Origin of the sequence: Frigoribacterium sp. CFBP 8759 (assembly GCF_014841655.1) — a bacterium.
In the GTDB taxonomy this organism is placed as follows: domain Bacteria; phylum Actinomycetota; class Actinomycetes; order Actinomycetales; family Microbacteriaceae; genus Frigoribacterium.
The window spans coordinates 625,230-680,034 of the sequence record NZ_JACYUH010000001.1 but is presented as its reverse complement, the minus strand read 5'-3'; the positions used below and the strand labels follow the sequence as shown (position 1 = coordinate 680,034).

Genomic DNA, 54,805 nt, shown 5'->3' with positions numbered 1-54,805 from the left:
CGAAGAGGCCGAGGCTGATCCAGAAGAACCAGTGCAGCGGGTCGAAGACCACGGGGTCGGTGCCGTAGGCGAACGACAGCAGCACGAGCGGCAGGGCCAGCGCCGCGGCGCCGAGGCAGGCGGCCCACAACCGGAGCCGCCCGCGGAGGGCCCCGGCCCAGTACGCCCCGACGATCAGGCCGAGGGTCTGCAGGGCACCCGCGAACCCCCAGAGCAGACGTCCGAACGACTGGTCGGCCACGAGCGGGCCGACCACCTGGACCCCGCCCGCGAAGGCGAACTGGAACGTGAACGCGAGCGCCGCGGTCGAGACGAGCCAGCGCGTGCGCCAGACGAAGCCGAGTCCGCTGCCGAGTTCCTCGAGCACCGACGTCCCGCCGGAGGCGCGGGCACCGTCCCGGGGCAACCCCACGAAGACGGCCGCCGCGACCACGAAGACGACCGCGCCGACGGCCAGGGCGACGCCCGACCCGGCGGTCGCCACCACGGCCCCGCCCACCGCCGTGCCGATCACCAACCCGACGTTCATGCCGACGCGGCTGAGCACCGTCGCGTCCCGGAGCCGGTCGTCGGGGACGGTCTCGCGCAGCAGCGCGCTCGTGGCAGGGCCGAAGAAGGCGGCTGCGGCGCCGTTCACCGCGCCGACCGCCGCGAGGGTGGGCAACGTCTCGGTCTGGGTCAGCATCAGGGCGGCCGCGACGACGAGCGACGCCGCCGACAGCCACGACGAGGCGATCGCGACGGTGCGTTTCGAGAAGCGGTCCGCGAGGGCACCGCCGACCAGGACCAGGGCGATGTTGGGCACCGACCGGGCGACGACCACGAGCCCGAGGTCGACGGCGTCGGCCCCCAGGTCGATCGCCGCGAAGACGATGGCCAGGGGCGCGAAGCCGCTGCCCACCCACGAGAACAGGCGCCCGACCCAGAGGGCCCGGAAGGCAGGCGTTCTCAGCAGCGACCACGGCACCGCTGAACTCTATGCCGACGCACCGTGTGCGGACGCCGCGTCCCGCGGCGTCGTCATCCGCGCGGGGACGACCTAGGCTGACCCCGATGGACGCCCCCGAGCCCGACACGACCCGCGCCGACGTCACCGACGTCCCGCCGGTCGCTGCGGTGCGCGAACCCGGTCGCTACCGCAAGGGCATCGCCAAGCGCGAGGCGATCCTCGACGCGGCCCTGCCGGTCTTCGGCAAGGTCGGGTTCCACGGTGCCACCCTGCGCGAGATCGCGCGGCGGTGCGGCGTCTCGCACCAGTCGCTCATGCACTATTTCCCGACCAAGGACGAACTGCTGATGGCCGTGCTCCGGCGGCGCGACGAACGACTGCGACGCCACTTCGACGACGACGGTGGCATGCGCGTCGACGAGCTCGTCGCGCTCGCCGAGTACAACGTCGACGTGCCGGTCGTCATCTCGCTGTTCATCACGGCGTCCGCCGAGGCCACCTCGCCCGATCACCCGGCGCACCGCTACTACGCCGACTACTACGAGCGCATCGTCTCGTCGACGTCGGCCTACCTCGGGCTCGCCCAGGCCCGCGGCTGGTTGCGCGACGGCTACACCGCCGAGTCGGCGGCTCGCGTCGTGCTCGCGGTGCAGGACGGTCTGCAGTTGCAGTGGTTGTACGAGCGCGACGCCGTGGACGTCCCGGCCCTCATGCGCCTCGTGATCGGGAGCGTCCTCACGGTGCCGACGAGCGAACTCGACGCCGCCGTGCGCGAGGCGGCCGGGCACGCGGGCTGACCCGCGCCTCCTCGGCGGACGGGCGACGGCCCGCGGCCGACGGCGGGCGTCCGCTACTTCGCGCTGATGCGCTGGAACTTGCGGATGCACAGCGGCACGAAGACCACCAGCATCACGGTGATGCCGAGCAGGACGGTCGCGTAGGGGTGCTGCATCGTCCAGATGTCGGGCACCGGGGTGGCGCCGAGGTTGCCGAACGAGGTGCGGGCGGCCTGCACGAGCGACGACACCGGGTTCCACTCGGCGAAGACCCTCAGCACGGTCGGCAGGGTGTCGCTCGGCACGAACGCGTTCGAGACGAAGGTCAACGGGAACAGGATCATGAACGACGCGTTGTTGATGGTCTCGGGCGTCTTGACGCTCATGCCCAGCAGGGCCATCACCCAGCTGAACGAGTAGCTGAACAGCAGCAGCAGGGCGACCCCGCCGACGAACGAGGCAGGTGAGGCGTTGACCCTCCAGCCGACGGCGAGACCGGTGAGCATCATGATGACCATCGAGATCGTGTTGAGCGCCAGGTCGCTGTTCGTGCGACCGATCAGCACGGCCGACGGGCTCATCGGCAGGGTGCGGAACCGGTCGATGATGCCCTCCTTCAGGTCCTGGGCCATGGCGGCACCGGAGAAGGTCGAGCCGAAGACCACGGTCTGCGCGAAGATGCCCGCCATGAGGAACTGCGTGTAGTCGGTGCCCTGGACCGCGATGGCACCGCCGTAGACCTGGCTGAAGAGCAGGACGAACATGATCGGCTGCAGCACGGCGAAGATCAGCATGTCGGGCGAGCGCTTCACCTTGATCAGGTTGCGCTTGGTGACCGTCCAGCCGTCCGAGGCCCAGGTGCCGAGGCCCGTGTCGGTCGACGGGACGAGCGTCTGCGCCAGGGCGGAGGTGGTTCCGGTGGTGGTCATGCCCGTGCCTCTCTCTTCTTCGCACCGCGCCGGCCGCGACCTCGACCGCCGGCCGGGTCGTCGTCGGGGGAGTCGTGGTCGACGCCCGCCTCGTCGTCGGCCGCGCGGTGGCCGGTGAGCTGGAGGAACACGTCGTCGAGGGTGGGGCGTCGCATGCCGGCGTCGTGCAGCTCGATGCCGGCCGCCCCGAGGTCGGCGAGCGTCCGCTGCAGGGCGGTCGGACCGTCGGTGACCGCGACCTCGAGCTGGCGGCCGTCGGCCCCGACGGTCGGCTCGGAGTCGCCGTGCCGCCGGAGCACCTCGACCGCCTGGTCGGCCCGCGCCTCGTCGACGAGGGCGACGACGAGGCGGTGGCCGCCGACCTGGGCCTTGAGCTGGTCGGCCGTGCCCTCGGCGATGACGGCGCCACCGTCGATGACCGAGATGTCGTCGGCCAGGCGATCGGCCTCCTCGAGGTACTGCGTGGTCAGCAGCACCGTCGTGCCACCGTCGACCAGCCCGGTGATGATGTCCCACAGGGCGAGTCGGCTGCGGGGATCGAGCCCCGTCGTCGGCTCGTCGAGGAAGAGCACGCGCGGGTTGGTCACGAGCGCCCCGGCGAGGTCGATCCGTCGGCGCATGCCGCCCGAGAAGCCCTTGACCGGCCGGTCGCCCGCAGCGGCGAGGTCGAAGACCTCGATCAGCTCGCGGGCGCGGTCCCGACTCACGCGGCTGCCCAGGTGGTACAGCCTCCCGATCATGTCGAGGTTCTCGAATCCGGTGAGGTTCTCGTCGACCGCGGCGTACTGCCCCGAGACGCCGATCGAGCGGCGCACGGCCTGGGCGTCGGCGACGACGTCGAGCCCGGCGATCGTGGCCGTGCCGGCGTCCGGACGTTCGAGGGTGGTGAGCATCTTGACGCCCGTGGTCTTGCCCGCGCCGTTCGGCCCGAGCAGCGCCTTGACGGTGCCCTCGGGCACGATCAGGTCGAGGCCGGTCAGTGCGTGGACCGGGCCGGACTTCGACCGGTAGGTCTTCGTGAGGCCGCGGGCCTCGATCATCGCCATGGGTGCTCCCGGTGCAGGGGGCCCGTCCATCCGCAGACGGGTCCGTCTTGGCGGCCGCTGTGCACCGCCTGAACGCGCCCAAGGTAGCGCTGTCCGGCCCTCGCCGCCAGTGCCCATCGACCCCTCGTGGAGAAGGAGGCGCGGCGCACGTTACGGTCTCGTGTCAAACCTTGCCAGGTGGCAAGTTCCGCCCTACATTCATCCCATGACCACCATCGACGAGACGGCGGGGCCGTCCACCGCTGAACAGCTCCTGCCCGTCGGCATCGGCGACGACGCCGTCGCCCTCGCCCGCCGCTGGGCGCACGAGGCGTCCGGCGCCCCGAGCACCGGTTCGGCCCACCTGCTCGCCCAGGTCCTCAAGGACGAGTCGGGCCTCGCGTTCACGATCGGTTTCGTCGACCGGGTCGTCCGGCCGGAGGACCTCGGCGTCGCGGCCCGCAACCTGTCGACCCTGGCGAAGCAGGCACCGGCCTTCCTGCCGTGGCACATGCGTTCCGCCGTGCGTCTCGGCGGCGTCATGGCACCCGTGCTCCCCGGCGTGGTCGTGCCGATCGCCCGTCGCGTCCTGCGCGGCATGGTCGGTCACCTCATCGCCGACGCCCGCCCCGCCAAGCTCGGTGCGGCCATCGCGAACATCAAGAGGGACAGGACGCGGCTCAACCTCAACCTGCTCGGCGAGGCCGTCCTCGGTGACGCCGAGGCCGAGCACCGCCTCGCCGGTACCCGGGCGCTCCTCGCCCGCGACGACGTCGACTACGTGTCGATCAAGGTCTCGTCCATCGTCAGCCAGCTCTCGATGTGGGCCTTCGACGAGACCGTCGAGCGCGTCGTCGAGAAGCTCACCCCGTTGTACGAACTCGCCGCCCGGTCGCCGAAGCCGAAGTTCATCAACCTCGACATGGAGGAGTACCGCGACCTCGACCTGACGATCGCGGTCTTCACGCGCCTCCTCGACCAGCCGCAGCTGAAGGGCCTCGAGGCCGGCATCGTCCTGCAGACCTACCTGCCCGACGCCCTCGGCGCCCTGCAGCACCTCACCACCTGGGCGACCGAGCGGGTCGACGCCGGCGGGGCCGCGATCAAGGTGCGCATCGTCAAGGGCGCGAACCTCGCGATGGAGACCGTGGACGCCACGGTGCACGAATGGCCGCTCGCCACCTACGGCACCAAGCAGGACAGCGACACCAACTACAAGCGCGTCCTCACCTGGGCCTTCACCCCCGGACGCACCCGTGCCGTCCGCGTCGGCGTCGCCGGCCACAACCTCTTCGACATCGCCTTCGCCCACCTGCTCGCCGAGGCCCGTGGCGTGAGCGACCGGGTCGAGTTCGAGATGCTGCTGGGCATGGCCGAGGGGCAGGCCGAGCTGGTCAAGGCCGACGTCGGCGGGCTGTTGCTCTACACGCCCGTCGTGCACCCCCGCGAGTTCGACGTCGCCATCAGCTACCTGATCCGCCGCCTCGAGGAGAACGCGTCGAGCGAGAACTTCATGTCCGCCGTGTTCGAACTCGCCTCGAACGAGGCCATGTTCGAGCGCGAGAAGGGCCGGTTCCTCGCCTCGCTCGCCGAGGTCGACGGAGACACCCCGGCACCGCACCGCGTGCAGAGCCGCCTCGACGCGGCCCAGGCGTTGCAGCCCCGCGCGGCCGGCAGCGGCTTCGACAACGAGCCCGACACCGACCCCGCCCTGGCCGACAACCGCGCCTGGGGTCGTGAGATCGCCGCCCGCTCGGCCGACTCGCGCCTCGGCGTCGAGCTCATCGAGTCCGCCCGGGTGACCGACGAGGCCACGCTCGACGCGATCGTCGCCGAGGCCGTCGCCGCCTCCGCCGCCTGGTCTGCCCGCGGAGGCGCGGGTCGTGCCTCGATCCTGCGCGAGGCCGCGGCCACGCTGTCGGCCCGCCGCGCCGACCTGATGGAGGTCGCCGCGAGCGAGACCGGCAAGACGGTCGCCGAGGGCGACGTCGAGGTCAGCGAGGCCATCGACTTCGCCAACTGGTACGCCCACCTCGCCGAAGAACTCGACCGGGTCGACGGTGCGACGTTCGTCCCCGAGCGACTCACCCTCGTCACGCCGCCCTGGAACTTCCCCCTGGCGATCCCGGCCGGCTCGACCCTCGCCGCGCTCGCCGCGGGCAGCAGCGTCGTCGTCAAGCCGGCGGGCCAGGCCAAGCGCAGCGGGGCCGTCATGGTCCAGGCGCTCTGGGACGCCGGCGTGCCCCGCGAGGTGCTGAAGCTGGTCGACGTCGACGAGGGCGACCTCGGTCGTCACCTGGTGTCGCACCCGTCGGTCGACCGCGTGATCCTCACCGGCGCCTTCGAGACGGCCGCGCTGTTCACCAGCTGGCGCAACGACCTACCCCTGCTCGCCGAGACGAGCGGCAAGAACGCCATCATCGTCACCCCCAGTGCCGACCTCGACCTGGCCGCGTCCGACGTCATCAAGTCGGCCTTCGGCCACGCGGGTCAGAAGTGCTCGGCGGCGAGCCTGGTGATCCTGGTCGGCTCGGTCGCCACCTCCGAGCGCTTCCGCCGTCAGCTCGTCGACGCGGCGTCGACCATGCGCGTCGGACTGCCCTCCGACCCCACCACGCAGATGGGCCCGATCGTCGAGCCGGCCCACGGCAAGCTCGAACGTGCGCTCACCACGCTCGGCGCGGGCGAGACCTGGCTCGTCGAGCCGAAGCGACTCGACGACACCGGGCGCCTCTGGTCGCCCGGCGTGCGCGCCGGCGTCGCCGCGGGCAGCGAGTTCCACCTCACCGAGTACTTCGGCCCGGTGCTCGGCGTCATGACCGCGAAGACGCTCGACGAGGCGATCGAGCTGCAGAACGCGACCGACTACGGCCTGACCGCGGGTCTGCACACCCTCGACCCCGCCGAGCTGTCGACCTGGCTCGACCGCGTCGAGGCGGGCAACCTCTACGTCAACCGCGGCATCACCGGGGCGATCGTGCGTCGCCAGCCGTTCGGCGGCTGGAAGAAGTCGTCGGTCGGTGCCGGCGCCAAGGCGGGCGGGCCGAACTACCTCGTGCACCTGGGGTCCTGGCAGCCGACGACGCTGACCGAACCGCAGGAGGCGCGCCCGGGTCGCGAGGCCCTGGCCGCCCTCGAGGCCGCGTCGCCGCTGCTCGGGGCGTCGGGTGCATCGGCCTCCGACGACCTGCGGGCCGCCGCCGCCAGCGACGAGCACTTCTGGGCCGCCGAGTTCGGCGTCGCCCGCGACGTGAGCGACCTCGGCCTCGAGCGCGACCTGCTGCGCTACCGTCCCCTGCCCGTCACGATCCGCGCCGCCGACGGCGCGGCCCCGGCCGACGTGGTCCGCGTGCTGCTCGCCGGACGGCGCTCGGGCGCGCCGCTCACGGTGTCGTCGTCGGTCGAGCTGCCCGGTGCCCTCGTCCGGGCGCTCGGCCTCGCGGCCTCCGACGTTCTGCACGAGGACGACGCCACGTGGCACGACCGGGTGCGTGCGGGTCGCCTGTCGACCGAGCGCGTGCGGTTGGTGACCGGTGCCGGTGACGCGACCCGCGCCTCCTCGGCCCTGGCGGACGCCCTGGGCGGCGACCCGGCGGTGGCCGTGTTCGCGGCCCCGGTCACGCCGACCGGCCGCCTCGAACTGCTGCCGTTCCTGCGCGAGCAGGCCGTCGCCATCACGGCCCACCGCTTCGGCAACCCCGACGACTGGAGCGCCTCGGTCATCTGACCCCGCCGGCGCATGCAGACGCCCGAACCCGCCGGACCCTTGGGGAGTCGGCGGGTTCGTGTCATCCACGGCGGTCCGGCGATGGCCCGCCGGGAGCGACGGGAACCGCCGGCCCGAGGCCCTAGCCGGGGACGACCTCGACCTTGGTCCAGCCGGGCTCGCGGCGGTCGAACGCCTCGTAGGCCTCGATGGCCGAGCCGATGCCCTCGTGCTCGGTGATGAACGCCGTGGGGTCGAACTGGCCGGACGCGACCAGGTCGATCAGCGGCGGGGTCACCGAGTGGTGGTCGCAGTTGCCCATGCGGATGGTGAGGTTCTTCAGCATCGCCTCACCGAAGGGGAACGACGTCACGGTCGGCGAGTAGACGCCGATGACTCCGATGCGGCCGTACTTCGCCACGACCTCGACGGCCCAGCGCAGGGCCTGGGTCGGCGCGTTGCCGGGCACCCACTGGTCGCCCTGCGGGTTCGCGTCGGGGGCGACCTGCTCGACCTCGGCGGCGAACTCGGCGGCCGTGTCGGGGTCGGGGGCGGCGGGACCGTGGCTCGCGTGCTGGGCGTCCACGCCGACCGCGTCGATGACGGCGTCCACACCGGCGCCACCGGTGAGGCGCTTGATGGTCTCGACCGGGTCCTCCTCGTCGAAGTTCACGATCTCGGCGTTCTGGGCGAGCGCCTGCGCCAGGCGGGTCTCCTCGCGGTCGACCACGATCACGCGGCTCGCGCCCTGCTTGAAGGCCGAGGCGATCGCGAACTGGCCCACCACTCCGGCACCGAAGACGGCGACCACGTCGCCGCGGGTGACCCCGGCGAGTTCGGCGCCGAACCAGCCGGTGGGGAAGATGTCGCTCAACAGGATGGCCTGCTCGTCGCTGACCGTGTCGGGGAGGCGGTGCATGGTGTTCTGCGCGAACGGGACGCGCACCTGCTCGGCCTGCAGGCCGTTCACCGGGCCGGTCGAGGCCGGGCCGCCGAAGAAGCAGGTGCCGGCGTCGGGGCCGTTGGGGTTCGCCACGTCGCATTGAGCGGTCTGGCCCTGGCGGCAGTAGCGGCAGGTGCCACACGACACCGTCGAGTTGATCACGACCCGGTCGCCGGCACTGAAGCCGCGCACGTCGTCGCCGACCGCGGTGACGACGCCCACCGCCTCGTGGCCGAGGATCGTGCCCTCGGCCATGGGCGCCATCGTGCCGCGCACGAAGTGCAGGTCGGTGCCGCAGATCGCACTCCGGGTGATGCGGACGACTGCATCGGTCGGGTCGACGATCGTGGGGTCGGCGACCTCGTCGAGTCGGATGTCGCCGATGCCGTGCCAGACGACTGCCTTCATGGGATGGTCCTTCCGTTGAGCCCTGGGCACCGGAGCTGCCCGGTACCCGTGCGACGGTAGGCGGCACGGCGTCCGAGCGACGTGTGCCCTCACACAGAGAACGGGGGACGCCGCCTCGCCCTGGTTCCCGCCGACCCGAGTGTGGCCGGGCGGCGGGCCTCAGACGGCGGGCTGCCCGGCGGCGTACCAGGCGGCGAGACGACTCAGGCCCTCGTCGACGCTCACGACCGGTGTCCACCGCAGGTCGCGCTGGGTGCGTCGCTGGTCGAACCAGTGCGCCGTGGACAGCTGCTCGGCGAGGAACCTCGTCATGGGTGGTTCGTCGGTGCCCGGCCGCACGGCCCAGACGCGCTCGACCAACGACCCCGCGGCGCGGGCGATCCCGGCCGGCACCCGCAGGCGAGGCGCGGGCACCCCGGCGGCCGCGCAGATCCCGGCCATCAGGTCGGCGACGGTGCGGGGCTCGCCGTTGCTGATCACGTACGACTCGCCGCTGACCTCGTCGACGCGTGCGAGCGCGGCGGCGATGCCGGACGCCGCGTTGTCCACGTAGGTGGAGTCGATCAGGGCGGCGCCGTGGTCGAGCAGCGGCAGGCGGCCGGAGCGCGCACGGTCGACGATCCGCTCGACGAGCTGCGTGTCGCCCGGTCCCCAGACGAGGTGGGGGCGGACGGCCACCACGCGCAGGTCGGCGTCGGCGGCCCCGAGGGCGACCCGCTCGGCCGCGGCCTTGGTGCGGGCGTAGTCGCCTCGAGCGTGTCCGGGCGAGGCGGGCAGGGCGTCGTCGCCGACGATGGACGACCCGGCGTGCGCCACGGACGGCGACGAGACGAAGACCAGCCGGGGCACCGAGGAGGCGCGCATCGCCTCGACCAGGGAGCGCGTGCCCCCGACGTTGACGGCCTCGAACTCGGCCGGTTCACCGGTGAGCGACACCTTGGCGGCGAGGTGGACGACGGCGTCCTGGTCGCGGACGGCGGCGGCCACGGCCCGGGGGTTCGTCATCGATCCGAGCACGTCGCGGGCGCCGGGCACGCCGGAGGGTCGCCGTTGGAAGGTCGTGACCTCGTGTCCGGCGTCGGTGACGGCGCGCGCGACGGCACCGCCGAGCAGGCCGCTCGCGCCGGTGACCAGCACCCTCACGGGCGACGCATCCGGCCGCCGGACAGCACGGACGTCGCCCACGCGGCCAGGCCCGTGCGGTCGATCTTGCTGTTGTGCCGCACGTCGGTCGGCAGCTGCGGCACGACGAGCACCGCGGCCACCGGTCGACCCGACGCCGACCGGACGGCCGAGCGGACCGAGGCCGCCAGGGCCGCGGACGCCAGCCCCGGGCGACGAGCCGGGGGGACGGTCTCGGCCACGACGACGACCTGCTGGGTGCCGGCCGGACCGACGCCGACGACGGCGGCGCGCGCGATGGCGGCCCGCGCCTCCACGGCCTGTTCGGACGCGACCGGCGTCAGCACGCCCGTCGACGTCGTCATCACGTGGGGCAGGCGGCCCTCGACCCAGAGTCGGCCCTGGGCGTCGAGGTGCCCGACGTCGCCGGTGCGGTGCCAGCGGGTCTCGGCGGTCGAGCCCAGGCGGCTGAGGCGGTGCGTCAGCCAGAGGCGGTCGTAGTGGTCCTCGACGTGGGGCGCCGAGACGATGATCTCGCCCGTGACGCCGGGGGCGTCGGTGAACGCCGAGGAGGCGCGACCCCCGTCGTCGAGCGGAGCGATCCGCACCGTCGTGGTCGCGCCGGGCAGCCCGACGCAGACCCCGCCGGCGTCGGGCGCACCCGCGGCGACGGCTGCCTCGCGGTCGGCGGCCGCGGAGCGCACGCCCTCGAGCGTGACGTCGGTCATCAGCAGGCCCTCGGTCATGCCGTAGGGCGTGTGGGGCGTCGCGTTCGGCATGAGGTCGCCGGCCGCCGCCAGCAGCGCCTCGGAGACGGGCGCACCCGCCGACAGGAAGGTCTCGACGCCGGCCAGCGCGCGGTGGTCCGCGTCGTCGAGGTCGTCCGACGTCGCGACGACGTTGGCGAGCGCGGCGGGGGAGAGGAACACCACGGTGGCGTCCACCGCCGCCGTGGCGGCCGCGACGGCCCGGGCGGTGAGGGTGCGCGGCTTCGTGACGTCCATGTCGGGGGTGACGCTCGTCGCCCCGAGCGCGGGGCCCAGCAGGGCGAACGGGGCGAAGCCGGCCACCAGGCCCGTGCCCGGACCGACGTCGTACTGCTCGGCCAGGGCGTCGCGCAGGGCCGTCAGCTGGCCGTGCCGGTAGACGACGCCCTTCGCGGGGCCGGTCGAGCCCGAGGTGAACAGGATGGCGGCCTCGGCGTCGGATGTGGGGGCGTCGGGCAGCTCGGCGAGGGCACCGTGGGCACGACGGCCGAGGGCGGCGATCTCGGGCAGCGACGCCTCGACGCCGAGTGCCCGGGCGGCGACCGGCGACAACGTCGTCGTGGAGATCTTGCGGCCCGGCCAACCGAGGGCGGTGGCCGCCGTGAGTCCCGGGAGCTGGCCGATCACGTGGTCGGGCCACGCGCCGCGGACGGCGCGGGTCAGGCCGCGCACGCCGAGACCGGCGTCGGCCACGACCACGACGGCACCGAGGCGGACGCAGGCGTAGAGCACCGCGGTCAGGTCGGCACCGGGCTGGACGAGCAGCGAGACGCGGTCGCCCGGGCGCACGCCGTGCTTCCGCAGGCCGAGCGCGATCTCGTGGACGCGACGGGCGAGCAGGCTCCAGCTGATCGAACGCGGGCCGTCGGCACCCGCGGGTGCCATCTCGACGAGCGCGGTGGCCGGGCTGTCGGCCAGGGAGTCCAGGTACGACCAGAGCGGGCGGTCCTGCGGGGAGGCGACCCGCGCCTCCTCGGTTCCGACCGGGGTGGCGACTCGGGCCTCGGTGGCGGCCCGGGCCGGGGCGTCGACGGCGGCCGTCCCGCCGGGCAGCCGGTCGCCCAGCCAGGTGAGCACGGCTCCGGCGTAGTCGACGTCCTCGGCGACGAGGTGGCCCGCACCCTCGAAACGGTGCACGTCGGCGTGCGGCAGGCGGTCGACCAGGTCGTCGAGGTACCGGTCCGAGAAGATCGGATCGCGCGGGCCCCAGAGCATCAGGGCCGGCACGGTGAGGCCGCGCAGGCCCTCGGCGATGCGGTCGAGCTCGGGGCTGCTGACGTGCCCGTCGTCGACCGGGATGTCGGCCACGAAGCCACCGATGCCGCCGCGGCGGTCGGCCTGGCGGTACGGGGCACGGAAGCCGGCCTTCACCTCGGGCGAGAGCGGCGGGTGGGCGAGGCCGAGGGTCACGTCGAGGAACCCGGTGGTGCCGACGGTCGCCCGGCCCAGCACGCCGCGGGCGAGGGTCAGGCGCAGGGGAGCGGGGATCTTCTCGCCCTCGGGCTGGTGGATCGCGGTGTTGAGCAGCATGAGCCCGGCCAGCCGGTCGGGGTGGTCGACCGCCCAGCCCATCGAGACGACGCCGCCCCAGTCGTGGCCGAGGGTGACGACGGGCCCGGTGACCTCGAGGGCGTCGGTGAGGTCGCCCAGGTCGGCGACGCGGCGGGCCAGCGTCTGCGGCGAGCCCGTGCGCTCGGAGAAGCCCATGTCGAGCTGGTCGACCGCGACGACGCGCCACGCGGGCCCCCCGGCGACGGCCGTCTCGACCGTGCGGGCGACGAGGCGGCGCCAGAGGTACGACCAGGTCGGGTTGCCGTGCACGCAGAGGATGGTGCCGACCGGTTCGGCGCCGACCTCGGCCAGCGCCTCGGCGTTGTCGAGGACGTGCCAGGTGCGGGAGGCGCGGTGTGCGCCGAGCCCGTACGGCACGTCGACGAGACGCGACCACGACGGGTCGAGCCCGTCGAGACCCGCGGGGGGACGTGACGCCGGCGCCGTGGCGGAGGCGGACCGCGGGAGCCGACTCACCAGGCGAGCTCCATCATCGCGGTGTTGATGCCCGAGCCGACGCCCATCAACAGGACGCGGTCGCCCTTGCTGAGGGTCTTGCTCTCCTCGACCAGCGTGATCGGGATCGACGCCGGGCCCACGTTGCCGAGGGTCGGGTAGGTGAGCGGGACGAGCTTCTTGTCGATGCCGGCGGCCTTGACGAAGGCACCCGTGTGCACGTCGCTGACCTGATGCATGATGTAGCGGTCCATGCGCTGCCAGTTCCAGTCGCGCTTGGCCTCTTTCCAGGCCGAGACGACGAGTTCCATGCCGCGCTTGAGCAGGGCCTTGGCGTCGGTGAACATGCCGTCGACGCTGCCGACGCAGAGGTCGTAGTTCTCGGTGGCGGCGCGGGTGACGCCGCCGACGATGCGGTGGCCCTCGGGGTGGAGGTCGGCGCGGCCGATGACGGCGGCGGCGGCCCCGGAGCCCAGGGTGAGGCTGGCGAACTCGCTCATGAAGTCGTCGCGGCCGTAGCCCTTGGTGAGGAGGCGGTCGATCGTGTTGACCTGGACGTCGTCGGCGTCCTCGCCGTCGATGATGACGGCGTAGTCGATCTGACCCGCGTCGATCAGCTGGGCGGCGAGGGTCATGCCGTTGACGAAGCCGAGGCAGGCGTTGGCGATGTCGAAGTTCGTGGCCGACGAGGGCAGGCCGAGGCCGTGGTGCAGGCGCACGGCGACCGAGGGCTCGAGGTGGGGGCGCGTGACCGACGTGTTGATCAGCAGGCCGACCTGGTCGGGGCGGATGCCGGCCTCGGCCAGCGCACGCTTGCCGGCGTCGATCGCCGCCGCGTCGAAGCTCTGCTCGGTGCTCCAGTTGCGGCGCTCGTACACGCCGGCGACGCGCTGCAACAGGCCCGTGGGCAGCTTGAGGCGCTTGAGTACGGGGCCGAGCTTCTCGTCGATGCTCTCGGAGGTGGTGACCCGGTCGGCCATGGTGCTGGTGACCGACAGCAACGCGACGTTGCTGTGCCGGGTCGTAGCGTTTCCGTTCAACGGAACTCCCTGTCGAGTTGTGGCGGGGTGGGGCTGCACGCGCGCGCGGGGTCGCGAGCGGAGCCGAACGTCGTGGGCACCGGTTCGGTGCGTCAGTCAGTTTACGGCGGCGCACGCTGGGTGGTTGCCAGGTTGACGGGGCACGTCCATGCCCTGAACGGCATGTGACCGGGGGTTCCGGCGTCAGGCCCCGGGGTCGCGGGGCAGTCGGACGATGCGGCGGCGGTCGTCGCGCGTCCACCAGACGAGGTCGGCCACCGCCCAGGTGACGGCACCCAGGCCGGCGGCGACGACGACGACGGTGACGACGGTGACGTGGCCGCCGCCGACCGTCAGGGCGGCGACGATGCTCGCGATCACGACGAGCGCGCAGAACGACGTGATGAGGGGCAGGGCGAGGCCGCCCCGTTTGGTGAGCAGCCAGTTCGGCACGTCGGGATCGACGTGGACGTCGCGTCGTCGCACGGTGCCTCCTCGGCGGATCGGGGTCCCGGCGATCGTAGCCCGCACACCTTGTACCCTCGGGTGCATGAGCGACCTGCGGCGACCCTGGTTCACCCTGACGAAGACGGGTGCCGTGGTGCCCGCCGTGTTCGAGGTGCTGATCGGCCTGTTCGGCCTCGTCGTGCAGGTGCTCAACATCGCCTCGGGGGTGCCGATCCAGGCGATCACCGTCATCATCCTGATCGTCGCCGTGCTGCTCGTCGCGCAGGGCGTGGCCGACCTCATCTGGTGGAGCAAGGACGGCCGCCGGGCGAGGGCGCGCCAGGCCTGACCGCTCGGCCGGGGCCACCCGGCCCCTCGGGTCAGACGGACGCCTCCGGCCGGGGCCTCCGCAGCCGGTGCGTCGCGAGCAGCACGACGACCACCACGCCCACGCCGATGGCGGTGTCGGCCGTCCGGGCCGCCACGAGGGCGCCCACGTCGACGGGTGCGCCGCCGAGTGCCCGCATGCCGAGCGCCATGGGTGTGATGGTGACCAGCGCGAGCCCGTAGTTGCGGACGATCAGCAGCTCGGTCGCGAACTGGAGCACGCCGAAGGCGACGATCAGGGCCGCGACCCCGGGGTGCCACGCCAGCAGCAGAGCGGCGAGGCCCACCCCGACGAGGGTGCCGAGGAGGCGGTGGCCGGCCCGCACGAGCTGGCCCGCCGTCGCGGTCCCCACGACGGGTACCACGGCCGACACCATGGCCCAGTACGGGCTCTGCACGCCGAGACCGAGGCTGATCAGCCCGGCCGCGATCGAGGCGACCAGGCAGACGGCGGCGTGCACGACCGTCCGCCGGCCGTCCAGGGGACGGGGCCCGCGCCTCCATCGGCGTCCGTCGACGGTCGCGAGCGCGCGACGACCGGCGGGCAGCAGCACGCCCGCGAGCGACGCGAGCAGGGCGAGTGCGAGGCTCGCCGGGGCGACCACGGCCGCGACGGCGACGGTCGACCCGGTCGCGGGCACGAACGCGGTGACGCCCAGGCCGAAGACGAAGAAGAGCGGCCCGGGCGGGCTCCAGCGGCGCAGGTCGGAGAGGGCCGAGGTGATGCCGGCCACGATGCCGATCGTGACGACGAGCAGCCAGACCGGGGCCGCCGAGGCGGCCAGCGCGGTGCCCAGCACCACGCAGGCGACGAGGACGAGCCCGGCCTCGAGCTGCATCTCGAGCCGCTGGAAGCGGGGCAGCCCCCGGCCGAAAGCCGAGGCGAAGGCCCCGAACACCGCGTAGGGCGTCCACTCCACGTGGCCGATCAGGGCCAGCACGACCATCGGTGCCAGGACGGACGCGGCGACGCGGGCGGCCGGACGGTGGGCGCCGTCGTGTGGGCCGAAGCGGACCAGGTCGCGTGGGTGCGGCAGCAGGCGGTGGGTGGGGGTCGTGGTCGTGATGTGGCGGTCCTCTGGTCGGCGCGGCGTGGGCGCTCGTCGTCGAACTGCTTCACGGGTGAATGATCTGCGCATCACTTTACTCGTGAAGCATCGCTAGGCTCAAGGGCATGACCGATCCCGGGCTCCGAGATGTGGTGGACGACGTCCACGACCGGTGGCGCGAACTCCGGCCCGACCTCGACGTCTCGGCGATCCCGGTCGTCGGCCGGGTGAACCGGCTCGCCCGCATCGTGCAGCGTCGCAGCGACGACCTGCTGGCCCAGTTCGGCCTGGGGCGCGCGGACTTCGACCTGCTCGCCGCCCTGACGCGCCGCGGCGGACCGATGAGTCCGACGCAGTTGGCGGACGAGACCCTGCTCTCACCGCCGGCCGTGACGAAGCGCGTCAAGGGGCTGCTCGGGGCGGGCCTCGTCGATCGCTCCGCGAACCCCGCCGACCACCGTGGCTACTTCGTCGCGCCGACCGCGGCCGGGCGCCGTCTGATCGACCGCGTGCTCGAGGTCCAGCTCGCGGACGAGCGGGCCGTGCTCGCCGCCCTGCCCGAGGAGGCGCGCCCAGCCGTCGCGGACGGCCTGCGTCACCTGCTCGTCGCCCTCGAGGGGTGAGCCGTGAGCGTCTGGTCGGAACGGCGGGAGAAGAGAGCCGGCCACGGGACTCGAACCCGTAACCTTCCGATTACAAGTCGGATGCGCTACCAATTGCGCCAGGCCGGCAAGGCTCGCCCATCTTACCCAGCCCGCGCCTCCTCACCCGGCGTGGTGCATGCGGTCGGTGCAGGATTGGCTTTCCGAGGCCGAGAAGTGGTGAAGTAGACGCAGCGCACCGCGCCCGCCGGACGCACCGACCTGAGGAGCCCCCTTGTCCACGATCTTGACCGCGCTCGGTTCGCTCGCCATGCTCTTCGTCAGCTTCGCCCTGTTCGCCTACTCGTTCGGCTCGGGCGAGCCCAACGCCTTCGTCTTCTTCGGGGGCATCGTCCTGATGACCGGGTCGTTCTGGCTGCCCATCACGGTGATCGGCAACAGCCACAAGACCTGGTGACCGATGCGGCACCCGGGACCGGGTGCCGCCGAGGGCGGTCGACCCGCTACGGAGTGCTGACGAACTGCTCGGGGTCGAGCAGTTTGCGAGGCTTGGCGTCGTCACCGTCGCGTCCGCCCACGTAGAGCCAGCCCAGCAACTGCTCGCCCTCACGCAGGCCGTGTGCGGTCGCCACCTCGGGAGCCCGGGTCAGGACGCCCGTGCGCCAGAACACGCCCCAGCCCTCGTCGTCGAGCACGAGGGACAGCAGGTGCGCGACGCCCGAGGCGACCGATTCCTGCTCCCAGTAGGGCACCTTGCGGCTGTCGCGGGGCGAGACGACCACCGCGACGATCAGCGGCGCCCGCAGCGCCTTCTGTGTGAGCTTGTCGCGGGCGTGGCCCTCGGCCCCACCCGCGTCGGCCAGCGACCGGCCCACGACGAGCCGGTCGTCACCGCGGAACTCGATCAGGCGCCAGGGCCTCAGCTCGGAGTGGTCCGCCACCGTCGCCGCCGACCGCACCGCGTCGAGCAACTGCTCGTGCGTCGGCGCGACGTCGGTGACCTTCGACCGGGACCGACGACGCCGGGCGGCGTCGGCGACGGCGCTCACTACTCGGCGGCCTTGAAGTCGAGCGAGATGCTGTTCATGCAGTAACGGTCGCCGGTCGGCGTGCCGAAACCGTCGGGGAACACGTGGCCGAGGTGCGAACCGCAGTTCGCGCACCGGACCTCGGTGCGGGTCATGCCGAGCGAGTTGTCCTCGATCAGCTGGACCGCGTCCGGGTTCACCGACTCGTAGAAGCTGGGCCAGCCGCAGCCGCTGTCGAACTTGGTGCCGCTCTTGAACAGTTCGGCGCTGCACGCCGCACAGGCGTAGACGCCGGCACGGCTCTCGTCGAGCAGCTCACCCGTCCACGGGCGCTCGGTGGCGGCCTCCCGCAGGACGGAGTACTGCTCGGCGTCGAGCTCTTCGCGCCACTGCTCGTCGGTCTTCTCGATCTTGTACGCCACGATGATCTCCTTGCTTGTCGGGACTCCTCATTCAACACGGTCGGCCGGTGCACGATTCCCGGGCCCCCACCGGGCTGTCAGACTCCTGCTCGTGAGCACCTCCGACCGCTTCCTGGCCGCGGCCCTCGCCTTCGACCGCGAGGGGTCGCCGTCGCAGGCAGAACTCGCGCGGGGCGTCGCGGGTGATCCGGCGGCGCTCGCCGTCGTCGATCGAGCCGAGGAGGCGCGGCGCCAGCCCGTCCTCGTCCTCGCGGTCTGCCGGTGGCTGGGTGCGCCGCACGGCGCCTGGTCGGTGCTGCGGCCCTGGCTGCTCGCCCGCTCCGACGACGTCGTGGCCGAACTCGGCCGACGGCTCACCCAGACCAACGACGTGCGCCGCTGCGCGCCGCTGTCGATCGCGCTGGCTCGCGTGCCGGGCCCGATCGCCCTGATCGAGGTCGGCGCCTCGGCCGGGCTCTGCCTCGGTGTCGACCGCTACGGCTACCGCTCGGGTGACCGGAGCTGGGGCGATCCGTCGAGCACGGTGCAGCTCGGGATCGACGTCGTCGTCGAGGGCGCGGCCCGGTCCGAGGCGGAGCTGCCGACGGCCCCGCTTCCCGAGATCGTCTGGCGGGCGGGGATCGACCTCGACCCGGTCGACGTCCGCGACCCCGACCAGGTCGCCTGGCTCGCGACGCTGCTGCCCCCCGAGCGCGCCGATCGGCGGGACCTGCTGGGGCGGGCCGTCGCGCTCGCCCGCACCGCGCCTCCTCGTCTCGTGGCGGCGGACGCCGTCGACGGTCTCGCCCCGCTCGCGGCCGAGGCCCCGACGGGCGTCACGCTCGTCGTCGTCTCGACGGGCACGCTCGTCTACCTGCCGGGTCGCCGGCGTCAGGCCTTCGTCGACCAGGTCGGCCGGCTGGGCGCGCGGTGGATCTCGTACGAACGACGAGACCTGCTGAGCGACGTGGTCGCCGAGGTGCCGACGGGGGTGTCTCCCGACGACGCGTTCGCGGCCCTCGCCCTCGACGGCCGGGTGCTGGGCGTGGGGGACGCCCACGGCTCGCGGCTGCACCTCAGGGCCTGACCACGGGTCGGCAGCTCGCGGCGCCGGGCGGCTCCCCGAGCGCGTGGACGGGTTGTCGGACCACGCCCCCGGCCTCCGCGATCGGTCGGGGTGCCGCCCATAGGATGACCCGGAACCCAGGGGAGGGCCTCGACGATGGACGAGAAGGCGACAGGTGACGACGTGCGCTCGAGCGCGTTGTCCGAGCTCGACCGTGCCGTCCTGGACTTCGAGCAGCACGCCCCGGCCGCCGCCGGTGCCCGGGAGGCCGCCGTCCGTCGCGAGTTCGGCCTCGGGATCGTCCGCTACCAGCAACTGCTCAACTCGCTCATAGACCGACCCGCTGCACTGGCCTACGCACCCATGCTCGTCGGCCGCCTGCAGCGCCTGCGAGTCGCCCGCCGCGACGCCCGATCGACCCGTTCGTTCGGTCCGACCCGCTGACCCACGAGAGACCACGCATGCCGAAATTCGACCGAGACCGGTTCGACGACGTCCCCGCCGACCTCGACCGCGTCGGAGCCCACCGGGCCGAGAAGCGCCCCGGCAGCGGCTGGATCGCCTTCGCCTGGGCCGCGTTGGCCGTCGGCGTGCTGGTCGGTGCCGGCGTGGTCTACCTCGGGGTCGCGAACAACAGCTTCCAGTTCGTCAACCCCTCGTCGTCGAGCACCGCCGAGGCCCAGGCGCCCGAGACGGAGACGGTGACCCCGACGGCCTCGCCGACGGTGGCCCCGCTGACGGACCCCTCGCAGGTCGACCCCTCGGTCACCACCATCACCGTCCTGAACGGCACGGCCACCGCCGGGCTCGCCGGTTCGGCCTCCGAGCGGCTCGAGACCGCCGGGTGGGTCGTCGGCACCCAGGGCAACGCCAGCGAGCGCGTCGCGACGTCGACCGTCTACTACTCGGCGACCGACGACGAGGCCGCGGCGCTCGGGCTCGCCCAGCAGCTCGGCATCACCGACGTCGAGGCGAGCGACGCCTTCCCGGGTGCCGCCGTCACCATCGTCCTCGGGGCCGACTACAGCGCCTGAGGACGCCGCTCCCGCGGCATCGATCCGAGGAGGCGCGGGTCCCGTCGGGCCCTCACCGCACCTCCCGTGTTACGCCCACGTTTAATAACCGGTGAAATCCTCGTTTTCTGCGGGTGTTTCTCGGTCGGGGCGCGCTTTTCCGCTTTTCCCGTGGTTACCATCTGGAATTGGTCGCCCCTCACGGCTCGCCGACCTGGTGTTCTGCACGAGTGACGCTGTCCCGTCCGGGTTCGCAGGTCGCTGCGTCGACGACCCGGCCCTGCAGCACCGCACGCGCCGTACCACCACAGCAAAAGGGGAGCGACACCATGGCAAACGGGACCGTGAAATGGTTCAACGCGGAGAAGGGCTACGGCTTCATCACCGTCGAGGGTGATGGCCAGGACGTCTTCGTGCACTACTCGGCCATCGACATGAGCGGGTACAAGGTGCTCGAAGAGGGCCAGGCCGTCGTGTTCGAGGTCGGCGCGGGCGACAAGGGGCCGCAGGCGGAGTCCGTCCGGCTCGCCTGAGGCCCGCCGGAGCGCCTCGCCGCGCCCACTCCCACGCCGCACGCCGTCACGGTCCACCGTGGCGGCGTGCTCGTGCGTCCGGGCCCCGTCACGTCACTTGCACTCTCATCGGGCGAGTGCCAGAATCGTTGCTGGCACTCGCGACACGTGAGTGCCAATGCTTCTGCTTCATGACGTCCGGGAGGGACGAAAAACACACATGGCTAAGATCATTGCTTTTGACGAAGAGGCCCGTCGTGGCCTCGAGCGTGGCCTGAACATCCTGGCCGACGCGGTGAAGGTCACGCTCGGCCCGCGTGGTCGCAACGTCGTGCTCGAGAAGAAGTGGGGCGCCCCCACCATCACGAACGACGGCGTCTCCATCGCCAAGGAGATCGAGCTCGATGACCCCTTCGAGAAGATCGGTGCCGAGCTCGTCAAAGAGGTCGCGAAGAAGACCGACGACGTCGCCGGTGACGGCACGACCACCGCGACGGTACTGGCCCAGGCCCTCGTCCGCGAAGGTCTGCGCAACGTCGCGGCCGGTGCCGACCCCATCTCGCTGAAGCGCGGCATCGAGAAGGCCGCCCAGGCCGTCTCCGACCAGCTGCTCGCCGACGCGAAGGACATCGAGACCAAAGAGCAGATCGCTGCCACGGCCTCGATCTCGGCCGCCGACCCCACCATCGGTGCGCTCATCGCCGAGGCGATCGACAAGGTCGGCAAAGAGGGCGTCGTCACCGTCGAGGAGAGCAACACCTTCGGCACCGAGCTCGAGCTCACCGAGGGCATGCGCTTTGACAAGGGCTACCTGTCGCAGTACTTCGTCACCGACCCCGAGCGTCAGGAGGCCGTCTTCGAAGACGCCTACGTGCTCATCGTCAACTCGAAGATCTCGAACATCAAGGACCTGCTGCCGATCGTCGACAAGGTGATCCAGTCGGGCAAGCAGCTGCTGATCATCGCCGAGGACGTCGACGGTGAGGCCCTGGCCACGCTCGTCGTGAACAAGATCCGTGGCATCTTCAAGTCGGTCGCCGTCAAGGCCCCCGGCTTCGGTGACCGTCGCAAGGCTCAGCTCCAGGACATCGCCATCCTCACCGGTGGTCAGGTCATCGCCGAAGAGGTCGGTCTCAAGCTCGAGAACGCGACGCTCGACCTGCTCGGCCGTGCCCGCAAGGTCATCATCACCAAGGACGAGACGACCATCGTCGAGGGTGCCGGCGACGACGAGCAGATCGCCGGCCGCGTCCGTCAGATCCGCAGCGAGATCGAGGCGACCGACAGCGACTACGACCGTGAGAAGCTCCAGGAGCGCCTCGCGAAGCTCGCCGGCGGCGTCGCCGTCATCAAGGCGGGTGCCGCGACCGAGGTCGAGCTGAAAGAGCGCAAGCACCGCATCGAGGACGCCGTGCGCAACGCGAAGGCCGCCGTCGAAGAGGGCATCGTCGCCGGTGGTGGCGTCGCCCTCATCCAGGCCGGCAAGACCGCTCTGGCCAACCTGCAGCTCGAGGGCGACGAGGCGACGGGTGCGAACATCGTCCGCGTCGCGATCGACGCTCCCCTGAAGCAGATCGCCTTCAACGCCGGCATGGAGCCCGGCGTCGTGGCCGACAAGGTCCGCGGGCTCGACATCGGTTGGGGCCTCAACGCCGCGACCGGCGAGTACGTCGACATGCTGGCCGCCGGCATCATCGACCCCGCCAAGGTCACGCGCTCGGCTCTGCAGAACGCCGCGTCGATCGCCGGTCTGTTCCTCACGACCGAGGCCGTCGTCGCCGACAAGCCCGAGAAGAACCCGGCCCCGGCCGGCGACCCCTCGGGTGGCATGGACTTCTAGTCCGCAGCCGCGCGGCTCACGCCGCGCACACGCTCAAGGGCGGTTCCCCTCCGGGGGAGCCGCCCTTCGGCGTCGCCGGGGGAGGGGCGCGCCTCGTGCTCGGTGGTTCGGCCGCTTCCGCTTCCGGGGAACACGCCAGGACGTGGTCACGACGCCACGAGAAAACGTGGTGCAGTGCCCACGTCGTGGCGTCGTGTCCAGGGCACGGGGTGCCGGCCGTGCCGGTCGGGCTAGGCGGTCACGCCGGCGGGCTCGGCCGCGATGACGGCGTCGGCGGGCATCAGCGGCAGGGCGACACGGAAGGTGGCTCCACCGCCGGGGGTGTCGTCGACGTCCACCGAGCCGCCGTGGGCCGCGACGATGCCCGAGACGATGGCCAGGCCGAGGCCGCTGCCACCGGTGTCGCGCGTGCGGGACGAGTCGGCACGCCAGAACCGCTGGAAGATCTTCTCGCGGATCTGCGGCGGGATGCCCTCGCCGTGGTCGACGATGGCGACGGTGGCCACACCGCGTCCGGGGTCGGACTGCACCACGAGTTCGATCGGGCTGTCCGGCTCGGTGAACCGCATGGCGTTGCCCATCAGGTTGGTGATCACCTGACGGATCTTGTTCTCTTCGCCGTGCACGATGGCCGGGGCCTCGAACCTCTGCACCTCGTCCTGCAGCTGGGCGGCCGTCGCCGTGTCGCCGTTGCGGACGGCCCGAGCCCTCAGGCTGCGGAGGCGCGCGAGGGTCGCGCCCGCGAACGAGATCGGGCTCGTCGCGCCGACGGCTGCGCCCGTGAGCGCCGTGCCCGTCGCGGGGGTGTTCGCGGCGGGCGAGGCCGTCTCGGGGGACCGTCCGTCGGTCGGGGTCTCGTCGCCGTCGGCGGGGGTGGGCGACGGCGCGAGGACGGGCTCGAGCACGATCACGTCGATGTCGCGATCGGGGTTCGACGCCATGGTGTCGAGGGCCGAGTCGCGGGCGAGCTGGACGAGGTCGACGGGGCCGAGCTCGAGCGGCTTGGACTCGTCGAGACGGGCGAGGGCGAGCAGGTCCTGCACCAGGACGCCCATGCGGATGGCCTCCTTCTCGATCCTGTCCATGGCCTGGGCCACGTCCTCGGGTTTCGTCAGGGCACCCATGCGGTAGAGCTCGGCGTAGCCGCGGAGGGAGACGAGCGGCGTCCGGAGCTCGTGACTGGCGTCGCCGACGAAGCGGCGCATCTGGTCGATCGTCTTGGCCCGGTCGTCGAAGGCGCTGTCGATCCGGTTGAGCATCGTGTTGAGGGATCGGTTCAGACGCCCGACCTCGGTGTTCGGCGTCGTCGAGTCGAGCCGCTGGGTGAAGTCGCCGTCGGCGAAGCGGGCCGCCGTGGCCTCGACGTCACGCAGCGGCGCGAAGGTCGACGTGACGAGCAGGCGGGTGAGGGCGGCGCCGAGCACGACGACCGAGAGGCCGAAGCCGAGGAAGATGCCGCCGAAGCGCCCGATCGTCGCATTGGTGCCCGCCAGGTTCGTGCCGGCCACGATGACGGCGGGCACGGTCGTCACGCTGCCCTGGGCGTCGGTCGAGCGCAGGGCGGCCGCGTGGGCGAAGAGGCGCCACTCGTTGTCGCGGCTCGAGTTGTACCGGTTGAAGGCCTCGTCGAGGGGAGCGCCGGCGACGCCGACGCCCGTGAGGTCGGGGGCGTCGGTGGCACTCGACAGCTGCGAACGGGTGTCGCAGATGAGGTCGCCCTCGTCGTCTAGGATCGCGACGTAGCTGCTGGTCAGGCCCGCGAAGTTCACGGTGCACGAGCGGGAGTCCGCCTGGTCGAACGAGGCGCTGGTGAAGTTGGTCGCCGAGTTCCGCAGGGACGTGTCGACCTGACCCATGAGGTAGGTGCTCAGGACGGTCATCGTTCCCAGGCCGGCGACGACGAGGCCGAGGGTGACCAGGGTCACCGTGATGCCGGTGATCTTGGTGCGGATGGAGATCTCGTTCCACCACTGCGAGAGGCGAGCGTGCATGAGGACAGACGCTAGCGGAACCGGCTGGGCGCACCCCGCCCGTCGGAGCACGCACGATGACGCCCGACCGCTCGGGGCGGTCGGGCGTCGTCGTGTTCACGCACCAGGGCTGGTGGTCAGGCCTTCGTGGCCTTGAGCATGTAGCCGAAGCCCCGCTTGGTCTGGATGATGGGCTCCGTCGAGAACTGGTCGAGCTTGCGACGCAGGTACGAGATGTAGCTCTCGACGATGCCGGCGTCGCCGTTGAAGTCGTACTCCCACACGTGGTCGAGGATCTGGGCCTTCGACAGCACGCGGTTCGGGTTGAGCATGAGGTAACGGAGCAGCTTGAACTCGGTGGGGCTGAGCTCGATGGCCGTCTCGCCGATGGTGACCTCGTGGGTGTCCTGGTCCATCGTCAGCTCACCGGCACGGATGATGGCGTCTTCGTCCTCGTTCATCGTGCGACGCAGGATCGCCTTGATGCGCGCGACGATCTCGTCGAGGCTGAAGGGCTTGGTGACGTAGTCGTCGCCGCCGACCGTGAGGCCCGTGATCTTGTCCTCGGTGTCGTCCTTCGCCGTGAGGAAGAGGATCGGCGAGGTGTAGCCCGACGAGCGGAGGCGCTTGGTGACGCCGAACCCGTTCATGTCGGGCAACATCACGTCGAGGATGATCAGGTCGGGTTCTTCTTCGAGGACCGCCGAGATCGCCTGCGCGCCGTTGCCGACCGCACGGACGGCGAAGCCTGCGAAACGCAGGCTGGTGGTCAACAGGTCGCGGATGTTCGGTTCGTCGTCGACGATCAGGATCTTGGGGCCGTCACTCATGCGCCCAAGTATCTGCGCGCCTCCTCGGTGTTTCCTGTGAGCCGGAGGCACGTCACCCGCACGCTGCCGGAGCGGCAGCCCTCAGGTGGCCGAGACAGCGGGACGCATGGACGTGGACGTGGACGTGGACGTGGACGCAGACGCGGACGCGGACGCGGACGCTCAGGCGTCGGGGGCGGACCACTCGACGTTGGGCACCAGGGCGACGCGCGTCGTCAACTCGAGCAGCTCGTCGGGCACGGCCAGCGTGAAGTCGACGCCTTCACGCCGCTCGAGCACCGCGGTGTAGCCCGAGGCCCGGGTGATCTGCCACCCCGGGAACTCCTCGACCGACGCGGCGACGACCTGGGCCTCGGAGGCGTCGTCGGTGGCGCCGATCGCGGTGAGGCCGGCGAACAGGTGGTCCTTGACCGGCGACCCGGCGAGCAGGTCGCTGCGTTCGATCACCTCGGGGTCGGGGCTCCAGGTCACGATGCTGAGGGTCGCGCCCGCGTGGAGGCCGCCCTGCACCTCGTAGGTGCGGGCGACCGACACGACGACGGACGGGTCCCACTCGGCGAACCGGGCGACCTGGCCGCGGAACTCCATGGCGTCGTGGTCGAGGGAGGCCACGAGCGGACCGAACGTCGCGAACGGGGCCTGGTCGGCCGCGAACACCCTTCGCAGGCTGTCGCGCCAGAGCTCGTCGTCGCCCAGGGGGAGGTCGGCGTCCGTGGCGTCGCTCACGCGGCGACCACCGGCGAGTCGAGGATCGTGTAGCTGTAGCCCTGTTCGGCCAGGAACCGCTGACGGTTCTGGGCGAAGTCCTGGTCGACCGTGTCGCGGCTGACGAGCGTGTAGAACGAGGCCGGCAAGCCCGACTTCTTCGGCCGCAGCAGACGACCGAGTCGCTGTGCCTCTTCTTGCCGCGACCCGTACGAGCCGCTCACCTGGATGGCCACGGTCGCCTCGGGCAGGTCGACCGAGAAGTTGGCCACCTTCGAGACGACGAGCACCTTGAGGTCGCCGTCGCGGAAGCGCTGGTAGAGGCGCTCGCGCTCGTCGATGGCCGTGCTGCCGGTCAGCGTGGGGGCGTCGAGCACCGCGGCGAGCTCGTCGAGCTGGTCGAGGTACTGGCCGATGACGAGGATCTGCTCGCCGTCGTGCCGGGCCACGAGGTGCTTGACCACGTCGAGCTTGGCCGGGGCCGTCGCGGCCAGCCGGTAGCGCTCGTCGTCGGGGGAGGCCGCGTACTCGAGCCGCGCCTCCTGGGGGAGGTCGACCCGGACCTCGTAGCACGAGGCCGGCGAGATGAAGCCCTGGGCCTCGATCTCCTTCCACGGGGCGTCGAATCGCTTGGGGCCGATCAGGCTGAAGACGTCGCTCTCGCGGCCGTCCTCACGGACCAGCGTGGCGGTGAGGCCGAGGCGCCTGCGGGCCTGCAGCTCGGCGGTCAGCTTGAAGACCGGCGCGGGCAGGAGGTGCACCTCGTCGTAGACGACCAGGCCCCAGTCGAGCGCGTCGAGCAGCGAGAGGTGCGTGTACTTGCCCCCGCGGCGGGCCGTGAGGATCTGGTAGGTGGCGATGGTGACCGGCTTGACCTCCTTCACCGAGCCGGAGTACTCGCCGATCTCGTCCTCGGTCAGGGAGGTGCGCTTGAGCAGTTCGTCCCGCCACTGTCGCGCCGAGACCGTGTTCGTGACGAGGATCAGCGTGGTGGTGCCGGCGGCTGCCATGGCCCCGGCCCCGACGAGGGTCTTGCCGGCGCCGCAGGGCAGCACGACGACGCCCGAGCCGCCCTCGAAGAAGTTGTCGATCGCCTTCTGCTGGTAGTCGCGCAGGTGCCAGTCGCTCTCGTCGAGGTCGATGGCGTGCGGGGTGCCGGGCGTGTAACCGGCGTGGTCCTCGGCGGGCCAGCCGAGCTTGACGAGCTGCTGCTTGACCTCGCCGCGCGCCCACGGCAGGAGCTCCCACAGGTCGTCGGCCCGCTTGACGCCGAGCAGCTCGCCGACCTTCTTGGCCCGGGTCACCTCGCTCAGCACGGAGCTGTCGGTGCCGCGCAGCAGCAACTGGTCGCCGTCGCGCTCGATGACGATGCGGCCGTAGCGGGCGACGGTCTCGGCGATGTCGACGCTGACGCTCTGCGGCACCGGGAACTTGCTGTACTTCTCGAGCGTGCCGAGCATGTCGTCGGCACTGTGCCCGGCCGCCCGTGCGTTCCACAGTCCGAGGCGGGTGATGCGGTAGGTGTGCACGTGCTCGGGAGCGCGCTCGAGCTCGGCGAAGACGCTCAGGTCGTGCCGCGCGTCCTCCGCCTGCTCGTGCGCGACCTCGAGCAGGACGGTGCGATCGCTCTGCACGATCAGGGGTCCGGTCATGAGGGTCGAGTCTAGGCGCGCCCGGTCTCGGCTCTCACAGCCGGGCACCGGTCGGCGCCCACCCGGCAGGACGAGGAGGCGCGGCTCGGCCGACGAGGGCCGCCCGCCTCAGTCGCGACTCGCGACCGCCACCACGTTCTTCAGCGGCAGCGTGCGCTCGACGTCGGACTTCTTGTCGCGACCGCGGACGCGTCCGCCGCCGATGCCGGTGGGCTCCATGTCGAGGGTGGTGGTGCTGCCGTCGGGCATCGCGACCGTCACGGTGACCGTCAGACGGCCCTTCACGGCGGCGTCGAGCTGGCGGGCGATCCAGGCACGGTCGGTGGACTCGTCACCGGAGCCGGGGTCGGTGTGCAGACGCTGGACGAGTTCGCGCAGCGGGTCACGCGTCTCGATCGGGGCCGGTCGCCGGGGTCGGCGTCGGGACGGCGGGACGACCTCGGCACCGCCCTCGTCGACCACGACGACGGGGTAGCGCTCGTCGCTCAACGACCAGAAGACGGTGTCGCGTTCGAACCGGCTCGCCACGGTCGTCGCGTCGACCCGGGTCAGGGCGAGGGGCGAGAGCGACTGGTCGACCTCGAGGGTGTCGAGGCTCGCACGGTCGTCCGCGACCACGAGCGACAGCGCGTCGCCCGGCACGCCCGCGGGGGCGCCGCCCGGCGCGATCGCGCGGACGCGGTAGCGCCCGTGCCGTTCGGCGCTCTGCTGGATCAGGTAGTCGAGCGGCTGGGGGATGCCCGTCGACGAGATGCCGCCGAGGAACTCGCGCAGCGAATCGGCGGACTCGCCCTCGCTCAGGGCCCGTTGCAGTCCGCCCTCGGTGATGCGGTAGGTGGCCGCGAGGCCTGCGCTCTCGACCACCGCGATGACGCGGAGCCGGGCGTCGATGGCGGGCGACAGGGGCCCGGGCGACACGACGCTGAGGTCGTGCTGCAGGTAGACCTGCTCGACCGCGTCGGGCAACAGGGCGGCGACCCGGGTGCGGGCGGCGGCCGGACCTTCGCGGAACAGGGCGACGGCCGCCGAGGTGGGGGTGTCGTCGGAGGTCAGACCCAGCACCTCGGCGCTGCGCGAGAACGCGGCGATGCGCTCGGTGATCCAGCTGCCCCCGGCCGGGTAGGACCAGTCGGAGAACTCGCGCAGCGGCAGTCCCCACGACGTGTCGACGCGTTGCTCGAGCACCGCGAGGATCTCGGTCGGCAGCGATGCGAGCCAGGCCCGCGTCAGCGTCTGCCACCGGTCGGGCCAGGAGGCGCGGAGCCAGTCGGTCGCGTCGGCGGCCACGACCCAGCCGTCCGGGCTCGGCGCGGCCAACCCGGCCCGCACGGCGATGGCGAGCACGGTCGCCACGTCGTCGACGTCGATGCGGGCGGCCTCGGCGAGGCGCCTCGACTCGGGCAGGGCCAGGCCCCCCTTCGCGAGCTCGCGGGCAGGTGACTGCTCGAGGGCACGGAGGATCTCGGCGACCTCGATGACGACGGCGTACAGCCGCTCGGCCGACCGGGCGTCGGCGTCGTCGCGGGCCTGGTCGAGGACGGTCTCGAGCACCACCGGCGGTCGTTCGGAGGTCAGGATCTCGAGGGCCAGGGCGGGGTCGTCGTCGAGTCGCTCGCCCACGGCGTCGAGGGTCGAGACGGACTCGCCGCGGCGGACCACGAGGAAGGCCTCGTCCACGCGGTCGAGCGCGGCGGCCACCGTCTCGCGGTCGACCTCGAAGGCGGCGTCGATGCGCTCGTGCACGGCGTCGACGTCGCCCGGCACCCGCACGACCTGCAGCACGATGAGCGCGACGCGGTCGAGGTGGGCGAGGGCGTCGCGCACGCTGGCCGGCTCGAGCAGGACGTCCGCGAGGTCGAAGGCGTCGTGGACGCTCGACGCCCGGACCTGCCGTCGAGCGAGGCGGCGCAACAGGTCGTCGTCGTCGATGGCGCGCAGGACGCCTGCGAGGTCGAGTGCACTAGCCATGGTCGAGGCCTCCAGCCGTCGTGCAGCCCGGGTCTGCGGTTACCGTCTGGTGCCCCGTGAGTCGCGGCTGCGACGCACGGCGCTCGCCACCACGAATGCGAGGAGCATCGCGAAGGCGATCGGGAGCCCGATGAGGGGCAGGATCGTGAGTGCGGGCCAGACGCCCGCGGTGAAGTCGGTGACACCCGTCGCCACGCCCACGAACCTCGTGAAGAACGCGAGGACCGAGACGACGACGATGGCGAGGATCATGAAGAGGAGGACGCGCTCTGTACGATTGACGTCAGAGGGCGCACTCGGTTCGATCTTCTTGGCCACGGGTCAACGATAGTGCGGTGCGGCCCTACCCGGCGATCTAAGCTGGGGCGACCCACCCCCAGGGTCACCCGTCTTCACGAGAGGTCCAGTCATGCCCACCGGCAAGGTCAAGTTCTACGACGACGAGAAGGGCTTCGGCTTCATCAGCAGCGATGACGGCCAAGAGGTCTTCCTCCACGCGTCGGCCCTGCCCGCCGGCACCGTGGGTGTCAAGGCGGGAACCCGCCTCGAGTACGGCATCGCCGACGGCAAGCGCGGCGCGCAGGCCCTGTCGGTGCGCGTGCTCGAAGCCGCCCCCAGCCTCGCCAAGATGAACCGTCGCTCCGCCGACGACATGGCCGTCATCGTCGAAGACCTCGTCAAGGTGCTCGACAAGGCCGGCGGCGACCTCCGTCACGGCCGGTACCCGCAGAACGGCGCCCGCATCGCCGTGCTGCTGCGCACCGTCGCGGACTCGTTCGATGCCTGAGGCCGCCACGCGCACGCCCTGGTCCGAGCTCGCCCGTCGCGCCCTCACCGAGATCACGCCCGACGAGACGATCGGTGCCGAGGCCGACCCGATCGACGACGAGCCCGGCGTCACCTCGGTGCGCTTCGCCACGCTGCTGCCCGGCTATCCCGGCTGGCACTGGACGGTCAGCGTCGCCCACCTCGACGGCGAAGAGCCCTCGGTGCTCGAGGCCGAGCTCATGCCCGGTGACGGCGCCCTGCTCGCCCCGGACTGGGTGCCGTGGGCCGACCGCCTCGCCGACATGAAGGCCCAGGAGGCCCACGGCGACGACGAGGACGACGAGTCGGACGAGGACGACGACGAAGACGACTCGGACGACGACGACTCGGACGACGAGGACGAGTCCGACGACGAGCGCGGGTCGATCGTGCACGGCGGCGACGTGGACGGCGTCGACATCGACGACCTGGTCGACGCCTCCGAGGACTCCGACGACGACTCCGACGATTCCGGGCGGGCCGTGGACGCACCCGTCGTGCCGGCCGCGCACCCCGAGGCGGACCTCGACGACGACTCGCACGACGACGACTGGGACGGCGAGGATGAAGATCCGCTGAGCAGGCGACGGAAGTAGTCCCTCAGGCCCGACCCGCGCCTCCTGCGTCGGGGTCGGACAACGACGAAGGCCCCGACACGATCGTGTCGGGGCCTTCGTCGTGCGGGCGATCGGTCAGAGGGCGTCGACGACGAACTCGATCGACCGGATCAGCTGGCGGACGTCGTCGGGCTCGATGGCCGTGAAGGTCGCGACGCGCAACTGGTTGCGGCCGAGCTTGCGGTAGGGCTCGGTGTCGACGATGCCGTTGGCGCGGAGCACCTTCGCGATCGCGGCGGCGTCGATCGACTCGGCGAAGTCGATGGTCGCCACGACCTGGGAACGGTGCGACGGGTCGACGACGAACGGGGTCGCGTACTCGGATGCGGTGGCCCAGTCGTAGAGCGCCGACGACGACTCGCGCGTGCGGGCGTCGGCCCAGGCGAGTCCGCCGTTCTCGAGCATCCAGCGGGTCTGGTCCTCGAGCAGCAGCAGGGTCGTCAGGGCGGGCGTGTTCAACGTCTGGTCGAGCCGCGAGTTGTCGACGGCGTTCTTGAGGCTGAGGAACTCGGGGACGTAACGGCCGCTGGCGGCGATCCGCTCGACGCGCTCGATCGCCGCGGGGGAGAAGAGCGCGAACCAGAGGCCGCCGTCGCTCGCGAAGTTCTTCTGCGGGGCGAAGTAGTAGACGTCGGCCTGCGAGGCGTCGACGTCGATGCCGCCCGCCGCGCTCGTCGCGTCGACGACGGTGAGGGCGCCGGGGTCGCCCGCGACGCGGGTGACCGGGGCCATGACGCCGGTCGAGGTCTCGTTGTGCGGCCAGGCGTAGACGTCGACGCCCTCGAGCACCTCCACCTCGGCCAACGAGCCGCCCTCGGCGGTGACCACGTGGGGGGCCTCGAGCCAGGGGGCCGCGACGGCCTTGGCGAACTTCGAGCCGAACTCGCCGAACGACAGGTTCTCGGCACGCTTCTCGACGAGCCCGAACGCCGCCGCGTCCCAGAAGGCGGTCGAGCCGCCATTGCCCAGCACGACCTCGTAGCCGTCGGGCAGGCGGAAGAGCTCGCCCAGTTCGGCGCGGACGCGACCCACCAGGTCCTTCACGGGGGCCTGACGGTGCGAGGTGCCGAGGATCGTCGCGCCGGCGGTGACGAGGTGCTCGAGCTGGGCGGCCCGCACCTTCGAAGGGCCGCAACCGAAGCGGCCGTCGGTGGGCAAGAGGTCAGTGGGAATCCGGATGTCCGCCATGCGCTCGATCCTAGTGACGCGGCACGGTGCCCAGCGTGCAGCCGGTAGGCTTGCGGGGTAGTCCACGTGTTCCACCGGGAGGCCCCTGTTGACCGATCTCGTCGACACCACAGAGATGTACCTGCGCACGATCCTCGACCTCGAAGAAGAGAACATCGTGCCGCTGCGTGCGCGCATCTCCGAGCGTCTCGGCCACTCCGGTCCGACCGTGTCGCAGACCATCGCCCGCATGGAACGCGACGGCCTGGTCGTCGTCTCCGGCGACCGACACCTCGAGCTCACGCACGACGGACGCGCGAAGGCGACCCACGTCATGCGCAAGCACCGCCTCGCCGAGCGCCTGCTCGCCGACGTGATCGGCCTCGACTGGGCCTACGTGCACGACGAGGCCTGCCGGTGGGAGCACGTCATGAGCGAGCAGGTCGAACGACGCCTGCTCGACATGCTCGACCACCCGACCGAGTCGCCCTACGGCAACCCGATCCCCGGGCTCGACGAGCTCGGCGACTCTCCCGCGGGGCGCTTCCTCGACGGCGTGGTCAACCTCGTGGCCGTGCTCGCCGAGCACCCCGAGGGCGTCACCCGGCCGATCCGTCGCCTGGCCGAGCCGGTGCAGTTCGAGCCCGAGCTGCTTCAGCAGTTGCAGGGCGCCGGCGTGCTGCCGGGCGGCGTCGCGACCCTTCGCTCGGCGGGGTCGTACGTCTTCGTCAAGGTCGAGGGCCACGACGAGGGCCTCGAGCTGCCGACCGAGGTCGCACAGCACATCTACGTCGGGCTCTGACCGCTCACCGAGGCGGGATACGGCCGCGCGGGATTCTTGCGTCCGTGCGCCGCGCCTCCTGCGTTCTGCGCCGGATCACGCAGTCGTTTACCGATTCGTTACAAATATCCTTCTCGAGGATGATCTCGCAGGGGTCGCTGGGCTACAGTCGCTGAGTCCCCAGGCTGCTGAACCGGCCGCCGGACCCGTGGCAGGACGTCTCTCACGCCCGTCTCCTGCCGTGTGTCGTCGCGATACGAACGAACGGACGGGACAGCTTCCCGAAAGCTGTCGAGACGCAGGAGACCCACCCTCTTGACCCTCCCCGGCTCAGACCACACCCCCGACGTGCGCCCGAACCGCACCGTCGCCACCCGCACCCCCGCCGATCTGCCGACCCGCTCGTCGCTGCGTCGCGCCCAGGCCACGGCCGCGCCCGCCGCCCGCCCGGGCCGCCCGTCGGTCAAGCGCAGCGTGGTCTCGGTGACCGTGATGACGCTCACCGCCGGTCTGATCGGCACGATGGCGCTGCCGGCGTTCGCGTCGAACCCGGCGGCGGCGAACGGCCCGAGCGTCGGCGCCGCGTCGACGAGCTCGTCGACCAGCCACGCGCAGAGCGTCGCGGTCGCGGACGACGTCGCCCTCGCGGACGCCACCCGAGACGGCTACACGGCGACGTCGCAGGCGGACCTCAACGCGGCCGCCCTCGCCAGCCAGCGTGAGGCCGAGCGTGCGGCGTTGGCCGCGAGCTACGCCAGCTACACGGGCCCGACGGCCGCCCAGAACGTGGCCGCCGCGACGAGCTCGGCGACGGGCACCGTCGCCACGCCGGGAGCGTTCAGCCTCAGCGCCGTCTACGCGACGGCCCTGCAGTACGTCGGCACGCCCTACGTCTTCGGTGGCGCGACCCCGGCCGGCTTCGACTGCTCGGGCTTCGTGATGTACGTCTACTCGCAGTACGGCATCTCGCTGCCGCACTCGGTCACCCGCCAGGGAGCCCTGGGCACGCCGATCTCGGCCGCCGAGGCGCAGCCCGGCGACGTCGTCATCTTCAACGACGGGTCGCACGACGGGTTCTACGCCGGAAACGGCATGATCCTCGACGCACCGAAGCCCGGTGGCTCGGTCAGCGTCCGCCCGCTGTGGACCTCCGCGGTGCACTACGTGCGCTACGGGGCGTAGGCGACCCGCGCCTCCTGGGGCACCGCGCCTCCCGGGACACCGCGCCTCCCGGGGCATCGTGCGCCCGGACGGCGCCCCGCGTGAACAACCTGTGAAGGGTCGTCCTGCCTCTAGGCAGTGCGACCCTTCCGGGGTTAACCTGGCGATCTCGGAGTTCCGCTGAGACCAGGAGCGTCAGATGCCTCGTTCGACCGCCACCCGCACCATGGGTGCGCTGTCGCACGAGCACATACGACACCCCGCCATGTGACAGAGCACCGTCCTCGTGACGGTGCTTTTTTCGTATCGGTGGGCCTGTTGGGCCTGCGCAGCCCCGAGAGATCGAATCCCTGGAAGCCGTCCAGGGTGCTTCGAAAGGGAAAGCATGCGCACTCTCGTCCTGAACGCCGGTTACGAGCCCCTCGCCGTCGTGTCCGACCGGCGGGCCCTCGTCCTCGTCATGAGCCAGAAGGCGACCGTCGTCGCCGCCGATGCGGAACACCCCGTGCTCGGGGCGGCGACGTCGTGGGATCGCCCGTCGGTCATCGTGCTGACGCGGTACGTGCGCATCCCGCACACCCGGCAGATCCCCGTCTCGAGGCGGGGCGTCATGCGGCGCGACTCGCACCGGTGCGCCTACTGCGGTCGGTCCGCGACGACGATCGACCACGTGCAGCCGCGGTCGCGGGGCGGGGCGGACAGCTGGGAGAACCTCGTCGCGTGCTGCCTCAAGTGCAACAACCTCAAGAGCGACCGCACCCCGCACGAGATGGGCTGGGAGCTGCTCTTCACGCCCAAGCCGCCGCACGGGGTCGGCTGGGTCGTGCGCGGCATGGAGCGGACGCAGGCGAACTGGGACGAGTACCTCGCCGCCGCGTGAGGCCTGGCGCCGGCGCCCGCTCGTCTGCCCATGAACCCCGTTTGCGAAGACGAACCCCGCTTCATCGGGGTTCATCTTCGCGAACGGGGTGCATGGTGGGCCGGACGGCAGGAGGCGCGGGTTCGGTAGACTCGCGGGGTCAGCCTCTGTAGCTCAATGGAAGAGCAGTTCCGTCCTAAGGAAAGGGTTGGGGGTTCGAGTCCCTCCAGGGGCACCTGACGTCGCTTCGCGACGATGCCCCTGGAGGGACTCGAACCCCTGCGGCTCCGCGCTCTGCGCGCCCGTCCAGGGGCACTCCTCGCGAGCGCCGATCGGCTACGCGGGCAGCTCGGGCAGCGCCAGGAGGGCGATGCCGAGTGCGGCCGCCACCGCTCCCAACGCCGTGATCGCCACGCCCGGCAGGGCGCTGCCGCCGTCCCGCTGCCGGACGATCAGGACGCCGCCGACGATGCCGACGAGCCCCAGGACGAGGAGGGTGATCGAGAACACCATGAGGAGCCTTCCGGTTGGTGGGAACGGTGCTGACGTCGCCGAGCCTGCGTGGGGGAGTCGCCGGCGTACACGCCACCGTGGGTACCTGTCGCGCTCAGACGGCCGGGAACCACGCTACCTGGAGGCCCCGATCGCCGAGGGGCCAGAGTGGGCTCATGCCGACCGCCGCTGAGACCGCCCGCACGACCCGCTACGACCGGCAGATCGGCCGTCGCGACCTCACCGAGTGGCGCTCGAGGCCGGGCCGGCGTCTCGCGTCGCGACACAAGGTCGTCGCGCAGAAGGTCGGCGCCCGCCGCGCCCTGGTCGCGACGCTCGCCGTCGGCGGAGGCATCGCCCTCGCGGCGACCGCCGGGGCGGCCTACATCTACGACGGTGTCACGGGTCGGGACGGCATCGAGAGCCTCGACCGGCCGGCGCTCGAGCGCGCGAAAAACCTCCGCTCCCCGGCGACGAACGGCGCGGCCGCCGCCCTCGCCCACGTCTTCGGGCCCGTCGTCCTGCCCGCCGTCACCGTCGGAGCCGCAGCGGCCTTCGGCTTCCGGGATCGCCACCCCAGCCCCGTCGCCCTCGTCGTGGCGGCCGGTGCGGGATCGCTCGCCATGACGGTCGTGGGCAAGAGGCTCATCAAGCGCAACCGGCCCGACCGTCACGAAGCCATCCCGCCGTACGAGAAGTCCCCGTCGTTCCCGTCCGGCCACACGCTGAACACCACCGCGATCCTCGGCGTGCTCGCCTACCTCCTGGCTCTTCGGCAGGAGAAGCAGGCGCCGCAGGTCGCCCTCGTCGGGGCGGCAGCCGGGACGGCCGGCGTCGTGGGGTTGTCCCGCGTGCTGCTCGGGGCCCACTGGTTCACCGACGTCGCCGTCGGCTGGGTCAGCGGCATCGGCTGGCTCTCGCTGATCGTCACGAGCCACCGGCTCTACCTCAGCACCCAGGACGACGACGACGTCCACGAGTGACGCGGAGCCCGACCGACGCGACCACCGCGGCGGGCGGGCGCCGCGCCTCCTCGTCCGGCGCCTCCTCGTCCAGGGCCTCGTAGTCGGACGGCGGCGACGGGCGTCACGCGCGGTCGTGCAGGGTGACCTGGTAGCCGTCGGGGTCGACGAAGGTGAAGGTACGGCCAAAGGGGCCGTCGACCGGCGGGGTGGCGATCTCGACGTCGGCGGCGACCAGGGCGTCGTGGATCGCCTGCGCGTCGGGGGCGAGCAGCCAGAGGCCGACGCCGCGACCGAGCGGGGCCGCGTCGAGGTCGACGCCGGGCAGCGGGCCCCGCACGGCGAACGCGATCGGGGTCGTGGCGAAGACGACGGCGTGCGGCGGGCCGTCCTGCCGGGTGAGCCCGAGGTGCCGTTCGTAGAACGCGGCCGAGCGCTCGACGTCGCGGACCTGGAGGGAGATGAAGTCGGGGCCGGTGGCGGTCATGGTGCCTGCTCTCGTGTCGTGGCGGTTGATGTCAGTTGACTGACACGGCAGAACCTATGTCAGACTACTGACATGAGTCAAGCCGCGTCGACCATCGACCTCGAGACCTCCGTGGGCTACCTGCTGAAGGAGGCGTCGAGCGCCCTCCGCGCCGCCATGGAGGCCGAGCTGCGCCCGTTGGGCATGACGATCACGCACTACTCGTGCCTCGAGCTCCTGGCCCAGCGCCCCGGGCTCTCGAACTCCGAGCTCGCCCGCGGCGCCTTCGTCACGCGACAGTCCATGAACGTGCTGTTGCAGTCGCTCGAACGCGACGGGCTCGTGCGGCGTGCCGACCGGGCGCCGTCGGGGCGGGCGTTGCCGACCGAGCTGACGGCGGCGGGCCGCCGCCAACTGGCGACGGCGAGTGCGGCCGTGCGGGGCGTCGAGGACGCGATGACGCGGGGGCTCGACCAGGAGGCGCGGCGCCAGGTGGTCACGGCCCTGCGGGGATTCGCGGCCGCGTTGCGCTGACCGACGTCGTCGGGGCTCGTCTCGTCGCGCCTCCCCGTGTGGTGCCGGGGACGGGTCAGGCGCTCTCGCGCCACATGATCTCGGTCGGCAGCAGGAGCGCGGTGTGCGTCTCGTCGGTGCCGCCGAGCTGGTCGAGGACCTGGCGGGCGGCCCGTCGGCCCAGCTCTTCGGCGGGCTGGCGCACGGTCGAGAGGGGCGGGGTGCAGCGCAGCGCCCACGAGCTGTCGTCGAAGCCGACGATGCCGAGGTCGCCGGGCACCGAGATCCCCCGCCGGTGGAGGACGTCGAGGGCCCCGGCGGCGACGGCGTCCGACGCCGCGAAGACCCCGTCGACCCGGGGGTCCCGCTCGAGCAACTCGGTCATGCCGTCGACGCCGGCCGAGTAGCTATAGAACGGGTTGCGCACCACGAGCTCCGGGTCGTAGAGGTCGCCGAGCGCGGCGCGAAAGCCGGCGAGGCGGTCTTCGCCCGAGTCGCGGTCGAGTCCCGAGGCGAGCATGCCGACCCGGGTGCGCCCCGTCGACACGAGACGGCGCACGATCGCCTCGGCGGCGGCCTGGTTGTCGATGCCGATGAACGGGATGTCGGGAGCGTCGCTCGGGTGGCCGACGAACGAGGCCGCCAGCCCGAGCTCGGCGACGGCCTGCGAGATGGGGTCGCCCGTCCGGGCGGACAGGATGATCGCCCCGTCGACGAAGCCCCCGCGCAGGTACTCGACCACGCGGTCGCTGTCGCGCTGGGAGTCGATCATCAGCGTGACGAGTTGGTGGTCGGCCTGCGACAGCACGGCGTTGGTGCCGATCAGGATGTTGCCGATGTTCGGGTCGTCGAGCACGACCGAATGGGGCTCGTGGACGATCAGCGCGATCGCGCGCGACCGCTGGGTGACGAGGTTGCGCGCGGCCGCGTTGCGGACGTAGCCCACCTTGGCCACGGCGGCCTCGACGGCCTCGCGCGCCTGGTGCGAGACGTACGGTTCGTTGTTCAGCACGCGCGACACGGTGCCCCGGGAGATGCCGGCCTCGGCGGCCACGTCGTGGATCGTGGCACGCCGACGCGGAGATCTCGGACCGGGCATGTCGGTCACCCTAGCGGAGCCCGGGACCCTCGGGATCGTTCCCGGGAGGGCGAACGGAGGTCGCACGGAGGGCGAAGGACGGGCGGCCGGTCGGGTAACCGTACGATCACGGTCGGCCCCTCCGCTTTGACAAACCGGCGACCGTGGGCTTAGCTCTGTGAACGTTCCCAGAAAATGCCACCCGATCCTTCGGGTCATCCTCTGGGAACGATCACAGAAACCCTGTGAACCTTCGCCGTCGAAGGGCCTCCGGCCGTTCGTGAAGGACACCCGCCGAAGAAGCCGAGGCCCCGTGTGACCCAGACTGCTGCCGAGCCCGCCGTCGTCGCCCCGCCGTCCCCGCGTCCGACGAGACCGCGGAAGCCGTTCCGGTACCGCAAGGCGATCGCGATCTTCATCGTCCCCTTCGCGGCGCTCTTCGCGGCGTTCTACCTGACGCCCATCCTCTACGCCGTCTTCCAGTCGCTGCAGAAGGTCGAACGCGAGGGCACGTTCGGTGCCCCGACCCAGGTCTTCGGCGGCCTCTCGCAGTACGCATTGGTCTTCCAGAACACCGAGTTCTGGTCGTCCATCGGCCGGGTGCTGCTCTTCGGCGTCGTCCAGGTCCCCGTGATGCTGCTGCTCGCCCTGCTCTTCGCGCTGCTGCTCGACTCGCCCCTGCTGCGCGGCAAGCGGTTCTTCCGCCTCGCGTTCTTCGCGCCCTACGCCGTGCCCGGCGTCATCGCGGCGATCATGTGGGGCTACCTCTACTCGCCGAGCCTCTCGCCGTTCTCGGCCGTCACGTCGCGGGCCGGCCTCCTCGACGGCGGCACGGTGCTCTGGGCCGTGGCCAACGTCGTCACCTGGGTGTTCGTCGGCTACAACATGCTGATCATCTACTCGTCGCTCCTCGCGATCCCCACCGAGATCTACGAGGCGGCCCGCCTCGACGGGGCCTCGCAGTGGCGCATCGCCGTGTCGATCAAGATCCCGCTGGTCGTCCCCGCGATCGTGCTGACCGCCGTCTTCTCGGTCATCGGCACCCTGCAGCTGCTGACCGAACCGCTGGTCTTCCGCCAGTTCACGTCGACCATCTCGTCGACCTTCACGCCGAACATGCTCGTCTACTCGACATCCTCGGTGCCCAACTTCAACCTCGCGGCGGCGTTCAGCGTCGTCCTCGCGGTCGCCACGTTCATCCTCTCGATCGGGTTCCTCCGGTTGACCCAGCGGAAGGCCGACCAGTGACCGTCGACGCCCCCATCCGTCCTGCCCAGTCGTTCGACGACGCGACGACCCCTGCTCGCCGACGCGGCGGGGGGCCCCGCGAGAGCGTGATGTCGCGAACGGCCGCCATGGTCATCATGGGCGCCTTCACGCTCTACTTCCTCGTGCCGATCTTCTGGCTGCTGGTGTCGTCGACCAAGACGCTCGACAACTTCAACTCGAGTGCCGCCCTGTGGTTCTCGCCGACGTCGGCGCAGGACTTCGTCGGCAACGTCGGCCGGCTGTTCACGTACAACGACGGCATCTTCCCGCGGTGGATGCTCAACAGCATCGTCTACGCGACGGTCGCCGGCGCGCTCGGCACGATCCTGTCGGCGATGTGCGGCTACGCCCTGGCCAAGTACCGCTTCTGGGGTCGGGAGGCGCTGTTCAACATCTTCCTGGGTGGCGTGCTCGTGCCGGCGACGGCCCTGGCGCTGCCGCTGTTCCTGATCTTCAGCAAGGTCGAACTGACCGACACCTTCTGGGCGGTCTTCCTGCCCAGCATCGTGAGCCCGTTCGGCGTGTACCTCAGCCGCATCTACGCCGCGTCGAGCGTCCCCGACGAGATCGTCGAGGCCGCCCGCATCGACGGTTCGAGCGAACTGCGCACGTTCTTCACCGTGGCGATCCGGCTGATGTCGCCCGCCCTCGTGACGGTGTTCCTGTTCCAGTTCGTCGCGATCTGGAACAACTTCTTCCTGCCGCTGGTGATGCTGCGGTCCCAGGAGCTCTTCCCGGTGACCCTCGGCCTCTACACCTGGAACTCAAACGTGAGCCAGTACCCCGAACTGCGCACCCTGGTGCTCGTCGGCGCGCTGGTCTCGATCATCCCCCTGCTCGTCGCCTTCCTCAGCCTGCAGCGCTTCTGGCGCAGCGGCCTGGGGTCCGGCGGCCTCAAGTAGCCGGTCCGCGGCCCCGGCCGTCCCGACCAGCCGCTCCCGTCCTGATCCACCGACCCGCACCTCCTCTCCGCAAGGCAACGACGTCGTTCCCTCCCGTGGCCGGCCCCTCCGGCTCCGCACCCCGATTGGACACCAGATGAAGACATCCCGAGTACTCACGATCGCGGCGGCCGCCGTGGTCTCGACCATGGCCCTCGCCGGTTGCAGCTCCGGCAGCGGCTCGGACGGCGCCTCCGGCGACTCCGCCTCGTGCGAGGCGTCCTCCGGCAAGGTCACCCTGAACTTCACGACCTGGGTGCCGAACATGGACAAGGTCGTCGCCCTCTGGAACGAGGAGAACCCCGACATCCAGGTCAAGGTCTCGATCGTGCCGAACGGCAACAGCGGCACCTACCAGAACTTCTTCAACCAGCTGCAGGCCGGCAACGCCCCCGACATCGGTCAGGTCGAGTACGACACCCTGCCCGCCTTCCGCGTGCAGGACGGACTGGCGAACATCGCCTCGTGCGAGGGCGTCTCCGCCGCGAAGGCCGACTACTCCGACGGCCTCTGGAACCAGGTCACCTTCGGCGAGGACGACTCCGTCTACGCGATCCCGCAGGACTCCGGTCCCATGGCGCTGTACTACCGCAAGGACCTCTTCGAGCAGGCCGGCCTCGACGTCCCCACCACGTGGGAGCAGTACGCCGAGGACGCCGTGACGATCAAGGAGATGGGCGGCAGCATCACCAACTTCGCCAAGGGCGACGTGAACCAGTTCGCCGGTCTGGTGTCGCAGGCCGGTGGCCAGTGGTTCGACACCGCGGACGGTACCTGGAAGGTCGACATGGGCGACGAGGCCTCGACCAAGGTCGCCGACTACTGGCAGGACCTCATCTCGAAGGACCTCGTCACGACCCTGCCGAGCTTCACCGACGAGTGGAACAACGCGTACAACACCGACCAGGACTGGACCTGGGTCTCGGCCGTCTGGGGTGCGAACACCATCTCGAGCGGCGCCCCCGACACGTCGGGCAAGTGGGCCGTCGCGCCCATGCCGCAGTGGAAGGACGGCGAGTCCGCGTCGGCCGCCTGGGGCGGATCGTCGAACGTCGTCTTCAAGGGCAGCGAGCACCCCGCCGAGGCGTCGAAGTTCCTGGTGTGGCTGAACACCTCGACCGAGTCGCTCGAGGCGCTGAACAAGGAGGCCAACCTGTACCCGGCCTCCACGACCGGCGCCGACCTGCCGGCCCTGACCTCGGGCGTCGAGTTCTACGGCGACCAGGCCATCTACGAGGACTTCGCGAAGGCCGCCGAGAACATCCAGCCCTTCACGTGGGGACCGACGATGACGCAGACCTACAGCGACATCTCGGACGGCTTCGGGGCGGCCGCCTCGGGTGACGGCACCCTCCTCGACGCCTTGGAGTCGGGCCAGGAGAAGACCGTGGCCGCGATGAAGGCCCAGTCGATCACCGTCGAGTAGCGATGACCCGAGGAGGCGCGGTGTCGGTGATCCCGGCACCGCGCCTCCTCTGCGTCTCCGGCCGGTATCGCGCCGGCCGGTGTCCGGCCGCGGCGCCTCAGCGCCCCGCGGTGGCCCGGTTCCTCGCCCGCGCGACGAGGTACAGCACGGTGCCCGCCGCGAGCAGGATCGCCCCGAACAGCCAGACCTGCCCGCTCTGCTGCGACATCAGCAGCAGGCAGGACGCGACGCCGGCCACCGGCACGGCCGTCCAGACGCGGAAGTGCGCGTGGTCGACCCGGTCGCGACGCAGCACCAGCACGGCCACGTTCGTGCTGATGAACACGAACAGCAGCAACAGGACGACCGTCTCGGCGAGGACGCTGATGTCGCCGACGGTGGTCAACGCCATGGCGACGGCCGTGGTGACCGCGATCGCGGCCCAGGGCGTCTTCCGCCGGGGCAGGACCGCACCGAGCGAGCGGGGCAACAGCCCCTGCTCGGCCATGCCGAAGGTCACGCGGCTCGCCATGATCATCGTCAGCAGCGCTCCGTTGGCGACGGCCACGAGGGCGATGAGGCTGAACACCCAGGTGGGCACGCCGACGCCGGTCGCGGCGACGACCGCCAGCAGGGGACCGGTCGAGTCCGCGAGCTCGGTCGGCGGCAACGCCACGGCGCTCGCGAGCCCGACGAGCACGTAGACCACGCCCGCCGTCGCCAACGCGCCGAACAGGGCGCGAGGGTAGACCCGACTCGGTTCGCGCACCTCCTCGGCGATGTTCGCACTCGTCTCGAAGCCGACGAACGAGTAGTACGCGATGATCGCCGCACCGAGCGTGGCCAGGGCGGGGTTCGCGTCGACGGGGAACTCCCCGACGCGCGAGACGTCTCCGCCCCCGCCGCCGAGCATCACGGCCACGACCAAGATCACGATGACGAGGCCGCTCACCTCGACGACGGTCATGACCACGTTGCCCCGCAACGACTCGCTGATGCCCCGGGCGTTGAGCAGGGCGACGAGTGCCAGGAACGCGATGGCGGTCGGCACCGGGGGCAGGTCGACGAAGGTGCCGAGGTAGTCGCCGGCGAAGGCCAGCGAGAGGCCCGCCGCACTCGTCACGCCGGCCGCCAGCATGCTGAAGCCGACCAGGAAGGAGACCAGTGGCCGACGGAACGCCCTCTCGGCGAAGATCGCCGCCCCTCCTGCCTTGGGGTACTTGGTGACGAGCTCGGCGTACGAACCCGCGGTCAGCAGCGCCAGGAGCAGGGCGAGCACGAGCGGGGCCCAGAGCGCCCCACCGACCTCGGCCGACAGGGTTCCCATCAGGGCGTAGATCCCGGCCCCGAGCACGTCGCCGAGGATGAAGAGGTAGAGCAGCGGGCCCGTGATCGCCTGCTTGAGCTTGGACTGCCCGACGGCCGGGCCTCCGGTCGGGGGCTGCGGGACGTCGCGGGTCGCCGGCTCGGCCATGGGTCCTCCTCGGCCGGGCCGGGCGGGGTGCGCAGGCCTCGCCGACGAACGAACCACGACCGAGCCGTCGGGGGCCGAGTGCCGGCCGGGGGTTGACGAACGGTCACCTCGTGGGTCATGAGCTGGCCGACGTGGTCGGCCGGGTCGCCGTGTCGGGGCGACCCGGTCGGGTGTTGCGGGCCGACCCCGTCGGGTGTTGCGGCCCGCTCAGTCGGTGGGGCGGGCGCCGTCCGACGGCCCGGCCGCCTCGGCGAGCCCGGCCCCGTGCGTCGGGGCGCCGTCCAGGGAGCGGCCGAGCGACACCGTGCCCTCGTCGTCCGCGTAGTGGCCGTAGGCCGCGATCGGCCCGTAGCCGGCCGACTCGTAGAGGCGGATCGCGGTGTCGTGGGCCACGTTGGTCTCGATCACCATCTCGGTGACGCCGGCGTGTGCGGCCGACCGTTCGAGCCAGTTCAGCACGAGCCGCGACAGGCCGTGCCCGCGTCGGTCGGGCCGCACGTACATCCGCTTCAGCTCGGCCCGTCCGTCGGGCAGCAGGCGCCAGGCGCCGAGCGCCACGGGCTCGCCGGCCTCGTAGGCCACGGCGAACGTGCCCCTCGGCAGCTCGAACTCGGAGCGGTCGATCGGGCTGTCGTCGCGCCCGCCGTAGATCTCGACGTACAGCTCTTGCAGTCCTTCGACGAGTTGCTGCACGTCGGGGTGGTCGTAGGGACGGGGTTCGATGCTCGTCGCGGGCGCCGGAGTGGTCACCGGACCATCTTCGCCGATCAGGCGAGGTGTGGCTCGGCCCGGTGCGGTGCGGGGCGGCCCGGTGTGCCCCGGTGCGGTGCGGCTCGGGGCGGTGCGGCTCGGTGCGTCAGCCCGCGTCGCGCCCGGTCACCCGGTCGAGACCGGACGAGGAGGCGCGGCGAGCGTCCCCGAGGTCGCACCCGAGGGCCACGAGCACGCGGGCGACCAGCTCGACCGTCCACGCGGGGGTGACGAGTTCGGGGGTCGACCACCAGGTGTGCAGCCCGCCGAGGAGGCTGCCGCCGACCAGGGACAGCGCCAGGTCGACGTCGAGCTCGGCGAAGGAGCCCGCCGCCTGCCCGGCCTGCACGAGAGCCCGTGCCTGCGGCACCAGCGCGGTCTCGGCGTCGAGCAGGCGCAGGCCGTTGCGCGCGACGACCACGGCCACGGCCGGGTCGCTCTCGGCCAGCCCGAGGACCACGTGCATCGCGATCGCCGCGGTCGTCACGGGGGAGTCGTCCGCGCGCCCGAGCGTCGCCATGCGCTCGGTCTGCGCGTCGAGCACGCTCTGCACGGCCTCATCGAACAACGCGTCCTTGCCGGCGAAGTGGTTGTAGAACGTGCCGAGGCCGACATCGGCCAGCTGCGTGATCTCGGCGACGGGGACGGCGGCGTAGTCGGCCCGCCGCAAGAGGACGACGCCGGCCTCGATCAACTTGCGACGCGTGTCGCGCGTGCGGCGGGACGTCCTCGAGGGGGCGACCCGCGCCTCCTCGTCGTCCGGTTTCACAGCGGCCTCTCACGTGTCGGGCGGGATGTCTGGCTACATTCTGTCACGACTGACGAATCCGTCAGATATGACGAATCATTCGAGGAGACATCGTGCCCGACGTGACCATCACCGCCGCCCGCCCGGACCAGCTGGACGCGGCCGCCGCCGTGCTCGCCGAGGGGTTCCGCGACGATCCCGTCATGCTCGGGTTCGTCCCGCGCGGGCGACGGCGGCATGCCCGTCTGGTCGACCTCTTCTCCGCGATGATGCGGTCGATCCCGGCGGGCCGTCGCACGGTCGACGTGGCCGTGGCGGACGCCGGTCGGGACGTCGTGGGGGCGGCCGTCTGGGAGGCGCCGCGCACCCGACCGTCGTCGTCGCTGCGCCTGCCGGTGTCGTTCGCGGAGCTCGGGCAGCTGCCGCGGTACCTACGCGCGCTCGGGCTCGGCGGGCTCGTGCCGGCGGCCCGCCACCAGGCGACCCTGGCGGCACCCCGCCCACGGCTGCCGCACTGGTACCTCGGCGAGATCGCGGTCGGCGACGCGGCCCGGGGGCTCGGCGTGGGCACCTCGTTGATCGAGCACCGCCTCACGGCGATCGACGAGACGGGCGCCGCCGCCTACCTCGAGTCGTCGACCGAGCGGAACCGGGCGCTCTACCGGCGCCTGGGCTTCATCGAGCTGGGGCCGATCCGCGGGCTCCCGGGCGCGACGCCCGCGGCGATGTGGCGCCCGGCGACGACATGGCCAGGCTCGACCTCCGAGCGATCGGGCACGGTGGCGACCCCGACGCCGTCCTGATCGCGGTGGTTCGCGTCGCGCTCACCGCGGGCCTCGCATCCGGCCCGGAAGGTGCGGGTCGCGCCTGCCGGAACCTCGTGTGCGACCCCGGATGCTGGACGAGGCCGTGCCATGCATCACGGCTGTCGCCACCTGCGCCCGAGTCGTCGGTCGAGAATTCAGGAGATACAGCTCGCTTCTTACGCGTGAGCGGCATGTCGTGACTTCTGGGCGGGCCTCATGACACGTCGCGACGCAGTTGCCGCCACCAGCCGAGCCCGAGGGGCAGCGCCACCCAGAGCAGCAGGGAGGTGAGGGCCTGCCCGGCGCCCGGGATGTCGCCGGGGCCGTCCGCCCAGCTCAGGTGCGGCTGGGCGAGCCAGGCCGCGAATGCGAGCGTGGAGATCCACGGGGCCGCGGTCGGGACGAGGAGCGCCGCAGTGATGTCGTAGGTGAGCGGCAGCAGCATGGTGACGACGATGGCCAGGGGTGTGTTCAGCAGCAGCGATCCGACGGCCGTGCCGGTCAGGGCCGCTGCGACCGCGAGGGCGACGACTCCGCAGGCAGCCGCCGTCACTGCCCACCAGTCGGTGGTCGCCAGCAGGTCGGCATGCAGAACCACGAACGCGAGTGCTGCAGCGGCGGCCGTGACGAGGGCGACGCCCAGGACGAGCCCGACGATGGCGACGAGACGTGCTGTGAGGACGAGGAGGCGCTGCGGCGTCTGCGAGAACGTCGCGAGGGCGGACCGCCCGTTCCAGTCGCCCGTGACCGCGAGCACGGCCACGACGGGAAGCAGCACTGTGAGCGGGATGCCGACGCCGCTCACGAAGGTTTCCAGCGACGCGTCGGAGGCCTGGGACAAAGCGACCGCGCCGACGCCGAGAAGGGCGATGGCGGCGAAGAGCCCTCGGGCAGCCCGGGTGTCGGTCGCCTTCATGACCTCGATGTGCACGAGGACGGGCCACGGGGTCATGGGGTCCCTTTCGGAGTGGACGTGGACGTGTGAACGGGCTCGAGCGGTGACGTCCCCCTCGGTGGCCCCTGTGCCATGGACGGGCGGGCTGCATGTTCGCCCGAGGTCTGGTCGAGAAAGAACGACTCGAGTGACGGACGCGACTCGGACAGATGGGTCAGCGGAATGCCCAGGGTCACCGAGAGGCGTCCGACATGATCGGCGGTGGTCGTCGCGGTGAGGCGCGTCGTGCCGTCCCGCCCGCGGCCGACCGTCACCTCGTCGTCGACGAGGGCTCGAGCAAGCCGGTCATCATCCGTGCTGGCGAAGGCGACGTTCGTCAGGCTGGCGGCTCGCGCCGGGCCGGCGTGGACGACGCGGCCTCGGTCGAGGATGACGACATCGTCAGCGATCGTCTCGATGTCGCCGAGGTGGTGGCTCGACAGCAGGACGCCGCCACCGCACCGGGCGAAAGCGACGACGAAGTCGTTCAACCAGCGGAGTCCCTCGGGGTCGAGGCCGTTGCCCGGCTCATCGAGGATCAGCGTCGTCGGCTCGCCCAGCAAGGCGACGGCGAGGCCGAGGCGCTGACGCATGCCGAGACTCAGCGAGCCGACCCGACGGGCGCCCACGCTCGACAAGCCGACGAGACCGAGACACGCGTCGACACGATGCGACGAGACGCCGATCGCCAGTGCCGAGAGGCGAGCTGTCTCATGGACGGTGCGCCCACCGTGGCCCGCGCTCGCGTCGAGCAGGACACCGACGATGCGACCCGGTCGATCGATCTCGGCGAAGGGGAGGCCGTCGAAGAGCGTGGTGCCGCTCGTCGGGCGGACCAGCCCGAGCATTGCCCGAAGCGTCGTCGATTTGCCTGCCCCGTTCGGCCCGAGCAGAGCCGTCACCCGGCCCGCTCCGGCTTCGAAGCTCACGTCGTCGATGACGACCCGTCGCCCGTAGGTTTTGCTCAGGTTGCGGACCGAGACGGCCGCGCTTTCGCGGACGAAGGCGTTCACGCGCGAGCGGCGAGGAGGACAGACGTGATGGCGCACACGCACATGATGAGGAATGCCGCGATCGGTTGCGGTGCTCTGGGTGATCGACGGGCCGCCAGGCTGAGGAACCAGACGCCAGCGGCCAGCGGGATGAATGGCATGGGCCAGTGCTCCGTCATCGCGAAGCAGGTCAGCACCGAGAGCGAGACGGCCAGAGCGGACAAAACAGTGACCCGGGCGCGGGTGGCTTTCGTTGACTCGTACTGAGCAGGCAACAGGACTTCTTCTTTCGTGATGTGCGGAGACGGGGGCGGGGCCCGAGGGCCCCGTCCCCGGAGATGATCAGTGGAAGTAGTTCCAGAGTTCCCAAGCCGTCAGCAGATTCGCGATGGCCCCCAGCGCTCGCGTCACGGCAGGCCACACGGTCGACACGAACGTGGAGTAGGCCTTCTTCGCACCGTTCACGACGGCTGTGAAGAGCGACGGAATCTTCTTGAGAGCGTTGAGGAGGTTCGTGAACCTGTTGCGGCTCTCCCGTTCCCCGGACGGAGTCGAGACGGGGGATTGCTCGGAGACCCCTGCAGGCGACGACGCCGTCATCGAGATCGTCGCGATGGAGGCTCGTGTCGCCGCCTCGGTCGCAGTCGCAGTCGCAGTCGCAGCTGACGGTGTGGCAGCCGTGGCGCTCGTGCTGACTCCCAGAATGCCGGGGGAGACTAGGACGGCGACAGCGACTGCTTTGTGCCAGACGGTCCAGCGGTTCTTGTCCATGTGTTCATCCGTTCTGCTTCTCGAGGCCCCGCCTCTCGGGACCTCGGGATGGGGCCGGTTCGGGTGCAACCGTCCGGCTCCGACGCGGGTGGGCCTCGTGCCCACCCGCGTCACCAATATGTCGTCTTTGCCATTGCGGATGCAAGGGGAAGATGTTCCTGTGGAAACTCCGTGCCTGATCGCCGTCAGGCTCGTGTGCGGGTGCGTGCTCGCTGAACCCGCCCGGCGACACGGACGACCTGAGCCGCGTGGGCGGGCCGTCCAGACCGGGCATGTATCTTCATGTCGAGAGACTTCTGCGCGGTAGCGTAGAGGCAGCACCACCGAGCACACGCATGCCCGACAACGAGGGAGCACCTGCCGCATGGCGAAGATCATCTACACGCTGACCGACGAGGCGCCCATGCTGGCGACCTACTCGTTCCTGCCCATCATCCAGACGTACGCCAAGACCGCGGGGGTCGACGTCGAGACCCGCGACATCTCGCTGGCGGCCCGCATCATCAGCCAGTTCCCCGAGCGCCTCACCGACGAGCAGCGCCAGGGCGACGCCCTCGCCGAGCTGGGGGCCCTGGCGAAGACGCCCGAGGCCAACATCATCAAGCTTCCGAACATCTCGGCCTCGATGCCGCAGCTCAAGGCCGCCGTGGCCGAACTCCGGTCGCAGGGCTACGACCTTCCCGACTACCCCGACTCGCCCTCGACCGACGCCGAGCGCGACGTCAAGGCCCGGTACGACAAGGTCAAGGGCAGCGCGGTCAACCCCGTGCTGCGCGAGGGCAACAGCGACCGTCGTGCTCCGTTCTCGGTCAAGAACTACGCCCGCAAGCACCCGCACCGCATGGGCGCCTGGACGGCCGACTCGAAGACGAACGTCGCGACCATGGGCGTCGACGACTTCCGTTCGAACGAGAAGACGGTCGTCATCCCGGCCGACGACACCCTGCGCATCGAGTTCGTCGGCGCCGACGGCGAGACCCGCGTGCTGCGCGAGTCGATCCCCGTGCTGGCCGGCGAGGTCGTCGACGGCACCGTGCTGCACGTCGCCGCGCTGCACGAGTTCCTCGCCGCACAGATCGCCCGGGCCGAGGCCGAGGGCGTCCTGTTCTCGGTCCACCTCAAGGCCACGATGATGAAGATCAGCGACCCGATCCTCTTCGGTCACGTGATCCGCGCCTTCTTCCCCCGCGTCTTCGAGCAGTACGGTGCCGACCTGCAGGCTGCCGGGCTCGACCCCGCCAACGGTCTCAACGGCATCCTGCAGGGCCTCGCGGCACTGCCGAACGGCGACGAGATCAAGGCCGCCTTCGACCAGGGGATCGCCGACGGGCCCGACCTCGCCATGGTCGACTCCGACAAGGGCGTCACCAACCTCCACGTGCCGAGCGACGTCATCGTCGACGCGTCGATGCCCGCGATGATCCGTACGTCGGGCCACATGTGGGGCCCCGACGGCGACGAGCACGACACCCTCGCCGTCATCCCCGACTCGAGCTACGCCGGCATCTACCAGGCCGTGCTCGACGACTGCCGTGCGAACGGCGCCTTCGACCCCGCGACCATGGGCTCGGTGCCGAACGTCGGCCTGATGGCGCAGGCCGCCGAAGAGTACGGCTCGCACGACAAGACCTTCGAGGTGCCCGGCGACGGCACCGTCCGCGTCGTGAACCAGGCGGGCGAGACGCTCATCGAGCACGAGGTCGCCACGGGCGACATCTGGCGCGCCTGCCAGACGAAGGACGTCCCGATCCGCGACTGGGTCAAGCTCGCCGTCACGCGGGCCCGCGCCAGCCAGACCCCGGCGGTCTTCTGGCTCGACGAGACCCGTGCCCACGACGCGACCCTGATCGGGCTCGTCCGCACGTACCTCGCCGAACACGACACCGAGGGGCTGCAGATCGAGATCCTCTCGCCCGTCGACGCGATGGCGTTCTCGCTCGAGCGCATCCGCCGTGGCGACGACACCATCTCGGTCACCGGCAACGTGTTGCGCGACTACCTGACCGACCTGTTCCCGATCATGGAGCTCGGCACCTCGGCCAAGATGCTCTCGGTCGTGCCGTTGATCAACGGCGGCGGCCTGTTCGAGACGGGTGCCGGCGGTTCGGCCCCGAAGCACGTCTCGCAGCTCGTCGAGCAGGACTACCTGCGCTGGGACAGCCTGGGCGAGTTCCTCGCCCTCGCGGTCAGCTTCGAGCACCTCGCGACGTCGACGGACAACGCGCGGGCGCAGATCCTCGCGGACACGCTCGACCGCGCCACCGGCACCTTCCTCGACGAGAACAAGTCGCCCGGCCGCAAGCTCGGCTCGATCGACAACCGCGGCAGCCACTTCTACCTGGCGAAGTACTGGGCCGACGAGCTCGCCGCCCAGACCGACGACGCCGAACTGGCCGCCGCCTTCGCCGGGCTGGCCGCCACCCTCGGCGGGGCCGAAGAGGCGATCGTCGCCGAACTGATCGAGCCCCAGGGCACGGCCGTCGACATCGGGGGCTACTACCACCCCGACGCCGCGAAGACCGAAGCCGTGATGCGCCCGTCGCGCACGCTGAACGAGGCGCTCGCGACGCTGTAGGTCGTCGGTCGCCGGGCGCAGGTCGCTCGAGAACAGGAGGCGCGGTGCCGGTCGGCACCGCGCCTCCCGTCGTCCGTCGGGTCGGGCCCTCGTCTGGCCGGTCGTCGACTGGTCGCGAATCGTCCTTCGGGGGCGCGCGAAGGACGATTCCCCACCACTCGACCGGCGAGACAGGGCGTCAGGGATGCAGGGCGTGGCGGGCGGTGGCGCGGACGGCGTCGGTGACGGCCTCGAGGAGGGGCGAGGCGAGGGTCCAGCGCTGCCAGAAGAGCGGCACGTCGACCGGGTCGCCGGCGGCCAGTTCGACCAGACGGCCGGCGTCGAGTTCGGGGCCGGCCTGCGCCTCGGGCAGCATGCCCCAGCCGAGGCCGAGCACGACGGCCCGGGCGAAGTCGGCCGAGGCGGGCACGTGGTGCCGGGGCGCGAGCGGCTCGTGACCGGTGAGCCGACGCGCGAAGTCGTGCTGCAGGTCGTCGGCGCGGTCGAAGACCACCATCGGGGCACGATCGAGCCGTCCGTGGTGGAGGCCCCTGCGCTCGGCGGTTCCCCCTGCGCTCAGTCGGGCGCCCAGCCACCGTTCGACGAACCCCGGACTGGCGACCGCGCGGTAGCGCATGACGCCGAGCGGCTCCGAGCTGCAGCCCTGCACGGGCTCCCGGGTCGCGGTGACGGCGGCGAGCACGTCCCCCGATCGCAACAGCTCGGCCGTGTGCTGTTGGTCGGCCCGGCGCAGGTCGAACACCACGGGCACCGTGGGCGGGACGGCGGCCAGCGCGTCGAGGAACCAGGTCGCCGTCGAGTCGGCGTTGACGGCGATGGGGAGGGTGGTGGGGACGGGGTCGTCACCGTCGTCCCCTCCGTCGGGTCGGCCGGCGCCGAGCCGGGCCAGCGCGTCCGACGTGAGCAGGTCAACCTGGCGGGCATGACGCAGCACCACGTCACCGGCCTCGGTCGTGGTGACCGGTGTCGTGCGTCGCAGCAGCACCTGCCCGGCCGCTCGTTCGAGCTGCTTGATGCGCTGCGACACCGCGGACTGCGTGACGTGCAGGCGTCTCGCCGCCGCCTCGAACGTGCCTTCGTCGACGACGGTGCGGAGGGTGTCGAGCTGGTCGAGCGCGAAACGGGCCATGAGTCGAGCTTATGCAGCATCACGAACATGAGTTGGCGTGATGGCCTGGTGCGCGCCTAGCGTGTCGCCATGACCTTCGCGACCGTGCTGCCCGCCGCCCTCTTCGGTTTCGGCACGAGCCTCGCCCTGATCGTCGCCATCGGTGCCCAGAACGCCTACGTGCTGCGCGTCGGGCTCCAGGCCGTGACCCGCGTCGTCGTGCCGGTCGTCGTGGTCTGCGCGGTGAGCGACGCCGTGCTGATCAGTGCCGGGGTGGCCGGGGTCGGCGCGCTCGTCGAGGCCGCGCCGCAGGCGGTCGTCGTCGTGCAGATCGTCGGGGCAGGGTTTTTGCTGGTCTACGGCGCCTTCGCCGCGAAGCGCGCGATCCGGCCCGTCGGCGCGCTCACGGTCGAGGCCGGAGCGCCGCCCGCCCGGGTCGTCCCGGCCGTCCTGGGCGCCCTCGCCTTCACCTGGCTGAACCCGCACACCTACCTCGACACGATCGTGTTCCTCGGCTCGGTGGCGAACCACCAGCCGCCCGAGCTGCGGTGGTGGTTCGCGGGCGGGGCCGTCACGGGCAGTCTCGTGTGGTTCTCGGCGCTGGGGTTCGGCGCGCGCCTCCTGCGTCCCCTGTTCGCGAAGCCGGTCGCGTGGCGGGTGCTCGACGCGGTGATCGCCGTCGTGATGGTCGCCCTCGGGCTGCGGCTGCTGTTCGGGCTCTGACGGCCGGCCGCCCCTCGAGGGGTCGGGACGGGCCGCTCGGTTCCGCTGGTGAGCGGCACGTCGTGACGTCTCGCCGCCGGTAGGGTCGCCGCATGGTCAGCTTCGCCGACAAGCCCGTGCTCGACGTGACGGTCGAGCAGTGGCGCGAGTACCTCGAGGGCGACCCCGACGCGGGTGGGGTGCGACTGACGCTCCGCAAGGTGCGGTCGACGAAGCCCGGCATGACCTGGTCGGAGGCCCTCGACGTCGCCCTCTGCCACGGCTGGATCGACGGCCAGACCAGCCGACTCGACGACGACTTCACGCTCACGGCGTTCCAACCGAGGCGCAAGGACAGCCCCTGGTCCCAGGTGAACCGCGAACACGTCGCACGCCTGACCGCCGAGGGTCGGATGACCCCCGCGGGTCAGGCCGAGGTCGACCGGGCGAAGGCCGACGGCCGCTGGGACGCCGCCTACCGCCAGAAGGACGCCGTGCCTCCTGACGACCTGCAGGCAGCCCTCGACGCCGACCCGGTGGCGGCGGCGCACTTCGCGACGATGACGAAGACCGAGCGGTTCCGGGTGTACTTCCGGCTGGCCGCGCTGAAGCGGCCCGAGACCCGGGCGGCCCGCATCCGCGACGTGGTCGCGGCGGCCGCCCGCGGCGAGCAGCACTACCGCTGAGCCGCCGCAGGCCGAGCGCTGGAGGCGCGGGTCGCGTCATGGCCGCATCCCGCCACGATGTAAACAAACCGCCACGCAAACTCATGGCGGTTCGTTTACATCGTGGCGGGGTGGCGGGGTGGCGGGGTGGCGGGGTGGCGGGACGTGACGTCGCGGCGGTGGCGCGACATGCCGCCCGCAGGAGGCGCGGGTCGCGTCAGCGGCGCGAGCGCTGCTTCCAGAAGCGGCCGGCGAGGCGCGCCAGACCGACCAGCGCGACCGACAGCACGGCGAGTGCGACGAGCAGCACGACCATGTAGAGCGCCACGGGGCCGTAGCCGCCCAGCGCCTCCGGGTCGTAGAAGGGGTAGGGGTAGAACGACGTGACGGCGCCGCGGACGAGCGAGTACACGCTGTAGAGGACGGGCACGACGAGGCCGAGGCCCGCAGCGGCCCAGGGCAGGCGACGGCCCACGGGCAGCACGAGCCAGTCGACCAGCACGGCGACGGGCATCACCATGTGCACGACGACGTTGACCCAGGGCAGCACGCCGCCGGCCACCTCGGTCAGCAGCAGGTTGAAGACGAGGCCGACGAACACCATGTTCACGACCGCGATCAGCCGGACGACGTCCCAGGCCCGGCTGCCGGGACGGCGGCGCAGCGTCCGGACGCCGCCGACGGTGAAGACCACGACGGCGAACAGGTTGCTCAGGTTCGTGAAGAACGAGAAGAAGTTGACGACGCTGTAGTCGTTCTCGAGGGTGTCCGCGAACTGGGCGGAGACGGCCACGAGGGCGAGCGCGGCGAAGACGAACCGGTACGGGACCATGAGCTGAGCGCGCGTCATGTCCTCACCCTAGTGAGGCGGAGCCGACCCGTAGCCGCTCACGAGGTCATCGGGTCGACGCCGGCGTCCGGGTCAGGCCTGCTCGATCTTCTCGATCAGGGTCGCCTTGGTGTGACGCGACACGTTCGTGATGCCCTTGGTGCGGGCGAGGGCGCGCAGCGCGACGAGGGTCTGCGCGTGCAGGTCGACGTGGGCGTCGTGACCGTCGGACAGCTGGACGGTGGTCTCGTCGACCTCGGGCAGGGGCGGCGTGTAGATCGAGCGCGGCTCGGCCGGGGTGGCGGACGACGTGCTCGACGACGAACCGCTCGACGACGAACCCTTCGAGCCCTGCACGGCACCCTTGGCCGTCTTCTTGGCGTCCTTCAAGCCGGACGTGGCGTCGTCGAGGGCGTTCTCGAGCGGCTTCACCGACGGGCGGCTCTTCTTGGCGAGCTTCTTGGCGCGACGCTTGGCCTCGGCGACCGCGGCGCGGGCATCGGTGACGGCGTCCTCGGCCTTGTCGTAGGCCTTGGCGGCGGATTTCTTGAGCTTCTTCTGGTCGGCCACGGGATCGGCCCCTCTCTCGAACGTGCGGAAATCGTGCCTGTGAGCGTGGCACGCCCACCTGGGACGGCTGTCAGTCGACCGGCGTCGTCTTGCCGCTCGCGATGCGGTCCCGCTCGGCACGGAGCGACTCGATCGTCTCGGGATCGAGGAAGTCCACGAACGGGTTCGGCTGCCCCGTGCGGGCGGCCACCACCTCGGTGTAGGCGGCCGAGGCGCGGCGCACCTTCGCGGTGGCGCGACCG

Annotated in this window: 55 protein-coding genes and 2 tRNA genes (2 of these 57 only partly in view); 25 read left to right on the top strand and 32 right to left on the bottom strand. The window is 71.5% G+C overall.

Translation table 11 applies throughout. From position 1 onward, the window contains the following. Nucleotides 1-967, bottom strand: partial view of an MFS transporter gene (locus tag IFT79_RS03165; protein ID WP_192122886.1) — the 5' portion only. It extends 281 nt beyond the left edge of the window; the window shows 967 of its 1,248 coding nt (coding positions 1-967); it begins with the start codon at nt 965-967; its stop codon lies beyond the left edge, outside the window. Between the two features lie 86 nt (nt 968-1,053). Between IFT79_RS03165 and IFT79_RS03160 the strand changes: the two genes are divergently transcribed. Further along, nucleotides 1,054-1,746: a TetR/AcrR family transcriptional regulator gene (locus IFT79_RS03160; protein WP_192122885.1), complete on the top strand. Its 693-nt coding sequence runs from the start codon at nt 1,054-1,056 to the stop codon at nt 1,744-1,746. Between the two features lie 53 nt (nt 1,747-1,799). On the opposite strand, the gene IFT79_RS03155 is transcribed toward IFT79_RS03160, so the two are convergent. Further along, a complete protein-coding gene (locus tag IFT79_RS03155) occupies nt 1,800-2,654 on the bottom strand; it encodes an ABC transporter permease (protein ID WP_123571703.1) in 855 nt (284 codons plus the stop codon). After that, nucleotides 2,651-3,700 carry an ATP-binding cassette domain-containing protein gene (locus IFT79_RS03150; protein ID WP_192122884.1) on the bottom strand — a complete coding sequence of 350 codons (1,050 nt, stop codon included), beginning with the start codon at nt 3,698-3,700 and terminating at the stop codon, nt 2,651-2,653. Before IFT79_RS03150 ends, IFT79_RS03155 begins: the two co-directional genes overlap by 4 nt. Nucleotides 3,701-3,905: 205 nt before the next feature. Between IFT79_RS03150 and IFT79_RS03145 the strand changes: the two genes are divergently transcribed. Continuing rightward, nucleotides 3,906-7,406, top strand: a complete 3,501-nt coding sequence (locus IFT79_RS03145) for a bifunctional proline dehydrogenase/L-glutamate gamma-semialdehyde dehydrogenase (protein ID WP_192122883.1) — start codon at nt 3,906-3,908, stop codon at nt 7,404-7,406. Between the two features lie 121 nt (nt 7,407-7,527). On the opposite strand, the gene IFT79_RS03140 is transcribed toward IFT79_RS03145, so the two are convergent. The 5 genes from IFT79_RS03140 to IFT79_RS03120 all read right to left on the bottom strand — a co-directional run bounded on the left by IFT79_RS03140 (nt 7,528) and on the right by IFT79_RS03120 (nt 14,137). Beyond that, complete coding sequence (locus IFT79_RS03140; RefSeq protein ID WP_056043133.1) at nt 7,528-8,736, bottom strand: alcohol dehydrogenase catalytic domain-containing protein; 1,209 nt, start codon at nt 8,734-8,736, stop codon at nt 7,528-7,530. 159 nt (nt 8,737-8,895) lie between these two features. Then, nucleotides 8,896-9,879, bottom strand: coding sequence for an NAD-dependent epimerase/dehydratase family protein (locus tag IFT79_RS03135; RefSeq protein ID WP_192122882.1), 984 nt, complete (start codon nt 9,877-9,879; stop codon nt 8,896-8,898). Next, entirely contained in the window at nt 9,876-12,653 is a 2,778-nt protein-coding gene (locus IFT79_RS03130) for an alpha/beta fold hydrolase (RefSeq protein WP_342211753.1), read from the bottom strand. Before IFT79_RS03130 ends, IFT79_RS03135 begins: the two co-directional genes overlap by 4 nt. Next, nucleotides 12,650-13,672, bottom strand: a complete 1,023-nt coding sequence (locus tag IFT79_RS03125) for a 3-oxoacyl-ACP synthase III (protein ID WP_056043127.1) — start codon at nt 13,670-13,672, stop codon at nt 12,650-12,652. Before IFT79_RS03125 ends, IFT79_RS03130 begins: the two co-directional genes overlap by 4 nt. Nucleotides 13,673-13,855: 183 nt before the next feature. After that, nucleotides 13,856-14,137 (bottom strand): hypothetical protein, encoded by a 282-nt coding sequence (locus tag IFT79_RS03120; protein ID WP_173153143.1) that lies wholly within the window; start codon nt 14,135-14,137, stop codon nt 13,856-13,858. Nucleotides 14,138-14,201: 64 nt separating this feature from the next. Here IFT79_RS03120 and IFT79_RS03115 point away from each other — a divergent pair, with 64 nt between their 5' ends. Next, nucleotides 14,202-14,447: a hypothetical protein gene (locus IFT79_RS03115; RefSeq protein ID WP_192122881.1), complete on the top strand. Its 246-nt coding sequence runs from the start codon at nt 14,202-14,204 to the stop codon at nt 14,445-14,447. 31 nt (nt 14,448-14,478) lie between these two features. Here the strand turns inward: IFT79_RS03115 and IFT79_RS03110 are convergent, their stop codons facing one another. After that, on the bottom strand, nt 14,479-15,624 hold the full coding sequence (locus tag IFT79_RS03110) for an FUSC family protein (protein WP_192122880.1): 1,146 nt from the start codon (nt 15,622-15,624) through the stop codon (nt 14,479-14,481). A gap of 35 nt (nt 15,625-15,659) precedes the next feature. Here IFT79_RS03110 and IFT79_RS03105 point away from each other — a divergent pair, with 35 nt between their 5' ends. Further along, a complete protein-coding gene (locus tag IFT79_RS03105) occupies nt 15,660-16,157 on the top strand; it encodes a MarR family winged helix-turn-helix transcriptional regulator (RefSeq protein WP_192122879.1) in 498 nt (165 codons plus the stop codon). 35 nt (nt 16,158-16,192) lie between these two features. On the opposite strand, the gene IFT79_RS03100 is transcribed toward IFT79_RS03105, so the two are convergent. Beyond that, nucleotides 16,193-16,265, bottom strand: a tRNA-Thr gene (locus tag IFT79_RS03100). 145 nt (nt 16,266-16,410) lie between these two features. Here IFT79_RS03100 and IFT79_RS03095 point away from each other — a divergent pair. Then, nucleotides 16,411-16,593, top strand: a complete 183-nt coding sequence (locus IFT79_RS03095) for a hypothetical protein (RefSeq protein WP_055974590.1) — start codon at nt 16,411-16,413, stop codon at nt 16,591-16,593. Nucleotides 16,594-16,639: 46 nt separating this feature from the next. On the opposite strand, the gene IFT79_RS03090 is transcribed toward IFT79_RS03095, so the two are convergent. Further along, nucleotides 16,640-17,185: a nitroreductase family protein gene (locus IFT79_RS03090; protein WP_192122878.1), complete on the bottom strand. Its 546-nt coding sequence runs from the start codon at nt 17,183-17,185 to the stop codon at nt 16,640-16,642. Beyond that, on the bottom strand, nt 17,185-17,586 hold the full coding sequence (gene msrB / locus IFT79_RS03085; protein ID WP_043593533.1) for a peptide-methionine (R)-S-oxide reductase MsrB: 402 nt from the start codon (nt 17,584-17,586) through the stop codon (nt 17,185-17,187). Before msrB ends, IFT79_RS03090 begins: the two co-directional genes overlap by 1 nt. A gap of 91 nt (nt 17,587-17,677) precedes the next feature. On the opposite strand from msrB, the gene IFT79_RS03080 reads away from it, so the two are divergent. The 5 genes from IFT79_RS03080 (at nt 17,678) to groL (ending at nt 21,996) form a co-directional block, all read left to right on the top strand. Continuing rightward, nucleotides 17,678-18,652 (top strand): DUF2332 family protein, encoded by a 975-nt coding sequence (locus IFT79_RS03080; RefSeq protein ID WP_192122877.1) that lies wholly within the window; start codon nt 17,678-17,680, stop codon nt 18,650-18,652. Nucleotides 18,653-18,787: 135 nt separating this feature from the next. After that, nucleotides 18,788-19,075: a DUF3263 domain-containing protein gene (locus tag IFT79_RS03075; protein WP_056043106.1), complete on the top strand. Its 288-nt coding sequence runs from the start codon at nt 18,788-18,790 to the stop codon at nt 19,073-19,075. Between the two features lie 17 nt (nt 19,076-19,092). Next, nucleotides 19,093-19,665, top strand: coding sequence for a LytR C-terminal domain-containing protein (locus IFT79_RS03070; RefSeq protein ID WP_192122876.1), 573 nt, complete (start codon nt 19,093-19,095; stop codon nt 19,663-19,665). A gap of 308 nt (nt 19,666-19,973) precedes the next feature. Beyond that, on the top strand, nt 19,974-20,177 hold the full coding sequence (locus tag IFT79_RS03065; protein ID WP_192122875.1) for a cold-shock protein: 204 nt from the start codon (nt 19,974-19,976) through the stop codon (nt 20,175-20,177). A 199-nt stretch (nt 20,178-20,376) separates the two neighbouring features. Further along, entirely contained in the window at nt 20,377-21,996 is a 1,620-nt protein-coding gene (gene groL / locus IFT79_RS03060) for a chaperonin GroEL (RefSeq protein WP_043593524.1), read from the top strand. A gap of 230 nt (nt 21,997-22,226) precedes the next feature. On the opposite strand, the gene IFT79_RS03055 is transcribed toward groL, so the two are convergent. From IFT79_RS03055 to IFT79_RS03030, 6 genes are all read right to left on the bottom strand, one after another. Then, nucleotides 22,227-23,987 carry a sensor histidine kinase gene (locus IFT79_RS03055; protein WP_192122874.1) on the bottom strand — a complete coding sequence of 587 codons (1,761 nt, stop codon included), beginning with the start codon at nt 23,985-23,987 and terminating at the stop codon, nt 22,227-22,229. A 116-nt stretch (nt 23,988-24,103) separates the two neighbouring features. After that, nucleotides 24,104-24,796 carry a response regulator transcription factor gene (locus IFT79_RS03050; RefSeq protein WP_043593521.1) on the bottom strand — a complete coding sequence of 231 codons (693 nt, stop codon included), beginning with the start codon at nt 24,794-24,796 and terminating at the stop codon, nt 24,104-24,106. Between the two features lie 162 nt (nt 24,797-24,958). After that, entirely contained in the window at nt 24,959-25,522 is a 564-nt protein-coding gene (locus tag IFT79_RS03045) for a hypothetical protein (protein ID WP_056043098.1), read from the bottom strand. Beyond that, nucleotides 25,519-27,153, bottom strand: coding sequence for a DNA repair helicase XPB (locus IFT79_RS03040; protein ID WP_056043095.1), 1,635 nt, complete (start codon nt 27,151-27,153; stop codon nt 25,519-25,521). The genes IFT79_RS03045 and IFT79_RS03040 overlap by 4 nt, the downstream gene beginning before the upstream one ends. Nucleotides 27,154-27,261: 108 nt before the next feature. Next, nucleotides 27,262-29,121: a helicase-associated domain-containing protein gene (locus tag IFT79_RS03035; protein WP_192122873.1), complete on the bottom strand. Its 1,860-nt coding sequence runs from the start codon at nt 29,119-29,121 to the stop codon at nt 27,262-27,264. Nucleotides 29,122-29,160: 39 nt separating this feature from the next. Beyond that, the gene (locus tag IFT79_RS03030; protein ID WP_054146822.1) at nt 29,161-29,439 is read right to left on the bottom strand and encodes a hypothetical protein; all 279 of its coding nucleotides are present in this window, start codon (nt 29,437-29,439) and stop codon (nt 29,161-29,163) included. A gap of 91 nt (nt 29,440-29,530) precedes the next feature. Between IFT79_RS03030 and IFT79_RS03025 the strand changes: the two genes are divergently transcribed. Together IFT79_RS03025 and IFT79_RS03020 are read left to right on the top strand one after the other, a co-directional pair. After that, nucleotides 29,531-29,908: a cold-shock protein gene (locus IFT79_RS03025; RefSeq protein ID WP_043593516.1), complete on the top strand. Its 378-nt coding sequence runs from the start codon at nt 29,531-29,533 to the stop codon at nt 29,906-29,908. Then, nucleotides 29,901-30,524 carry a DUF3027 domain-containing protein gene (locus tag IFT79_RS03020; RefSeq protein ID WP_192122872.1) on the top strand — a complete coding sequence of 208 codons (624 nt, stop codon included), beginning with the start codon at nt 29,901-29,903 and terminating at the stop codon, nt 30,522-30,524. The genes IFT79_RS03025 and IFT79_RS03020 overlap by 8 nt, the downstream gene beginning before the upstream one ends. A gap of 96 nt (nt 30,525-30,620) precedes the next feature. On the opposite strand, the gene serC is transcribed toward IFT79_RS03020, so the two are convergent. After that, on the bottom strand, nt 30,621-31,733 hold the full coding sequence (gene serC, locus IFT79_RS03015) for a phosphoserine transaminase (protein WP_056228870.1): 1,113 nt from the start codon (nt 31,731-31,733) through the stop codon (nt 30,621-30,623). Nucleotides 31,734-31,821: 88 nt separating this feature from the next. On the opposite strand from serC, the gene IFT79_RS03010 reads away from it, so the two are divergent. The 4 genes from IFT79_RS03010 to IFT79_RS02995 all read left to right on the top strand — a co-directional run bounded on the left by IFT79_RS03010 (nt 31,822) and on the right by IFT79_RS02995 (nt 34,748). After that, nucleotides 31,822-32,514: a metal-dependent transcriptional regulator gene (locus IFT79_RS03010; RefSeq protein WP_056043076.1), complete on the top strand. Its 693-nt coding sequence runs from the start codon at nt 31,822-31,824 to the stop codon at nt 32,512-32,514. Nucleotides 32,515-32,841: 327 nt separating this feature from the next. After that, the gene (locus IFT79_RS16605) at nt 32,842-33,675 is read left to right on the top strand and encodes a C40 family peptidase (protein WP_157485169.1); all 834 of its coding nucleotides are present in this window, start codon (nt 32,842-32,844) and stop codon (nt 33,673-33,675) included. 364 nt (nt 33,676-34,039) lie between these two features. Next, on the top strand, nt 34,040-34,534 hold the full coding sequence (locus IFT79_RS03000) for an HNH endonuclease (protein ID WP_159827583.1): 495 nt from the start codon (nt 34,040-34,042) through the stop codon (nt 34,532-34,534). A gap of 142 nt (nt 34,535-34,676) precedes the next feature. Continuing rightward, nucleotides 34,677-34,748 (top strand) — tRNA-Arg (locus IFT79_RS02995). Between the two features lie 101 nt (nt 34,749-34,849). On the opposite strand, the gene IFT79_RS02990 is transcribed toward IFT79_RS02995, so the two are convergent. Continuing rightward, nucleotides 34,850-35,026 carry a hypothetical protein gene (locus tag IFT79_RS02990; protein ID WP_158612924.1) on the bottom strand — a complete coding sequence of 59 codons (177 nt, stop codon included), beginning with the start codon at nt 35,024-35,026 and terminating at the stop codon, nt 34,850-34,852. Nucleotides 35,027-35,181: 155 nt separating this feature from the next. Between IFT79_RS02990 and IFT79_RS02985 the strand changes: the two genes are divergently transcribed. Then, a complete protein-coding gene (locus tag IFT79_RS02985) occupies nt 35,182-35,988 on the top strand; it encodes a phosphatase PAP2 family protein (RefSeq protein WP_192122871.1) in 807 nt (268 codons plus the stop codon). 103 nt (nt 35,989-36,091) lie between these two features. Here the strand turns inward: IFT79_RS02985 and IFT79_RS02980 are convergent, their stop codons facing one another. After that, complete coding sequence (locus IFT79_RS02980) at nt 36,092-36,454, bottom strand: VOC family protein (RefSeq protein ID WP_056043063.1); 363 nt, start codon at nt 36,452-36,454, stop codon at nt 36,092-36,094. A gap of 72 nt (nt 36,455-36,526) precedes the next feature. Between IFT79_RS02980 and IFT79_RS02975 the strand changes: the two genes are divergently transcribed. After that, the gene (locus IFT79_RS02975; RefSeq protein ID WP_056043060.1) at nt 36,527-36,967 is read left to right on the top strand and encodes a MarR family winged helix-turn-helix transcriptional regulator; all 441 of its coding nucleotides are present in this window, start codon (nt 36,527-36,529) and stop codon (nt 36,965-36,967) included. A gap of 55 nt (nt 36,968-37,022) precedes the next feature. Here the strand turns inward: IFT79_RS02975 and IFT79_RS02970 are convergent, their stop codons facing one another. Continuing rightward, the gene (locus IFT79_RS02970) at nt 37,023-38,045 is read right to left on the bottom strand and encodes a LacI family DNA-binding transcriptional regulator (protein WP_173153093.1); all 1,023 of its coding nucleotides are present in this window, start codon (nt 38,043-38,045) and stop codon (nt 37,023-37,025) included. Nucleotides 38,046-38,339: 294 nt separating this feature from the next. Between IFT79_RS02970 and IFT79_RS02965 the strand changes: the two genes are divergently transcribed. The 3 genes from IFT79_RS02965 (at nt 38,340) to IFT79_RS02955 (ending at nt 41,660) form a co-directional block, all read left to right on the top strand. After that, on the top strand, nt 38,340-39,272 hold the full coding sequence (locus IFT79_RS02965) for a carbohydrate ABC transporter permease (protein ID WP_056043057.1): 933 nt from the start codon (nt 38,340-38,342) through the stop codon (nt 39,270-39,272). An 89-nt stretch (nt 39,273-39,361) separates the two neighbouring features. Continuing rightward, nucleotides 39,362-40,195, top strand: coding sequence for a carbohydrate ABC transporter permease (locus IFT79_RS02960; protein ID WP_056044474.1), 834 nt, complete (start codon nt 39,362-39,364; stop codon nt 40,193-40,195). Nucleotides 40,196-40,331: 136 nt separating this feature from the next. After that, a complete protein-coding gene (locus tag IFT79_RS02955; protein WP_056043054.1) occupies nt 40,332-41,660 on the top strand; it encodes an ABC transporter substrate-binding protein in 1,329 nt (442 codons plus the stop codon). 97 nt (nt 41,661-41,757) lie between these two features. On the opposite strand, the gene IFT79_RS02950 is transcribed toward IFT79_RS02955, so the two are convergent. The 3 genes from IFT79_RS02950 to IFT79_RS02940 all read right to left on the bottom strand — a co-directional run bounded on the left by IFT79_RS02950 (nt 41,758) and on the right by IFT79_RS02940 (nt 44,632). Beyond that, the gene (locus tag IFT79_RS02950; protein ID WP_192122870.1) at nt 41,758-43,113 is read right to left on the bottom strand and encodes an APC family permease; all 1,356 of its coding nucleotides are present in this window, start codon (nt 43,111-43,113) and stop codon (nt 41,758-41,760) included. Between the two features lie 207 nt (nt 43,114-43,320). Further along, the gene (locus tag IFT79_RS02945; RefSeq protein WP_199859377.1) at nt 43,321-43,863 is read right to left on the bottom strand and encodes a GNAT family N-acetyltransferase; all 543 of its coding nucleotides are present in this window, start codon (nt 43,861-43,863) and stop codon (nt 43,321-43,323) included. 106 nt (nt 43,864-43,969) lie between these two features. Continuing rightward, nucleotides 43,970-44,632 (bottom strand): TetR family transcriptional regulator, encoded by a 663-nt coding sequence (locus tag IFT79_RS02940; RefSeq protein WP_192122869.1) that lies wholly within the window; start codon nt 44,630-44,632, stop codon nt 43,970-43,972. 92 nt (nt 44,633-44,724) lie between these two features. On the opposite strand from IFT79_RS02940, the gene IFT79_RS02935 reads away from it, so the two are divergent. After that, nucleotides 44,725-45,414, top strand: coding sequence for a GNAT family N-acetyltransferase (locus tag IFT79_RS02935; RefSeq protein WP_342211752.1), 690 nt, complete (start codon nt 44,725-44,727; stop codon nt 45,412-45,414). A 217-nt stretch (nt 45,415-45,631) separates the two neighbouring features. Here the strand turns inward: IFT79_RS02935 and IFT79_RS02930 are convergent, their stop codons facing one another. From IFT79_RS02930 to IFT79_RS02920, 3 genes are all read right to left on the bottom strand, one after another. Beyond that, on the bottom strand, nt 45,632-46,369 hold the full coding sequence (locus IFT79_RS02930) for a hypothetical protein (protein ID WP_192122868.1): 738 nt from the start codon (nt 46,367-46,369) through the stop codon (nt 45,632-45,634). Next, nucleotides 46,366-47,253 carry an ATP-binding cassette domain-containing protein gene (locus IFT79_RS02925; protein ID WP_267659679.1) on the bottom strand — a complete coding sequence of 296 codons (888 nt, stop codon included), beginning with the start codon at nt 47,251-47,253 and terminating at the stop codon, nt 46,366-46,368. The genes IFT79_RS02930 and IFT79_RS02925 overlap by 4 nt, the downstream gene beginning before the upstream one ends. Nucleotides 47,254-47,685: 432 nt before the next feature. Then, the gene (locus IFT79_RS02920; protein ID WP_192122866.1) at nt 47,686-48,114 is read right to left on the bottom strand and encodes a hypothetical protein; all 429 of its coding nucleotides are present in this window, start codon (nt 48,112-48,114) and stop codon (nt 47,686-47,688) included. Between the two features lie 364 nt (nt 48,115-48,478). On the opposite strand from IFT79_RS02920, the gene IFT79_RS02915 reads away from it, so the two are divergent. Next, entirely contained in the window at nt 48,479-50,689 is a 2,211-nt protein-coding gene (locus IFT79_RS02915; protein WP_192122865.1) for an NADP-dependent isocitrate dehydrogenase, read from the top strand. Between the two features lie 178 nt (nt 50,690-50,867). Here the strand turns inward: IFT79_RS02915 and IFT79_RS02910 are convergent, their stop codons facing one another. After that, nucleotides 50,868-51,818, bottom strand: coding sequence for a LysR family transcriptional regulator ArgP (locus IFT79_RS02910; protein ID WP_192122864.1), 951 nt, complete (start codon nt 51,816-51,818; stop codon nt 50,868-50,870). A gap of 69 nt (nt 51,819-51,887) precedes the next feature. On the opposite strand from IFT79_RS02910, the gene IFT79_RS02905 reads away from it, so the two are divergent. Continuing rightward, complete coding sequence (locus tag IFT79_RS02905) at nt 51,888-52,520, top strand: LysE/ArgO family amino acid transporter (RefSeq protein WP_056043037.1); 633 nt, start codon at nt 51,888-51,890, stop codon at nt 52,518-52,520. 92 nt (nt 52,521-52,612) lie between these two features. Further along, nucleotides 52,613-53,185: a YdeI/OmpD-associated family protein gene (locus tag IFT79_RS02900; protein WP_192122863.1), complete on the top strand. Its 573-nt coding sequence runs from the start codon at nt 52,613-52,615 to the stop codon at nt 53,183-53,185. Nucleotides 53,186-53,381: 196 nt separating this feature from the next. On the opposite strand, the gene IFT79_RS02895 is transcribed toward IFT79_RS02900, so the two are convergent. The 3 genes from IFT79_RS02895 to IFT79_RS02885 all read right to left on the bottom strand — a co-directional run. Then, nucleotides 53,382-54,014: a Pr6Pr family membrane protein gene (locus IFT79_RS02895; protein ID WP_123571678.1), complete on the bottom strand. Its 633-nt coding sequence runs from the start codon at nt 54,012-54,014 to the stop codon at nt 53,382-53,384. Nucleotides 54,015-54,086: 72 nt separating this feature from the next. Then, nucleotides 54,087-54,563, bottom strand: coding sequence for a Rho termination factor N-terminal domain-containing protein (locus IFT79_RS16815; protein ID WP_056043030.1), 477 nt, complete (start codon nt 54,561-54,563; stop codon nt 54,087-54,089). A 70-nt stretch (nt 54,564-54,633) separates the two neighbouring features. Continuing rightward, nucleotides 54,634-54,805, bottom strand: the 3' portion of a protein-coding gene (locus IFT79_RS02885; RefSeq protein ID WP_123571676.1) for a hypothetical protein. Its footprint extends 98 nt past the window's final position; 172 of the gene's 270 nt are visible here — the last part of the coding sequence; its start codon lies beyond the right edge, outside the window; its stop codon occupies nt 54,634-54,636.

Coding starts and splice junctions, on each gene's coding strand:
- IFT79_RS03155 (WP_123571703.1), bottom strand. CDS start 2,654: ATGACCACCACCGGAACCACCTCCGCCCTGGCGCAGACGCTCGTCCCG.
- IFT79_RS02975 (WP_056043060.1), top strand. CDS start 36,527: ATGAGTCAAGCCGCGTCGACCATCGACCTCGAGACCTCCGTGGGCTAC.
- IFT79_RS03020 (WP_192122872.1), top strand. CDS start 29,901: ATGCCTGAGGCCGCCACGCGCACGCCCTGGTCCGAGCTCGCCCGTCGC.
- IFT79_RS02980 (WP_056043063.1), bottom strand. CDS start 36,454: ATGACCGCCACCGGCCCCGACTTCATCTCCCTCCAGGTCCGCGACGTC.
- IFT79_RS03065 (WP_192122875.1), top strand. CDS start 19,974: ATGGCAAACGGGACCGTGAAATGGTTCAACGCGGAGAAGGGCTACGGC.
- IFT79_RS02955 (WP_056043054.1), top strand. CDS start 40,332: ATGAAGACATCCCGAGTACTCACGATCGCGGCGGCCGCCGTGGTCTCG.
- IFT79_RS02895 (WP_123571678.1), bottom strand. CDS start 54,014: ATGACGCGCGCTCAGCTCATGGTCCCGTACCGGTTCGTCTTCGCCGCG.
- IFT79_RS02905 (WP_056043037.1), top strand. CDS start 51,888: ATGACCTTCGCGACCGTGCTGCCCGCCGCCCTCTTCGGTTTCGGCACG.
- IFT79_RS02950 (WP_192122870.1), bottom strand. CDS start 43,113: ATGGCCGAGCCGGCGACCCGCGACGTCCCGCAGCCCCCGACCGGAGGC.
- IFT79_RS03140 (WP_056043133.1), bottom strand. CDS start 8,736: ATGAAGGCAGTCGTCTGGCACGGCATCGGCGACATCCGACTCGACGAG.
- IFT79_RS03145 (WP_192122883.1), top strand. CDS start 3,906: ATGACCACCATCGACGAGACGGCGGGGCCGTCCACCGCTGAACAGCTC.
- IFT79_RS02930 (WP_192122868.1), bottom strand. CDS start 46,369: ATGACCCCGTGGCCCGTCCTCGTGCACATCGAGGTCATGAAGGCGACC.
- IFT79_RS03035 (WP_192122873.1), bottom strand. CDS start 29,121: ATGGCTAGTGCACTCGACCTCGCAGGCGTCCTGCGCGCCATCGACGAC.
- IFT79_RS03150 (WP_192122884.1), bottom strand. CDS start 3,700: ATGGCGATGATCGAGGCCCGCGGCCTCACGAAGACCTACCGGTCGAAG.
- IFT79_RS02990 (WP_158612924.1), bottom strand. CDS start 35,026: ATGGTGTTCTCGATCACCCTCCTCGTCCTGGGGCTCGTCGGCATCGTC.
- IFT79_RS02985 (WP_192122871.1), top strand. CDS start 35,182: ATGCCGACCGCCGCTGAGACCGCCCGCACGACCCGCTACGACCGGCAG.
- IFT79_RS02900 (WP_192122863.1), top strand. CDS start 52,613: ATGGTCAGCTTCGCCGACAAGCCCGTGCTCGACGTGACGGTCGAGCAG.
- IFT79_RS03075 (WP_056043106.1), top strand. CDS start 18,788: ATGGACGAGAAGGCGACAGGTGACGACGTGCGCTCGAGCGCGTTGTCC.
- IFT79_RS03000 (WP_159827583.1), top strand. CDS start 34,040: ATGCGCACTCTCGTCCTGAACGCCGGTTACGAGCCCCTCGCCGTCGTG.
- IFT79_RS03115 (WP_192122881.1), top strand. CDS start 14,202: ATGAGCGACCTGCGGCGACCCTGGTTCACCCTGACGAAGACGGGTGCC.
- IFT79_RS03105 (WP_192122879.1), top strand. CDS start 15,660: ATGACCGATCCCGGGCTCCGAGATGTGGTGGACGACGTCCACGACCGG.
- IFT79_RS03050 (WP_043593521.1), bottom strand. CDS start 24,796: ATGAGTGACGGCCCCAAGATCCTGATCGTCGACGACGAACCGAACATC.
- IFT79_RS02970 (WP_173153093.1), bottom strand. CDS start 38,045: ATGCCCGGTCCGAGATCTCCGCGTCGGCGTGCCACGATCCACGACGTG.
- IFT79_RS03055 (WP_192122874.1), bottom strand. CDS start 23,987: ATGCACGCTCGCCTCTCGCAGTGGTGGAACGAGATCTCCATCCGCACC.
- IFT79_RS02920 (WP_192122866.1), bottom strand. CDS start 48,114: ATGGACAAGAACCGCTGGACCGTCTGGCACAAAGCAGTCGCTGTCGCC.
- IFT79_RS03025 (WP_043593516.1), top strand. CDS start 29,531: ATGCCCACCGGCAAGGTCAAGTTCTACGACGACGAGAAGGGCTTCGGC.
- IFT79_RS03160 (WP_192122885.1), top strand. CDS start 1,054: ATGGACGCCCCCGAGCCCGACACGACCCGCGCCGACGTCACCGACGTC.
- groL (WP_043593524.1), top strand. CDS start 20,377: ATGGCTAAGATCATTGCTTTTGACGAAGAGGCCCGTCGTGGCCTCGAG.
- IFT79_RS02960 (WP_056044474.1), top strand. CDS start 39,362: ATGTCGCGAACGGCCGCCATGGTCATCATGGGCGCCTTCACGCTCTAC.
- IFT79_RS03070 (WP_192122876.1), top strand. CDS start 19,093: ATGCCGAAATTCGACCGAGACCGGTTCGACGACGTCCCCGCCGACCTC.
- IFT79_RS03040 (WP_056043095.1), bottom strand. CDS start 27,153: ATGACCGGACCCCTGATCGTGCAGAGCGATCGCACCGTCCTGCTCGAG.
- IFT79_RS03110 (WP_192122880.1), bottom strand. CDS start 15,624: ATGCGCAGATCATTCACCCGTGAAGCAGTTCGACGACGAGCGCCCACG.
- IFT79_RS02910 (WP_192122864.1), bottom strand. CDS start 51,818: ATGGCCCGTTTCGCGCTCGACCAGCTCGACACCCTCCGCACCGTCGTC.
- IFT79_RS02915 (WP_192122865.1), top strand. CDS start 48,479: ATGGCGAAGATCATCTACACGCTGACCGACGAGGCGCCCATGCTGGCG.
- serC (WP_056228870.1), bottom strand. CDS start 31,733: ATGGCGGACATCCGGATTCCCACTGACCTCTTGCCCACCGACGGCCGC.